A 57,671-nucleotide genomic window follows, 5' to 3' on the forward strand; every position below is an offset into this window, starting at 1 on the left:
TCAAATCGAAATAGTACAAAAGTTTTTGCTTCTCATCGGTAACATAATCCTCAAGAGCAGTTGTATCCATTACCAAATTATCATATTCGGAACTGGTTTCCATTTCAATCAGGGTAATCTCCTGTTGTTTCTCCCATTCATCATCACAAAGGAAAAACGAGGTGATCTGATCTTTTTCATAGTTGACGGAGTCTAAAATTGCATTGTGCAGGTCAAAAAATGTAGCACTTGCATCAATGGTAATTTCACGCATAAAATCATCAACTTCGTCCGATAGAATAAGGAATTTGTAGAGCATAAATACTAGGTTTGAATTCGGCTGTAAAGATAGTACATTTTTAAATGACCTCAATAAAATAAGCTTACTTTTACTTTCCAAACACGCTTTGTTGTTCCAAATTTTTGGTCTATATTTGCCTCCGTCTTCAGGCATTATCCATGCTGCAAATACACAGCATGATAAATACTGAAGATGGTTTTAATTCGTTGTACAAATGGAGAATTTTATCGTTTCGGCCAGAAAATATCGTCCTGCCACTTTTATGTCGGTAGTGGGTCAGTCTGCGTTAACCGCAACGCTCAAAAATGCCATCAGGAACAATCATTTGGCTCATGCGTACCTCTTCTGCGGACCCCGCGGAGTAGGCAAAACAACCTGTGCCCGTATTTTTGCAAAAACAATCAACTGCGCACATCTGACCCCGGAATTTGAAGCCTGCAACGAATGCGAATCATGCCGTGCCTTTAACGAGCAACGCTCCTATAATATCCACGAACTCGATGCTGCCTCCAACAACTCGGTCGACGATATTCGGACACTGATCGATCAGGTGCGCATACCGCCACAAATCGGACACTACAGCGTTTATATTATCGATGAGGTTCACATGCTATCGGCTTCGGCTTTCAACGCATTCCTAAAAACGCTGGAAGAGCCACCGGCACACGCCATTTTCATTTTGGCCACCACCGAAAAGCATAAAATTTTACCTACCATTCTTTCTCGCTGTCAGATATACGACTTCAACCGCATCAGCGTAAACGATACGGTGGAACATCTCCAGCACGTTGCCAACAAAGAAGGCATCAACGCCGAACCGCAAGCGCTGAACGTAATTGCTCAGAAAGCAGACGGTGGTATGCGCGATGCGCTTTCCATTTTCGACCAGGTGGTTAGTTTTTGCGGAAATAGCATCACCTATCAGTCCGTAATTCAAAACCTGAATGTTCTCGATTACGACTATTATTTCAAGCTGACCGATGTATTTCTCGAAAACAAGGTAAAAGAGGCATTACTTATCTTCAACGAAATCCTGAATAAAGGCTTCGATGCCCACAATTTTGTAGGAGGGCTCAGTTCTCACCTGCGGGATGTGCTCATGTGCAAAGACCCCGAAACAGTGCAACTACTCGAAGTTGCCGATTCGGTGAAAGAGTCCTACGCCGCGCAGGCGCAGAAGTGCCCCAATGACTTCCTCTATTCGGCACTGGCAGTCATAAACGACTGCGACATGAATTTCAGGCTCAGCCGAAACAAACGATTACTTACTGAACTCACGCTTATCCGTCTCTGCCAATTGACGGACAAAAAAAAAAATGAGTTAAGCGAAGAATTCGCATTACCTCCAATTGAACTTATTCCGGAGATGCATCTTGGGCAACCTGATGCACAACAAGCTAACACCGCTCCGATACAGAGAGCCGTTGCATCCAACGCGCAACCGGCACCTTCTTCGCAACCGGCAGCACAGCCGACAAAGAGAAACGTTGTCACGGCACCACCGCCCATCAGCATCTCTATTACAAAACCACCTGTAAAAAAAGAAGAAACAGACACAAGAACCACCGTCAGGAGTCAACAAACCGAGAAACAAGACAACAACTTTACTGTTGATTCACTCGAAAAAGCATGGAAACATTTTGCAACAGAGATCATTCCTGAAAAGACTCATGCCAAAAACATTATGCTGAACAATCTGCCTACGATTGAAAGTAAGCATAAGCTAAAACTCATTTTGGACCAGAAACTTCAGGAAAGCTCCATGAATGAAGTTCTATACGATCTGACATCCTTCCTTAGACGTAATTTGATGAATGATTTCGTTGAAATGGAAATCATTGTCGACACCACAAAGGAAAACACCAAAGTAATGTCACCTCAGGACAAATTCGCCAAAATGGCAGAATCCAATCCTGCTTTGCTGCGTTTAAAGAAAGAATTCGGGCTGGAAATTGACTGATTGTTAGGACTGATCGGCCTTTTTAGCTTTTTTATCGTAGCACTTGAAATAAATTATGTACATTTGCACACTCGTTGTCACATTTCATTTTTCCTGTCAAAACGTTGTGCAGTTCGAGCAGCAAAACTGGGTGTAAACTTGTAAACAAGAGCAACAACACAATTCTATTAATTTAAAAAATTCAGATGAAGCGTATTTTATTGCTTTTCTTTGCTTTGGGTTTCATTGCTTGTTTGGCTCAGGCACAAACAAAACCCCAAATCTACTCCCGTTGGAGTGGTCGTGTTATTATATGCAGCGACCCGCAAAGCATTTATAAATCTTACCAGTGGTATGCCGATTCACTTTCTTCGGTAGGAATCGATTTAACGAAAACGAAACCGACTCAATTTGGTCCCATAAAAGGAGCGACTTCTCAATATTACTCTAAAAACGGGCAAGGATTGTATGGCTATTATTATGTAGTTGCTAAATTGGCAGACGGCACCAGCGTCACCTCAGACACTATCGCACTTCACGTAAGCCAATCAGCATCAAAAGTATCTATTGCCCCCAACCCGGTTTCAAAAAGCAGTGCTCTTAATGTTGAAACAATCTCACCTGATATTCAGTTAGCTAAAGTTCAAATTTACACTATGAGTGGAATAATGGTGCGTCAGTACACAACCTCCGACGCAAGTGCAGCCATTGAAGCTCCATCAGCCACAGGTTGTTATATGGTCCGAATTCAACTTGCCGATGGTAGCACATCAACACAAAAGCTGTTTGTAAAATAAACCATTTATCCATTTTCTTATCAGACAAATGAAAAAAACAGTCGTCTCTTTATTAGCAATACTATTATCCATTTCCATGTTTGCTCAGAAAGCCAATTTCAAAGGCTTTGAATTATATGGAACTGCAGCTACCGGCATGTTTGGAACCAATTACTGGCCAACCAGCGGCTCTCAATTCAATGGTCCCGGCTTGCGAGTAGGTATCGGCGGAGGATTTTTCATAACTCCGCATTGGGGAATAACTACAGGGATAAACCTCTCCACCTATAGCGCGTTTTCGAGCATCAAAGCCGGAACTTCATATTCTTACACAACCTACGACAGCGACGGGCTGCCATATACTGAAAACATCAAGGTAGACAGCAAGATAAAAGAGCAAGACATAATGTACCGGATAGAGTTTCCGTTTTTGTTGAACTATCGTTACTATCTTCCATCAGGCAATGCTCTTTATGCTGCCGGAGGTATAACAATCTCTCTACCAATGGCGGGATATTACCATGCCAGCCAAGGAACCTTCACAACTACAGGAAAATATGAGGACCTAAATGCGACATTATCAAATATGCCTTGGTTAGGTTTTACGTCCACAGACATTAGCGGTGCACATGGCATGATTCCTTCCAACAAATCGTACAACGCATCTTTTGAACTCGGATACCTACATCGCTTAAAGAAAACCACTTATTTAACCCTTGGTGTTTTTGGCGACTATGGATTAAAGGATTTGCGCCGCACAGTGGGAGCTTCTTACCTGATTTATCCCTCCTCTCAATATATCGGCATTCCGAATTCCGGTACTATCAGCTTTAACCGTCTAATGTCATTTGGAGTAAAAGCTGCATGGCACCTGAACATCTCAGGAGAACCTATGCCCAAAGGAAAGAAGAAAACATACGAACAACCCCAAAAATCGGTTGATCCACCGTCCTTTAACCACACAAAAGGCGGACACCAACGTACAGGCAAATAACAACTAAAATATTATCAATTCGTTCAGATTGATGAAGAATCAATCCTCAAGTCATTTTAAGATATGGGAAGAGCATTTGAATACAGAAAAGCACGTAAAATGAAAAGATGGGGCAACATGGCCCGCGTGTTTACAAAATTAGGTAAAGAAATTTCTATTGCAGTAAAAGCCGGTGGACCTGAAGCGTCAAGCAACCCTCGCCTTCGCGCATTAATTCAAAATGCGAAAGCTGCGAATATGCCCAAAGAAAACGTAGAGCGTGCCATCAAAAAAGCTATTTCTAAAGATGAAGCCGACTACAAAGAAATGGTGTATGAAGGATATGCTCCTCATGGTATTGCTGTAGTAGTTGAAACCGCAACAGACAATCCAACAAGAACTGTAGCCAATGTTCGGAGTTACTTCAATAAATTAGGCGGTTCTTTGGGAACAACCGGTAGCTTGTCATTTTTATTCGACCGGAAAAGTGTTTTCAAAATCGTACCGAAAGCCGAAATGGATCTGGAAGAGCTGGAGCTCGAACTAATCGATTACGGTGTTGATGAAATTTTTGCAGAAGAAAGCGAAGTCATTCTTTATGGAGAATTTGAATCGTTCAATAAAATTCAGAAATACCTTGAAGAAAACGGATTCGAAATCATCAGTTCCGAGTTTGAACGAATCCCGAATGACACAAAAGAATTGGGAGAAGAAGAACAAGCTCAGGTAATGAAACTCATTGAAAGAATTGAAGAAGATGAAGACGTTCAAAACGTTTTCCACAACATGAAATAATTTTCTTTTCAATTAAAATAACAAAGCCCTTCGTGTTGACACCGAAGGGCTTTTATTCTTATGATATGCGACGTCTATTTCTTGCCATTATCCTTGGATGTACTCTATGTTCATTATTCAGTGCAACAAAAATATCCAGAGATGAAATCTTGCTGAAAGGGCTATTCGGACGACTATACAAAGCTTCATCGGACTCTGTCCGCAGCATCCTGAACGACTCAATATGTCATCAATTCAGCGTCACACTGCGTAACGATTCTTCGTTTCAATATGCCTTTGATTCACTGGCATATCTTGGCAAGATATACTCCACTGATCATAAGCTCAGAATTTATTCCTGGAATTACATTTCCGACAACGGTGACTATCGTTTCTTCTCTTATTTTCAGTTCGCCACAAAACAACTCATTCAACTCGTTCAGAATCGTCCGTGTTATCTGCCTGACGAGAACAAGATGATAACAGCCAATAATTGGTACGGAGCACTTTACTACAATGCAATTCCCATCAATCGCGACAATCAGATTCAATATATTTTATTAGGATGGTCACACCTGTCCGAATCCGAGAATTTCAAGATAATAGATGTCCTTTCTCTCAAAGACAGCACAATCACGTTTGGAGCTCCCATATTTAATACAGAAAACAGGTTACGCATTGCCATGCCCTACTCTTCCGCCCATTCATTAGCATTGCAATACGATGCAAAACGCAGCCTCTTTATTTTCAACCACCTGCATGAAGAGGGTAATAAAGATAAAAAGATACCCGATGAATCGTTTTCCGGTTATCAGCTGGTAAACGACAAACTAGTTTACAAAGAAGAGGTTACATTCGACCACAAAGAAGAAAACCAACCCCGGACAAAAGTTGAATATGGTCTGGAACCCAACAAATAATTCAAAGTAATTTACACGCTGTCTCTTTGGAAATTACAAGAAAATAACTTATCTTTGCAGCTCATTTGGTCGCAATCGCTGGCAGAAGAGAGAGAACTGTTATGTTGCGTACTAAGTCTAAATTAATTAATTGAAAAACAATGGATTTAGTTAAAGTTGCAGAACAAGCTTTCGCCCTTGAGCGTAGCCTTCCTGCTTTCAAAAGTGGTGATACAATCACTGTTGCTTATCGTATTATTGAAGGAAACAAAGAACGTATCCAGCAGTACAGAGGTGTGGTAATCAAAATCACAGGATCTGGCGACAAAAAACGTTTTACTGTTCGTAAAATGTCTGACAATGTTGGTGTTGAACGTATCTTCCCTATGGATTCTCCATTTATCGACAGCATCACAGTAAACAAAGTTGGTAAAGTTCGCAGAGCAAAATTGTACTACTTGCGTGCACTTACCGGCAAAAAAGCCCGTATCAAAGAAAAACGTGTTTGATTTGTTTTTCAAGCAATCATCTATAAAAAGGAAGCTCGAAACGAGTTTCCTTTTTTTGATTAAGTACTATGCAAAAATCCATGAACCTAATTATCGATCACGGCAATAGCGCTGTAAAGATTGCCATATTTGAGCAAGACAGACTACTCGTTGTTGAAAGATATCCTCTTTTAACAGCAACAATTGTGGCTGATTTTATGAGTCGGTTTCCAGTCAAAGCTATCATCCTGTGCTCTGTCATTTCTATTGATCTACATACAAAACAATATTTACAAAACCTTCCCGTCTATTTTACGGAACTCACACACCACACGCCTCTCCCGATCAAAAATGAATATGAAACCCCCGATACGTTAGGGAAAGACCGAATTGCAGCCGCTGTTGGAGCCAATTGGTTACTGCCAAACGCCAATCTGCTTATCATTGATGCAGGAACTGCAATTACTTACGATCTTGTTTCTTCAGAAAACACATTTCTGGGCGGAACTATTTCGCCGGGGGCTCAAATCCGGTTTAGAGCATTGCACGAATTTACCGGGAAATTGCCATTGGCGGAAGAAAAAAGCACTGATTTATTAATCGGTAAAAATACAATTGATGCAATTACGGTCGGAGTAATGCAAGGCATTGAGTTTGAAATAGAAGGATACATAACTTTGTTTATGCAAAAGTATCCAAACCTTTCAGTTTTTTTAACTGGTAGAGGCTCAATTCCTTTTGTGGCAAAGCTAAAAAACCCCATCTTTGTAGAGTTAAACTTAGTATTGATAGGACTTAACCGCATATTAACTTATAATGTACAGCTATAGAATTGTTTGCGCACTTGTTGCCTTAACCATTGGTGTTGCCGTAATGGCACAGAACAACACGAATTCACCTTATACCCGTTATGGACTTGGAGAATTGCGAGAACCCGGCTTCGGTCGTAGTCAGGCAATGGGTGGAATTGGTTTCGGAGTAAGAGATCACGCTTCAATCAACCCGGCAAACCCTGCTTCATACAGTGCTATCGACTCTATGACTTTTCTGTTCGATCTTGGCATTTCCGGTCTAGCCTCACATTTCAATGACGCAAGCGGAAGTCGCAGTACCCACAATGGGAACCTGGACTATCTGGCAATGCAAATGCCGTTAAGCAAATTTATGGGAGCAAGCATCGGAGTAATTCCATATTCTTTTACAGGTTACGATTATTCATTGTCTGGAATAACCCCAGTTAACGGCCTTTCCGACACTATCAATTATATTCAGCAATACAATGGTTCAGGTGGTATTTCTCAGATTTACGGTGGATTATCGTTTCGTTTATTCAAACATATATCCCTCGGAGCAAATGCCATTTATCTTTTTGGAAGCAACTCTTATAACAGAGCATTAAGCATCGTTGATATATCCAACACATCACTGACAACTCATTCAACTTCTGAAAAGATTAGCATAGATGTCAACTCTTTCAATGTTCGACTTGGAGCTCAGGTGTTTGGAAAGATCTCAAAAAAAGGATATTTAACCGTGGGTGCAATGTTTGAACCCAAAATGAACTTACACGGCACTTATGACAAGGTCATTCTGGGTCTCGACAGCACGAAAGACGCACTTACTTCGCATTCGTTTGAAACTCCCATGCAATTTGGGGTTGGAACAAGCTATACCTACGATAACCGCTTAACCCTTGGAGCCGATTTCTTGTATCAAAAATGGGGCGACGCAAAATATTTTGGTCAGACCGGAGCTTTGAAAAACCGCACTAAGATATCTATTGGTGGTGAATATATCGATAACCCATATGGTAAGACATATTTCCAGCGTATGAGTTTCAGATTCGGGGCGTATTATTCTGACTCTTATATCAATGTAAACGGATATACACCTAGTCAGATGGCAGTAACCTGTGGTTTTGGATTTCCTCTGCGTTCTTCAAAAAGTATGATCAACACATCCTTTGAATATGGGATTAAAGGAAAATCGACTGACACCTCAATTAAAGAGAATTATTTCAGATTTACACTGGGTCTTTCACTTAATGAAATCTGGTTCTTTAAACGCAAACTATAATTGGAAGAAGCTGGCCGCATAAATGTATAACCAACATATAAAATACAACATCAAATGCTTAACAATCGCCCTTGGGGCGGTTGTTTTGTGCTTTTGTACAGGATGCAAAAAAACGGAATCTGAGATCCCCGTAAAACCTATTGACAGGACCAAACTGCCGAGAATGTATGCCGAAAATGTAACCACGTTAATTTCCGACTCGGGGATTACAAGATACAGGATTACTACGCCGGTTTGGTATATTTACGACAAATCGTCCGAACCGTACTGGGCTTTTCCAAAAGGCGTTCATTTGCAACGATTTGACCAGTCATTCCATGTTGACGCCGAAATCAACTGTAAGAAAGCCTACTACTATCAGGTGCGTCAGCTTTGGCGACTTGACGGTAAAGTCCGGATGATTAATTTACAGGGAGATATGTTTGAAAGCGAACAAGTCTACTGGAACCAGCGGGATCAAAAAATCTATTCTGATTCTCTGATCAAAATCACACAACGCACAAAGATTATTACCGGATTAGGTTTTGAGTCCAACCAGACTCTAACGCAATATGTCATCAAAAAGCCGCAGGGTATTATTCCGGTCAGCTCTGCAATGTAGGTCATAAATGGAAATTTACCTTATAATAATTATTTCATTGCTATTTTCAGCCTTCTTTTCGGGAATGGAAATAGCTTATATATCTTCCAACAAACTAAGGTTTGAACTGGAAAAAAGTCAGAGTCATGTGACCAACTTTTTCCTTTCCATTTTTTATCGATACCCCGAGCAATTCATTACAACCACCTTAGTTGGCAATAATATTGCATTAGTCATTTTCAGTATAATGACTGCTCAGCTAATGCACCCGCTCTTGCTGACCGTCACAGGCAGCGACCTTTTTATCACATTAATCGAAACTGCATTAGCTACTGCTTTCATCCTATTGGCTGGAGAATATATTCCGAAGATTATCTTTCGTTCAAATCCCAATCTTTGGTTGAGAATATTTTCTCCGTTGTTTTTCCTGTTTTACATTGTTCTCTATCCTATTTCCAAAATCAGTGTCTGGGTCTCCATCTTCCTGCTCCGCACAGTTGGTGTCAAAGTGAATTCGAAGCATCATCATGTGTTCTCCCGTATAGATTTAGACCATTTGATTCAGGAAAGCATAGATCATCAGGACGAGGAACAGGATTTGGATACCGAAGTGAAAATTTTCCAGAATGCGCTGGACTTCTCTTCCGTTAAACTGCGGGATTGCATGGTGCCCCGCACCGAAATCATTGCCATTGATGAAGCTGAAGCATCGCTACAACAACTAAAACAGCTTTTTATTGAGACAGGACATTCAAAAATTCTCATCTACCAAAACAACATAGATTCCATCATAGGCTCTATCCATTCATCAGAAATGCTTCGCCATCCGGATACCTGGACAGAACATATTAATGACGTGCCTATTGTTCCGGAAACGATGCAGGCGAATAAATTGATGAAGTTATTCAACCAGCAAAAAAAGAGTATTGCCGTAGTGGTTGATGAATATGGAGGAACAGCCGGAATTGTAACCCTCGAAGATATTCTTGAAGAAATTTTTGGAGAAATAGAAGATGAACATGATCGCAGTGGATTGATCTCCAAGAAGCTTGAAAACGGGGAATATATCCTTTCCGGAAGAATGGAAATAGATCAGGTTAACGAGCTTTTTGACCTTGAGATTCCCGAATCTGACGAATACAGCACTATAGCAGGTTTTATATTAAGCCACTATCAGAACCTGCCAAAAGCCAACGAAACCATAAAAGTTCTGCATTTTACATTCCGTATACTCAAAGTAGAAAACAACAGGATAGACCTTGTTAAGCTTAGGCTTAATTGACTTTCCTGGTAAACAGCGAAAAATTCACATTGCCATACTGACGATGTTCCAGAAAATTCGGCTCCTGACTAAAGTCCTGCTTGGCTGAATGTTCAAGAATAAATATTCCGTCATCACTCAGCAAATTGCCCTGCAGCACTAACGCCGGTAATTGAGGTAATTCTTTCATTTCATAGGGAGGATCAGCAAATATCACATCGAATTGTTCCTTCCCCTGTTGAATATAGCGAAACACATTCATTTTAATCGGATAAACGACCTTCATCAAGCCCAGCTCCTGTCTGATTTTATGTATAAAATCCAGATGCTTATCGCTCATCTCAACACTCACAACCCGTTTTACTCCTCTGGAGGCGAATTCGTAACTAATGCTGCCCGTACCTGCAAAAAGATCGAGGACTACACAATCCTCAAAACTAATGTAGTTATTCAGGACATTAAATAAAGCTTCTTTGGCAAAGTCCGTTGTTGGACGTGCCGTGATGTGGGTTGGCGGGCTAAACCGACGACCTTTGAATTTTCCGCTTACAATTCGCATATAGGAAGGTAAAACAAGTCTGTAAAAATTTCTTTGGCTTCTGCCTTTATCTCCGGAGTCAACTGAAACAGATCAGGCAATGGAAGTAAATTCAACTTTGCAAAATGCTGCTTCAAAACGACAATCCGTTCGTCCAGCAAATTATCGACTCCCTGAAAATAGATACGCACTTTTGACGTCTGGAAGCCAAACTGTTCGCAAAGGCGCAAGAGCCAATAAACTATATCATCGCAAGTCTTAATCGCAAAATAGTTAGACAACATCAATTTCCCATTATCAAATACACAGACATACAAATAATTATCCGTGATCCGAATTCCCATGGTGGGACTTGAATCGACAGATCGTGATAAATTGGCAGCTGCAATCAGCATTGCCGAAGAAGTATGAATAAGATTTGCCTTGGGAAAATAGGGAGCAATAAATGATTTGAAAGAAGGAGCAACAGCAAAAAGGTTCACCATTGACAAGGAAGGAATAAACTGCTCAATCACTTCATGTTCTTCGTTAAATTCGGATGTGAATGCCAATAAATTCCGTTTATTTTCTTGCCTGAATAAAGCCCGGGGAATCATCAGGCTGGGCTGTGCATCAAGGGCTATAGATACACGAGAGAAAGGAATTGCTGATAGTTCGTCAAACAATTCAATTGTTTTTGTCAATGAGATATGGCTAACCCTCTTTATGCCAACAAATAGCTTTGAAGTATCGTCCAAAATAACAAACGAGCAATCATTATCGCTAAGGTATAACCATAAACTATAGCGATTAGCTTGTTGAAGTTTGAATTCGTCTGAAATAATCTCAATATCCATTGTACTTTTTTCTTAGGTCTGTTGATCCCTTTCTTTCACAAAAGTACAAAAATATCTTCATTTCGAATAACATATCTTTGGCGACATGTCAGGCAAAAACTGCTTCAATTTCGGCAGGAATCGTTTGATAATGCAACACACTCCAATTCCCTTGTTCGTCTTCCACCAATGCCGAAAGGCTTTCCACCCAATCGCCGGAATTCAAATAGTGAACATCACCATAGTAACAATTTGCCGGAGAGTGAATATGTCCGCATATCACGCCGCCGCAATGCTTATGCTTGGTAAGTCTGACCAGTTCTTTTTCAAAGTCTGAGATATAAGATACAGCACTCTTCACTTTCTGCTTCATATGCTGAGCAAGTGAAGAATATGGCTTTCCTCTCTTTATTCTGAAATAATTGTAGATGCGATTCAGATTCAAAAGAAAATTATAGCCGACATCCCCAATCATAGCCAACCACCGCATGTTTACCGTGATGTTATCAAATACATCACCATGCAGTACAAAATACCGTTTACCATTCGACTCCAGCATATAGTCTTTCACCACCTGAATATTGGGAAACGCAAAAGGAACTATTTTATCCAGAAAATCATCATGGTTTCCCCTTACATATATCACATCAGTTTGTTCTTTGACAATCTTTGATATGATTTTCTTAATAAACTGCGTATTCTTTTCACTCCAATATTTTTGTGATTTTCTTAACTGCCAACCATCAATAATATCTCCATTGAGAATTAGCTTTTCGCAGGAAAATGAAGAGAGAAAGCCAAGCACTTCATGCACTTTGCTATGCTTAGAACCCAAGTGAATATCAGAAAGAACGATAGTGCGATATCTGGTTTGCGAAACAGTTTCTCCGCATCCATTAATCATTTGAAAGTCTTTGTCTAGTTCCAAAACGTAAATAATTTAGCAATTAACCACATGCAAAATATTGATTATCAAGACAAATCAATATTTGTAATTACAAATTAAAAATAGACTTTCGTCATTGCTATTTTATTACGGCGATGTTACCTTTATATTATTATGAGAGTGGATTATAGGAAAACAATATCTATTTGTAGAATCACACGGACACCTATTAAACCCGAAATGCAAGATCAATTTTAAATGGAATTAATGTCGATAGAAGAATAATCTGAACAACATTTTTTCTTTTAGTTTTCGAAGAAACTATTTGCGAAAAAGAAAAAAGATATTACCTTTGCACCACAATTGAGCGGGGTGTAGCTCAGCCCGGTTTAGAGTACGCGTCTGGGGGGCGTGTGGTCGCAAGTTCGAATCTTGTCACCCCGACTTAAATCCCTCAAATACCGCCTTTTATGGGCGGTATTTTTGTCTTGAGATATTAGCTCAGCTGGTTTAGAGCGCTTGCTTGACAGGCAAGAGGTCACTGGTTCGAATCCAGTATGTCTCACACAAAAAAGCCACTTACAAAGAATTTTGCAAGTGGCTTTTTTGTGTCCTTTTCTATTTTATTCCTTTTCTGACCCAACAACTTTAGTCAGCCTTATATCAAAAAAGAACTGATAAGTAACTGTTCCTTGTGACGGAGTTTTGAAAGTATGAGACATTTTCCATCCGACATACTGCCCCCTGAAAGATTTTGCATAAATATCAGCTTGTGTTTTGAGCAATGCAGCAGAATCTTCGTATTGCTTTACTTTTTCCTGTACAGCCTCCTGTTCTTTTGATGTAGGAGCCAGAATAGCATTGCCTGTTTCTGTCACAAATAAGTTATGGTAATATTCGGCTTTTCGTGCCAGATCAACATATCCTGAATCAGTCTTATAAGAAGAGAATAAAGAATCAAGGCTTCCAAAACTAATCGGGTGATAACTTTTATAATCACTTAAAGTGTGCGATAACTCTTCATCAATCAACTTCTGCGCTGTTTCTTTATTATTACCGCACGATGACAAAACAGCAACAACCACTACAAATAAAAAGAGTCGTTTCATCATAAATTCAGATTTTACGCGCTTGAAAACTGCGATTCAAACACTCATTGTAAATCGCAAAGATACAATGATTCTATCGATTAGTCTGCTTGAAAAGCAGAAAATATTGTTGTTCAAGCAAAAATAAATCTAATGACTCGCTTTCAACGAGGAAACCCGCCACAAACAATCCCGCACAAATAACTACTAATCAGTTTTCAAGACAATCTGTGCAGAGAATGCATTATTTATTGCCAAAATAAAATCTTTCATTTCGTTATTCATGTTGGCAGGATAAGTACCTCGTTTAATGTTTATCTTCTGAATTATCATCAACTTCCCATCGTGTTGCTGAATAGCAGAATAAAAACTGCCAAATGGTTTTTTCAAAGACACGTTTGACGGACAAGACTCAATCCGCACTCCTTCCGGTAGTGCAATTTGAATTGTATCATATTCCAAACCTCCATTTTCAAAAACAAACGGATATTTTCTGCTTCGTTTTGAAAATAGCTTCATGCTATTCTTCAAAGGATTGACTGGACAAAACATGCGTGTACCGGATTTGGCTGCATACGTTTCTGAATTCAACTTATATTTTACAGTCATCCGAGGAAGCGCATCTCTTTTTTCCACACATGAAATGTCGGATATTGTCATATTCGGCAAGTGAAAATCAGATTTGATATCTTTAACACGTTCGTCATTATTCATATTTTTCTCAAAATCGAGCATTTCTCTAAACTCATGCATCTCATATCCGCACTGTACATTCGCCTTCATCATGCCATTCTTGTCTACACTCACTTGCAAACATTTATGTGTATAAGACAATGTATCTGCATATTGAGGTAGTTTATATAGCTTGCCTCCCTCCGGTGTTACCAAAAGAGCATTATGCCCTGCAATATTATCATGAACGTACCCAAAAGGAGTATACTGGCTTGTGCACTCCAAGGGAATTGTATCCGTTTTAAAAGGTACTGTAAGAATGGCATGATTAAACTGTGCGGGCGTTGCGAATTCTTTCATAAACTGTTTCTTATCTCCGCTATAGATTATCGTGAAATAAGATTCGATACCTACAGCTTTCAACATTGCCCTCAAATAATTACTTAATCCTTTGCAATCACCAAATCCTGTTTGATAAACACTAGATGCGGCGATAGGCTGCCATCCGCCGACACCCAATTGGATACTTACATAACGAGTGGATTTCTGCAAAAATTCAAAGATTTTTTTTACCTTTTCTTTATCAGAAGCCAGCCCAGAAACCATACCTTTAAGTTTTTCAACAAATTGATCCGGCAAAACATCTCTGTCTTTGAGAAGGCTCCATTCAAATTTACCGACATCACTCCAGGAATTCAATGAACCTATGAACTTATCATAAGCGAACTCACACGGTTTTATCATCATCAAAGGCACAAAACTATCTATCCCTGCCATTACAGGCTCTTCATCAATAGCTTTAAATCCCACGGACTCCCACCGGCACACATCGGACCCGTCTTTGCTTGTCTTCACGGCTTCTTTTGCAAAATTGCGCGTAAAGACATTATATTCAACCCCTTTGGGAATTTGCAAAAAATACTCCGCATTCTGCAAAGACTGATTATAATTATGTACAGGAGCAAAGACAGGAAACATTACAATCCCGTTCTTAAATTTAATTTCATACTCATATTTGATGGTATATGGGTAATTAGGCTGACTGTAACTGTAAATGTTTTTAATTTCATCAGATGCCACTTCCTGAGAAAATGAAGATGTAATCAAATCCGAATTCCGTATTTTTTTTACCAACTTCCCATTGGCATCGTACACTTCTCCTGAAAACTTTTTAAGTTCCCAAAATTGACCCGTGCCCTCAAAAAAATCCGCTTCATCTTTCCCTTTTTCATCCAGTATAGTCACAACACGAATCACTTTCTGCAATCCATTATGTTGATCATAATACTCGAAGTGTGTCGATTCATACCGCACTACTGAATATGCATCCGTTTTTAATGAATCCGGAATCTGACTGACCGGGTAATTCAGGGTTTCTGCCCCTGAGACAGAAACAAAAACACCAAACAAAAATGCTATTAGAACAAAGTGTGACTTCCACATACAACCGATTTTTACAGATTCATTTTTTTCAGAACAACCTGCTCATTATTTTTTGCCACAATATGAGACCAAAAATCTTTAAGGTTCACATACTCAGTTGTAGGATAAATAGTCTGATTAAATGTAAGAGAAGATACGAGCTGTATTGATTCTCCTGCACTCTGAACCAGATAACTATACAACGCGTCTTTGTCATTAATTGCTACCTTTTCCGATTTGGGCATTTCTTCAACTGCAAAACCATTCGGCACAAGAATGGATATGGCATTTTTTACTATCCGTGGATATGAGAGCTCTACCGGTAATTCTCTTTTATCTGCCGTAAATGGATTTGATTTCTCCTGAAATAGCGTTAACAGATTAACATAAAGCTTTGAGTCTGCCAAAGAAGCTGCCTTATTAAAAGTAAATTTCTCAACAATAGGTTTATTTATACTATCAAGCCCGTTAATCTCATAACTATCAATATTCACACCATATTTATTCTGCAAAGACTCAATCCATTCATCCCTGTTTTTATACTTTTTATATTGCTCACGAAAATCATAGGCCAGTTGATTTGTTTTCATTGACGAAACTTCTACCATCATTTTATCATTTTCAAATTTAATCAATGAAACATTTCTCTCTAAGCTCGAATTAATATGCGACAAATCAACCCAATCTGACAAATTACTTTCCACACCTCTGAATGAACGGGCCATATCTACCAAATACTCATCATCCAGCACATTTATCGGAGCATTTTTTCGGGATACATCCATAAAATATTTATTGTCATCCACATCTAACCCAACAACAAAATAGTTAATGCTATTGATCGAAGGATTAGCTCTCGGAAGCCTTCCTTCACTCTTACTACTCATAACAATCGGATATGCGTCAAAGCCCGCATCCTTAAGAATATTAATCAAAATAAAATTCATATCAGCACTATTCCCTACTCCATCTTTCAATGCCTTCTTCAGAGAAGCATTGTATATCGATGTTTTTTCATTCCACTTTACTTTCGATTTGACCAAATCGTATAATGCCTGTATTTTTTCGACATTCGTCATTTTTGAATCCTTTATCGCTTTCACTTCTTCTTTCAGCAAACCCGATTTTTTAAGATTTCCCCCGAAATCACTATCATCCATCAATTGCTTTTCAACATCTTTCCATGTATAAGCAAATGATTTATAGACTGCTCCTGGAATCTGCACCCCAGATATTTCAAAAGACACCGAGGTTATATAATCATTCATATAAGCGACAAATTTATCTTTCTTAAGAGCTGGAAGGTTCTTGGCTTTCAAGAAAATATGCTGACTGGTACATAATAAAGGACCTCCGTTTAGCAGCAAGGTTTGATTTTCTGGTTCACGAATATTTTCCATAGGACAATATCCCCTGGTATTGACATTAAACGAAAAATATTCAGGAATCAGAACATCATAGATACTCTGGCATACAGGAATCTCTCTCTGGAATCTCCATGAGCGAATACTTCCCTCAAAATCAGACACAATAGTATACTTATATTCTATTAATGTACCTGCTTTTACGTTCGGCAACGTAATTTTTTTCTGAAAAACCTTTTCTTTAATATTCTCTGTGAAAATATATTCTTTTGATAATCTTGTCTTCTCAACCTTTCCACCTACATAATTGTAAGAATAGCCATCAATACTTTGCACAGTTTCTCTGCTATTAGGTCCATAATCCTCGTATCTAATTTTTATGTTTGCACAATCAGCTCCTGCGGGTTTGAGAATTTTAATTTTGGCATAAACATCAAAACACACCTGAAGATTATCATTATTTACCTGATAATAGCTGCTCCCCTTTTCGTAAAGAACAACAGCTACAGCACTCGTATCTTCCGCAAAAGAACTCATCTTCACTTCTTCTTCTGATACTTTACCAAATTTATTGGTATCTTTTTCTGCCGCTAGCATAAACGCATAAGATAAACAGCAGACCAGGCACACGAAAATTTTCTTCATTTTAGCATGTTTTTAATTAGTATGTAAATCCAAGGTTATTATTGCAAATAAAATTAAACATCTATTTTGCAGCATTTTAAATATAAAAAGCAAAAACATTACATGTTAAATTTTATCGGGATAAATATACTATATTTTTCATAATTAAAACTATATAAACAATTTTTCCTAATTAACATTGTAATGTATTGTCAAAGCGACAGCAATAGCCACAAAAAAAAAGGAGTCATTTATTATTATAACAAATGACTCCTTTAATAACAAAAAGCAGATATCGATCAACTCAACAGTATTTGCATAAACTGCTGGCTTTGTAGAATTCCGTATGAACCTTTTTGCGCCTCATATTCATCGTAAATAAGTACTGCATCGGGCTCTTGGTGCGGACGATAAATAACAAACGGCACCGGGGCTGCGGTGTGAGTTCTTATACTGCACGGCGTCGGATGATCCGGCAAAACAGCAATAGTAACCGGCTCATTCCATTTTGAAACTTCTTCGAATATCGGCTTCACCACTCTGCTATCCAAATATTCGATGGTCTTTACTTTAAGAGCCACATCTCCTTCATGGCCTGCTTCATCACTCGCTTCGATATGAAGATAGACAAAATCGTCGGTGCGCAAAGCATCAATTGCAGCCTGCGCCTTACCTTCGTAATTAGTATTGTAAAGTCCGGTTGCACCATCCACAACAATAGGCCGTAATCCGGCATACACACCGATTCCCTTAATGAGGTCCACGGCTGAAATAACAGCCCCACTCTTCACCCCAAATAACTGATTTATAGTTTTCATCTGAGGGCGATAACCGGGAGACCACAACCAGATACTATTTGCAGGATCCTTTCCCGCCGCCTTTCTTTTAAGATTCACCGGATGATTTTCCAGTAATTGTTGCGATTTCAAGGTAAGCTCATTCAATTTTTTAGCGGTTTGTTCCGCTTCTGTCGCCTGTGCCTTTATCATCACATTCTCAAAAGGAGTACCCGGCACATCGTGCGGAGGAGTACAATCAAGATGCTTATCTCCACCCTTCATCTTCAACAAATGACGATAGGAAACCCCCGGGAAAAACTTTATAACATCATCGCTAAGTTCTTTATTTAAAAATTCAATCAGTTCGGAAGCCTCTTCGTTTGAAATATGGCCTGCCGAATGGTTTTTTATTTTTCCATCCTCAATGCAAATCAAATTACAACGCATAGCCATTTCTCCATCTTCAATATCAATACCCATACTGGCAGCCTCCAAAGAACCTCTTCCTTCAAAGACCTTCGGAACGTCATATCCTAATACAGCCAGATTTGCAATCTCACTACCAGGAGCGAAACCTTCCGGAATAGTTTTCAGCATACCGGAACAACCCAGTGCTGCGAGCCTGTCAATATTAGGCTTGTGAGCGGCTTGCAACGGAGTTTTGCCCCCGAGTTCTGCAATAGGCTCATCAGCCATACCATCGCCTAGAATTACAATATATTTCATTTGCTAATAATTTTCTTGTTTAAGGAGATCAGGAAACTGTATCACTAAAAACCACTTTCACACCTATTGGGATTGCGAAACTGCATATCGGTTTCATTCTGTGATATTTTCACTGAAATATATTACACAAAGTAATTTTTATCCTATTAATTTTTACAAACAACTCTTTTTTACACCACAAAGATACAAAAAAGAGCCATGACAGACCGCCCCAAATTTCAGTCTTGCTACTTTTAGCGATCAATACATCAGGTACGCCTTCAAATATCCAACATGATATGATCGGGTCCTGCGATTATAATCTCCAGACACAGAGATAATAATCATTCTATAATTAGGCCCGTTCAAAGTCATTTCTTCTTTAGTGCATCTATTTCTCTTTTCAGTTCCCGCATTCACAAACTGCTGTAGCCTGGATCCCAGCGAAACCGTTATATATCTGGATGGCTGCGTTTTGATTTGAACCAAAACAACAGCTCCATCAATTTTCAAAACAACATTTTCATCCTCGTATGGATTATCCGGAGAGAACGACTTGTTAATCGCCACAATGTTTGAATAAGGAGCCACTTTGGACGACCAGGTATTTTCTGGTTGCCAGGCATCAAATTGCTGAATGACTTTAGAGTTTGTTTCCTGTATTCCAAAACGATTCACTATTTCCCGTGAACTCATTTTACTAACGGGATATGCAAACAAATACTGCAAGCTTTCCACACCGTATGTATCAAAGAGATAATTAGTGATCTCTGTAATTCTGTCTTTTGAAGTTGAATCTACATACATTGCCGGAATCTTCATTTTTACTGTCCCTCCATTTTCCAGAAAATGCAAACCCGATAGGCGACTCTTCAATTCATGACGCAAACTATATTTGGAGATATTCCCAATGCTCCATGGACCTACCGATGATAGAAATGCAACCAATGCAAACGACACAACAATCCACTTAATATATTTTGATTTCACAATAAACAACCAGATACTGACACCAAACAACCACAAATTCAGCAACAAGACATAGAGACGATTAATCGTCATGCCGTAATCATCCAGCCTTCTTGCAATAGCAACAAACATCAACACTAACAAAGGAAGAAGAACCAACGGAAAATATTTTGCCAACCACACCACCGTTCGGTTTTCCCCCCGAATACGAAGCGGATAAAGAATTATTATTGTAAGCAGCCCTCCGATTCCAAGCGCAGACACCAACATGGAAACCCACCCATTGGGTAATTCCCACTTCGCAATTATCTGAAACATGTACACATACAAAATTGACAGATAAATACAAAGGATTGGCAACAGAATATACAGTCCGAGTATTTTGAGCACTTTATTAAATTGGACTCGACTATCAAATTTCTCATCCGAATGAGGGATTGACGCCAGCCAATAAACCGGGGCAAAAATCACAAAACAAAAAACATTGAGGTATCCATATATTTTTTCGTTTATAACAACATGGAATAATTTATCGAGCGACAGAAGCGCCAGACCCAATCCACCCATCAGTACTGATGCGAAAAGATACGTCACCAGCAACAGTACAATAATATTATACACAAAGTTCCAAAATGGAATTTCGCAGGCCTTTTTCAGAAAAGCAATAAAAAATATGGATAATGCAAATGAGACCGAGACAACAACCACCTGATAAATATGTACAGGCTGCATGTGTTTAGGCAAGGTTAAACAATAAACAAGCCAGACTATTACCACCAGAATCTCCACTGATATAGCAGCGAGTTTATTTCTCATCTCCTCACATAACAGGGTGGTAGCGATTGACAAGAAGACTCCCCCCAAAAACAAAGGCCACATAAATTCGCTGATTTCAACCTTATAGTCATGAATTTTCAGCACAAACAGCACGCTTGTTCCTAAAACAAACAACAATGATAAAGGGAAACGAACTAACACCAGCTTTAGCTTTTCGTTCCAGTTCTTAAAAAAATAGAGTTTCATAGTCTGGCTGATTTAATGTAGTTACAAAAATAAAATTTGCTTAACAAAGAGAAACAATCAATTGACTTCAAAGATACTACCTACACTAACAAATCTGCGCATAAGAAGTTCATTTTACCAACAGACCAATACATATTTTTCAAATTAAACAAAATCTGCTAACTTTGAGTCACTACACAAAGAGAAAAATCTAAACATAAATTACTTACGGATGAAGGAAGCACTACTCCAGTATGCATGGCAGCATAAACTTTTCTACGCTGGCAATCTGGCTACAATCAAAGGGAAAAGAGTCGAAGTCATAGATCCCGGACAAATAAACAGAGATGCGGGACCTGATTTTTTTAACGCAAAAATCAAAATCGGAGAAACTGTGTGGGCCGGCAATGTTGAAGTGCACATAAATTCGTCTGACTGGAAAGACCATCACCATACCAATGACAGTGCCTACAACAATATCATTCTACACGTTATAGCCAAACATGACGCTGACATTTTCAGAATTTCCGGTGAAGAAATCGAACAATTACTACTCCCCTGCTACGAAGATCTTGAATCACGACACGAAGCATTGATGGGACAAAAATCGTTTGTTTCGTGTGCTGAACATTTAGATAAAGTTCCACGTATTCTTCTTTCCGACTGGAAAAATGCATTGCTAACAGAACGACTTGAGCTTAAAGTAAACGATATTGAAACACTTCTTCAAAACACGCAGAACAATTGGGAAGAAGCTTTTTATATAACATTGGCGCGTAATTTCGGAACAGGCATCAATTCTATTCCATTTGAACTTTTAGCCAAGAGTTTACCGCAGATATACCTAGCAAAACACAAAGACAATCTGACGCAAATTGAAGCGATGCTATTCGGTCAATCCGGACTACTAAATCAATCGCCGGCAAGCGATTATACAGACAAATTAAAACAGGAATACTCCTTTCTGAAAGCCAAATATCAACTCCAACCGATTGACGCCCATCTTTGGAAACTACTCCGCTTGCGCCCGCAAAATTTTCCTCACGTCCGGATTGCCCAGTTTGCTACTTTAACGAACAAATCCTCCAAACTCTTCTCAAAAGTTGTCAATGCAAAATCCATCGAAGAAATGGAGTCTTTGTTTGAATGTAGCACATCCGAATACTGGCAATCGCATTATACCTTCAACAAAGCCGCAGATTCAAAGAACAAAGCGATAGGTAAATCAACCATCAAAATTTTATTAATCAACACGGCTGCTCCGTTCCTATTTGCTTACGGACGATACAAAAACGACGAAAGAATGCAGGAAAAAGCACTTACATTGTTGGAACAAGTTACTCCCGAGCAAAACAGTATTATCAAAAACTGGAAGCAATACAATATCGCTGCAACCTCCGCTTTTGACAGTCAGGCCCTCATTCATCTCAAAAAACATTATTGCGATTGTAAAAAGTGCCTTCAATGCCGCATAGGACATTATGTGCTGAAACACGACTCTTAAACCGAAAAAATTACACAAAAATACCAAACCGAACATTAAACTTTTTAGCGTTTCTTGTATCTAACTAATAATTATTATTTGAAACACACCTTTCCCAATAATTTAACCGCTAAATTTTAGACTAAATGAAAAATTTGTTTCTCGCTCTGTTTCTAATTCTTTCGGCGACTGTTTCGGCTCAAAACATCACGGCAACCGGATCTATTTTTGATTCGAAGCACCAGCCACTGGTTGGGGCCACCGCAACTCTCGTTAGCAAAAGCAACCCAAACCATAAGTTGGGTGATGTCGCAAATGCCAACGGTAATTTTACTGTCAAAGGGCTATCGATTGGTACATACACCATGCAAATTTCGTTTGTAGGATTTACGACTCTGACCAAGAGTATTGAAATAAAACAAAACAATCAACGCTTAGGAAGTTTTACACTAAAAGAAGAGTCGATAGACCTCAAAGAAATAACTGCTGTAGGTCGGGCAACAAGAGCGCAACAAACAGAAGATACCATTAAATACAATGCTGATGCCTTTAAAACCATTCAGGGTGCTGATGCAAGCACGCTGATTTCTAAAATGCCGGGTATCGTAGTGGACGGATCGGGCAAAATACAGGCTCAGGGTGAAACAGTACAGAAAGTAATGGTAGATGGCAAACCGTTTTTTGACGGTGACCCGAACTTAGCTTTGAAGAATTTGCCGGCAGAAGTTGTACAAAACATCGAAGTATTTGACAAGAAAAGCGAACAAGCCGAATTTACCGGATTTGAAGATGGAAACTCGGTCAAAACGATCAATGTTATCACCCGAAGAGGCATGCAAACCGGAGTGTTCGGAAAACTGAATGCCGGTATCGGAATAAACGAAGACAACAAGACCGATTACCAGGGATCACTCTCTATGAATATCTTCAAAGGCAATCGCCGCATTACCCTGCTGGGAATGTCTAACAACATTAATCAACAAAACTTTTCGCAGGACGATTTAGCTGGCATAATGGGCGGTGGAATGGGAATGGGACGAGGTGGTCGTGGCGGAGGCTTCGGCGGTGGTTCCACATTGGTTTCGGGCGGTGGCGGTATAACCAAAACCAATGCCGGTGGGTTAAACTATACCGATAAATGGGGAAAGAAAATCGATATTACCGGTGGTTATTTCTTCAACATAACAAACAACACTTTGATCCAATCAAAGAATGATACCTATTTCAAGCAGGATGCATTGGGTCGATTCCAAACTTCGGACGAAAACGATTTTTCTCAAACAAAGAATATCAACCACCGTTTCAATCTCAAACTGGACTATCAGATCGACGCGAACAACTCGTTGACATTTATGCCGAACTTAAGTTTCCAGTCCAACAACGGAAATAGTTCGATGCTCTATAACACCTATCTGAACGGAGCCTCATCAACTAAAACCAACACGGCCACGAGCCGAGATGTAACTGCCAACAATCTATCGGGTATGTTGTTATATCGTCACCGGTTTAGCAAGTCTGGACGAACCATTTCACTTACCTTGAATGGAAGTTCCAACCAAAACAACAATGACGGATATACCGAAAAACATTTCCTAAACAATGTAATAACAGAAGATGACTATCAAACGATTCTGAACAATTCAAACGGCTATAGTCTGGGGGCCAATGCCATATACACCGAGCCATTGAGTAAAACATCGCAATTGCAAGCCACCTACCGCGTCAATTACAACCACCGCGACATCGACAAGCAAACAAGAGATCGTTTGACGATGGTTTTGGACACCGCATTGTCCAACTTATACAACAGCGACTATCTTACACAATCGGGTGGTTTGGGATATCGTCTCAGCAGTAAAGGATTAATGTTGATGGCTAATGTCGATGTTCAACATGCAGCCCTTCAGGGAGATCAGACCTATCCATTAATGGTCAATACCGATAAGTCGTATAACAGTATATTACCCAATATGATGTTGAATTACCGTTTCAACCCATACAATACGATAAGAGTATTTTTACGTGCGTCAACATCTGCTCCGTCAATTCAACAGTTACAAAATGTCATCGACAACTCAAATCCGGCTGCTATCACCGGAGGGAACCCGAATCTGAACCAGCAAATATCAAACAACGCCATGTTCCGATACACTTTCACCCCAAAATCGGGTCAAACCCTGATCGTCATGTTCAGTGCTGGTAACACCCTGCATTACATCGGGAATTCAACTATTTTGGCTACCAAAGATAGTGTATTGCAAAAAGGCATTATTCTCCGAAATGGTGCTCAATACAGCTCTCCGGTCAACTTAACCGGTAGCTGGAACATGAATTCGATGTTTACATTTGGATTTCCGGTCGACTTTCTCAAGAGCAACCTGAATATTTCGACCAATTTCGGATTCAATCAGATTCCCTCTCTTTACAACGGGGTAAAACAGATGACTAAAAACTACACTATCGCGCCTAAGGCAATCCTCGGAAGTAACATCAGCGACAAGCTCGACTTTACCCTCTCTTATGGTGCAGCCTATAACATTGCCCGTAACAATGTATCCTCAATATCGAACAATACCTATTTGAATCAAACAGCTAGTTTCAAGCTCGACTGGATATTCTGGAAAGGATTGACCTTCCAAAACAACATGTCTTACCAAAACTACCGCAGTTTTGCGAATAGTCTTTCAAGCGGTTTTTCTCAAAACTACTTTATGTGGACTGCCAGTGTGGGTAAAAAAATCATGAAAAATGACAGAGGGGAGATCAAGCTACAGGCTTATGACATCCTACGCCAGAACAAATCGTTGACACGCAATGTTTACGACAATTATTACGAAGATGCAATATCGAATGTAATGAAGCCATTTGTAATGTTGAGTTTCACATACGATTTACGTAATTTCAGCGGACAAAAATATCAACAGCAACAACAAAAACAGAATCGCCAAAGACAACAAATGTGGGAAAAAGGCGGAATGCCTCCTGCCGGTAGTATGCCTCCCGGAGGCGGTATGCCAGGTGGAATGCCTCCTGGCGGTATGCCAATGATGTAATTCTAAAACTCAACGGAAAGGCAGTAAGTAAAGAAGATTACTTACTGCCTTTTTCTTTTACTCCCATTTTAGGATGCGACGGCTTTTCTTAACTTTGTACGGAAAAATCAGCCCGCATAAGATGAAAATTTGTATCGTCCAGACATCCGCCTTCAAAGGTGATATTGAAAAAAATATTTCCAAACATCTGCAATTTCTTGATCTTGCCATTGCAAACCAATGCGATTTGGTGGTGTTTCCTGAACTCTCTCTTACCGGCTATGAGCCAACGCTTGCCAAAGAACTTGCAACAACCAGTAATGATGATCGACTCAGTTGTTTTCAAAAAATAAGTGATCAGCAAAATATCATTATCTGTATCGGATTACCGACTCAAATGGATGCAACGCTTTTTATCAGCATGATCATCTTCCAACCTGACAAAGAGCCCATCACTTATTCAAAGCAACACCGCTACCCTAGTGAGGTCGATTATTTCTCTCCGGGAGCTACGCCTGTTTATCTCCATATTGACGAAACAGTTGTTGCGCCGGCCATCTGTTATGAACTATCGGTTTCTCAACATGCAGAGAATGCATACCGCAATCAGGCATCCGTTTACCTTGCCAGCGTGCTTAATTCAGTAAGCGGCGTAGATGCGGACTTACAAAAACTATCCGACATCGCACGAAAATATCACATGACAACTGTTATGGCAAACTATGTGGGCGAATCGGGAGGATATGAGTGTGCCGGCAAAAGCTCGGTTTGGCATGCAGACGGCAATTTGGCAGGTCAACTCGATGGCACAAGCGAAGGAATCCTTATCTACGACACAACGACCAAATCTGTATTTCAAAAATTGATATAACCCGATCCTATGAGATTCAAAATTCTTTTTCTGCTTTTACTCTGCATATCTTTACATTCACAGGCTCAAACCGATTATCCCTCCGTTGATCAGATAGCGCTCCGGCTTCCCGAATCAGAGAGCAAGACAATAAACGGGATTGCGGCTTATATCAACAGCCATTTCAATACCCCGGACGATAAAGCCCGTGCTATCTTCTGCTGGATCACCCACAACATTGCCTATGATGTGGAGAACATGTACAAAGTCAACCTCTACCAAAACACAAATGATATTGTAGAGCGGACACTGAACACGCGGAAAGGCATTTGCATGTCTTACACCGAACTGTTCAATGCCATTGCAGCAAAAACTGGGTTAAAATCATTTGCAGTACAAGGGTACACAAAACAGAACAACAAAGTGGATATACTGCCACACGCGTGGAATGCAGTTCTGATTGGGTTGGAATGGAGTCTAATAGATGCCACCTGGGGTGCCGGATATATACAAAACGGGAAATTTGTCCGCCACATCGAAAACCGCAATTTCAAACCAAATCCACGCCAGTTCATCAATACGCATATACCATTCGATCCATTGTGGCAAATGCTCGATTATACCGTTACCAATCAGGATTTCTACGAAGGAAAAACGGGATCGGCCAATAAGAAGATATTCAACTATAAAGATTCTTTATCCGAATATCAAACGTTACCGGAAAGTAAACAACTCAGCGATGCCTCCCGGCGAGTGGAAGCCAACGGGGTGAAAAATGCCATGATTTACGAACATTTGCAACACCTTCACCAACAGTTGGAGTATCTGCATAATTACAAAATGACTGATCTTTTCAATCAGGCCGTCGCTCATTACAATAACGGCATTGCCCTGATGAATCAGTTTATCAATTACAGGAATAACCAATTTAATCCGAAGAAAGAAGACAAAGAAATCCGGCAAATGGTGGACACTGTTAGCATAGAACTTTCGGCATCACAAAGTAGATTGTCTGAAATTCAAAAGCCGGATGCACAAACAGCGGCATCCATTACTCAGTTAAACAAATCGTTGGAGCAGGCTACCGCCGGAATGAACGAACAAAAAGCATTTGTAGATAAATATTTCAAAACCGGGAAATTATTTCGTAAAACATTGTTCTACAAATACACCTTGATGGGCATACCCGTTCGTTGACATTCAGTCTACTGTTTTCCGAAATAATCGCGGGTTACCATCAAATCAGAGACATTCCAGGCTGATTTTATATGTTCACGGACGTTAGAAGCTGCTATTTGTGCCACACCAAACTCATGCATACGTGCATTGACGGCAAACGGAGTTTTTTCGGGAGCAAAAATACTGGTTCCCAAACCATGCCATTGATATTTCTGCAGGCCGAGAATAGAAATTAAAGACGGATAAATATCAATCTGTCCCATAACCGGAGCATAAGTTTGTTGCCGGTTTCCATTTACAACAATAAAGGGAGTAAGAGCAGTCTCGGCATTCCATCGCTTTGCATACACCCGCCACTGAGCCGGTTGACGTTTGGTACAATCGTGATCGCCAGTAATAATCAATACCGATTTAGAAAGCAAGCCGTTACTACGCAGTCCATCAACAAACCTTCCGATACATTGATCCACATAATGAATGGCATTCAGGTAAGCAGCCATGTCGGCAGGACAATTGGACGGCACTTTCAGGTAAATGCGGTCATTGGGCAATTTATAGGGATCGTGCGAACTTAACGTAATCATCTGCGCCATAAAAGGCTGTTTAAACGCTTTCAGCTTTTCCACCGACTGAGCCAAAAAGGTACTGTCGGTGAGTCCCATCTCGTAATACTCATCACAATTATATTGATCGACAGCTATCAGATCGTCATAACCCAATTGCCTGGTCAAAACTCCCTGATTCCAGAACGAAGCATTACCACCCAGCATGGTATGGGTGTTGTAACCTTTCTCTTTCAACGCCTTTGCCAATGTAAAATAGCTATTGCGCGCATAACGAAAACAAGCCGCTCCGGTACGGGGAGGAAGCATTCCGGCATTAAATATCAGCTGAGCGTCACTCGAATGTCCGCCATTTACCTGAGGTACCACATGAGGAGCATACAGGCACGATTCTTCTTTCAGCAATCGATTAAGATTGGGTGTAATTTCAGTTCCGTTCAGCGAATTGCCAATGGGGAAAGATTCAAGTGACTCCACTATCAGGATGATGACATTCTTGCTTCCGGCTTCGTGAACCGTCACCGGACTCATATCCTTCTTATTATCCTTCAACCATTTTTCCACAATTCGTTTCTCCGCCGCTGTCATTTGTGCTTGTTCGTGCAGGAGACTTTTGGCCTGATAAACCCAGCAATGAAAGAAGCCATAAGTTGAAGCGCCTTCCACCAAATCGTATCGAAACTCATTCTCTTCCGACAGCAGGTTACTCACCTGATTTCTATCCTTAAAAAGGTTATAGCCGATAGTAATCACAATGGCAGCCAAAACAACCGCACCACTAATTGCCCTCAAGCGAATAGATTCCGGAATGATTGATTTGCGAAAGAAGAACAGATAGCTCAACAATAATAAGACAGATGGAATCGGGAAAAACCAGTCGACTTTCCGGAAGGAACCGAGAATACTGTCGCCCAAGCCATTCAGGTTATTCACCATTGTGAATGAGTCGAAGGGAAGAAGAGTAAAATAGGTACGGTAATACAACAAGTTACTGATGCAGTAAAAGTTGAGCAAAAACAACACAACCAATAAAATCTCCTTATGCCTGCGCATTAAAAAATAAGGCAGGACTAAAATCAGCGACGTGGCAATATGAAGAAATACAGACGAAGGAATATCCGTACTAATCGGCTGTTCTACAATGTCCAGAAACAACCAGAAATTGTAATAAAAAGCAGCTGTGAACAAGAGGAAAAACAGAATATTGTAGCGATATGGCAACGAATTCTGTAAGAAAAATTTACACCGGAGGAAGAAGGTTCTCATCTAATAATTTGGGCCCTGATTTTGGCGCGACAAAGGTATATACTTTTTGGTCAATGCCGCACGACAATTGGTTAAAAATACTAAGAAGCAACACTTTACAGCAATGGCCACCCTCGGAGTCCCGCTTACTGAATGAAAACATGTCCTAAATTGCATCTATTGTGATCTTGTCCCTCGCAGGGAACGGCTATATTTGCATTCACCAAATCCGGTCTGACATGAAAACACCTTTCTTCCTTTTTGTTCTCTTTGCATGTTTTATGAGCAAAGCAATAGCCATCAATCCCTACTCTCCCGATTTTTCAAAACCGAAGCCACCTGCCAGAATGAAACTGGTTTTCAGCGAAGAGTTCAACTACACCGGCACGCCTGATTCAGCTGTTTGGTCGTACGAAACGGGATTCAAACGCAACCAGGAATTACAATGGTATCAGAGTGATAACGCTTACTGCAAAAACGGATGTCTTGTCATCGAAGGTCGCAAAGAAAACCGACCCAACCCGAACTATCGGGTGGAAAGTTCTGACTGGCGCGCCAGTCGCAAAGATATCCAATACACCTCGGCCAGCATTCAGACTGCTGGAAAGAAAAGCTGGCTTTTCGGACGGTTTGAAATACGTGCCCGGATTGATACCGCCACCGGATCATGGCCGGCCATCTGGACGCTGGGATCCGGTCGTGAATGGCCATCGTGCGGAGAAATTGATCTTATGGAATTTTATCGACCAGAAGGAATTCCGACTATTCTGTCCAATGTTGCATGGGGTACTAACGTTCGCTACAGAGCAAAATGGAACTCGGCCAGAAAAGCTATTGCTCCGTTCATCGCTAAAGACAAAAACTGGCCCCGCAAGTTTCATGTATGGCGCATGGATTGGACTAAAGAGTACATAAAGCTTTATATCGACGACATTCTCCTAAACACCACATCATTGAGCGAAACCATCAATCCGGACGGCAGCAATCCCTTCTTAAAACCTCAATATCTATTGCTCAATCTGGCTCTTGGCAGCAATGGCGGAGACCCGTCTAACAGCACCTCCCCCATTAAATATGAAGTGGATTATGTAAGGATTTACCAACAGATACAATAAATTTTCTTTCCATAATTTGAACATTTTTTACATTCAGATTGTAACTTCGTTGCATCGGAACATCAACCATAAATGATTAATCACCATGCAAGTAGAACAAGTCCTCAACGATCTGAAGCAACGGTTCCCAAACGAACCCGAGTATCATCAAGCTGTAGAAGAAGTACTACTTTCAATCGAAGATGTGTATAATGCCCATCCCGAGTTTGAAGCTCACAACATCATCGAACGCATATGCATACCGGATCGCATCTTTACTTTCCGCGTAAGCTGGGTCGACGACAAAGGCAAGGTACGTACCAACATGGCTTATCGTGTGCAGCACAACAATGCCATCGGGCCCTATAAAGGAGGGATGCGCTTTCATGCCTCCGTTACTCTCTCTATTCTAAAGTTCCTTGCTTTTGAACAAACCTTCAAAAATGCTCTCACCACTTTACCTATGGGCGGCGCCAAAGGAGGATCGGATTTCAGTACCGAGGGCAAGTCGGATGGCGAAATCATGCGTTTCTGTCAGGCATTCATGACGGAACTATGGCGGCATATTGGGCCCGAAACAGATGTTCCGGCTGGAGACATCGGAGTCGGTGCGCGTGAAGTGGCTTATATGTATGGTATGTACAAAAAACTAGCCCGCGAAAATACAGGAACCTTTACCGGCAAAGGACTCGAATTCGGAGGCTCACTGATTCGACCTGAAGCTACCGGTTATGGCAACATCTATTTTCTGATGAACATGTTGAAACGCAAAGGCATTACCGACCTGAGCGGCCAGACCATCGCCATTTCGGGGTCAGGCAATGTGGCAACCTATACGGCACAAAAAGCGTTAGAGTTGGGGGGAAAAGTTGTAACGATGTCGGACAGTAACGGTTATATCTACGATCCGGATGGTATCAACAAACAAAAATTAGACTACATTTTTGAATTGAAAAACATCCGGCGCGGACGCATTAAAGAGTATGCCGAAACGTATGGATGTAAATATGTTGCCGACGATACACCATGGAAAGAACCCTGCACTATTGCTCTACCATCTGCCACACAAAACGAAATTAATGAGGAAGATGCCGAAGCTTTGGTACAAAACGGTTGCATTGCCGTATCCGAAGGTGCTAATATGCCAAGCACCCCCGAAGCGATCGAAGTCTTTCTGAAAAACAAAATCATGTATGCTCCCGGCAAAGCTGCCAATGCGGGTGGCGTTTCCGTTTCGGGACTGGAGATGAGTCAGAATTCCATGAAGCTAAGCTGGCCAAAAGAAGAAGTGGATCAACGCCTCCAGCATATCATGGCCAGCATTCACGATGCCTGCGTAAAATATGGTACCGAACCCGATGGTTATGTTAACTACCAGAAAGGTGCCAATATTGCCGGATTCATGAAAGTAGCCAGAGCCATGATGGCACAGGGAATCCTGTAATAATGATTAATTGTTAATGAAACGCCCGGAAAAATTCGGGCGTTTTTCGTAGGGACGAATCAGCAATGACCAGGGTCAATAAATTGCATCAATATTTCTATTGATACATTGAATATTTTTCATATTGCAAAAAGATTATAACAAATGTATATTTGCAAGCGAAAACGAACAACCGATATTCTTAAAAATATGGAAATTATGTTGATGCGAATATACTCTATGCTTACTTTACTGCTATTGCTGATCATTTCTCCGATTCAGGCTCAGCAACAAACACATGCCATCCGGGGCAATGTATTAGACAAAACCACTCGCGAAATGCTACCTTTTATCAATGTAGTGATTTGGGAAACTACGAAAGGCGCCACTACCGACAGTGTCGGAAACTACACTATTGGCGGTGTGAAAAGCGGCACTTACCGTTTGCAAGCCTCCGCCGTTGGTTACAAAACTTTTATATCGCCCGAATTTTCTGTGGTAAATAAAGATATGGAATTCAACATTGAACTGGAGGAGAATACAGAAACGCTAAAGGAAGTAAAAGTGACAGCTGGTCCGTACCGTAAACCCGCCGAAAGTCCTGTGTCGATGCGGGTGATCGGTTTTGCAGAAATTGAAAAGAGTGCCGGAGCCAACCGCGACATTTCAAGAGTTATCCAATCGTTTCCGGGAGTGGCCTCGGCTCCATCCGGCTATCGCAACGACCTGATTGTGCGTGGTGGTGGCCCCTCCGAAAACCGATACTATATCGACGGAGTAGAAATCCCCAACATCAACCACTTCTCCACGCAAGGTGCATCGGGCGGTCCGGTGGGCATTATCAATGCCGAGTTGATTCGTGAAACCGACTTCTACTCGGGAGCTTTTCCGGCAGGAAAAGGCAATGCTATGAGTTCAATTCTCGATTTCCGGCTCAAAGACGGCAACAGCACGACCCGCACTTACAATATTGCGCTTGGTTCGTCCGAAGCTGCCTTCACCACCGACGGATACATCAACAAAAAGACGACCTACCTCTTTTCAGCACGCCAATCGTACCTACAACTGCTCTTCAAGGCATTGAAACTTCCGTTTCTGCCGGCTTACACCGATACGCAGTTCAAGGTAAAAGTCAAGTTCGACAAAAAGAACGAACTGACCTTGCTTGGCCTCGGTGCTATCGACAACATGTCGCTAAACACCGATACGGCCGGACAAACCGATGGCAACAAATACATTCTGACCACCATTCCAGTGATCCGCCAAACCACCTATACACTGGGTGGCGTGTGGAAACATTTTGCAGGGAATACGGTTCAGAGTTATGTACTGAGCATAAATAACCTCGACAACAAACAACATAAATACCGCAACAACGACGACAGTTCGGAAGCCAACAAGATACTCGATTATTCCTCGTTCGAACGCGAAATCAAGTTCCGCTTTGAAAACAGCAGCCAACTTGACCACTTCCGTCTCAATATTGGTGCAAACACTGAACTGGCACGCTATTTCAACAACACACGCCAAACTGTTTATGCGAATGGCATCTCTACCAACTTGGCCTACAACACCGACATTTCGTTCTTCAAATGGGGACTTTATTCCTCATTAAACTATGACAGCAACGATGGTAAACTCACTGTCTCGGCTGGTCTGCGCACTGATGCCAATACCTTTACCAGCTCCATGTCGAACCCTCTTCGCCAACTCTCGCCTCGTATCTCGCTGGCCTATTGCATTGCCGACGGGTGGTATATCAACGGAAATTTAGGGCGCTATTACCAACTGCCCTCCTACACCGTGCTAGGCTATAAGAATGACTACGGAATGCTGGTCAATAAGGCCAACAACATACGCTACCAGAGATCGGACCAAGTGGTTATCGGACTGGAGCAACGCCCCACCAACTACATACGCCTGACGCTCGAAGGCTTTTACAAACGATATACAGACGGATTGCTATCTGTCTCCGACGGCATTCCTCTCTCCTCCAAAGGAAATGACTATACGCTGTTCGGGACGGAAGCGGTCACCTCCTCAGCAAAAGGGCGAGCCTACGGAGCTGAAGCACTGGCACGTTGGTTCGGATACAAAAACCTGAACCTGATCGTGGCTTATACCTTTGTGCGAAGTGAATTTTTGGAGCCGGCAACCGGCAAATATATCCCGTCGTCATGGGACAACCGCCACCTATTAACCATGACCGGCAGCTACAAACTACCACGCAACTGGGACATCGGCACCAAACTACGGGTAATCGGCGGAGCACCATACACGCCTTACGATGCTTACAAATCGTCGATCAAAGCCGCCTGGGATGCGCAAAATCGTCCGTATTACGACTATTCTCGATTCAATGCCGAACGTGGTGCTGTATTCTCACAACTCGATATCCGCATTGATAAAACCTACTATTTCAAAGGATGGATGCTCGGCTTCTATTTCGATGTACAGAACGCGACCAACAGTAAATACCGTCAGGCTCCTGTGCTAAATAGCACCGGAGTAACCGACCCGACTGATGCCAACCGCTACCTCATGAAAACTATTGATGTAGAAAACGGCTCTGTGGTTCCATCCATCGGTATCATGATGCAGTTCTAAAAACAAAATGCTCTGTAAATATAAAACCCACAGAGCATTTTGTTTATCCTTCTATATTGACTTCGCTGGTGCTCCCACAAATTCTGTATCGGCAGGCAAAGTTTCGCTCTTCATCAAAACGGACAAAGGATGAAGTACGGAATTTGTTTCCATCTTTGAATCGTAAAGTACTACCGACATGCCTCCCACGCTGCATTTATCGGCAATATCCACATACGACATCTTCATCACGCGGTCTTCAAAAAGATGAGTTTGCAGCGTACAGTTGTCGTTTACCGTCACATCGTCGCCCATACGAACAAGATCGAATTCTGTAATCTGTGTAGTAAACATGCAAACCCGTTTGCCGATCTTACAACCCAGCAACCGCAACGGATATTTGATAAACGGCGTTCCCGTTAGCAAATTGAGGAAGAAAAGCACGAGAAAATTCTCATAAATTCCCGTTATCAGTTCGCTTCGCCACACATAGTTACTCCAAAGCGGTTTGCGGGCAGGTTTGTACTTTCCGATAACAATCCACTTCAAAAGAGCTGTAACCAGTGTTCCAAGAATAGCAGCGCCGAGATAGAGAAACGGAAAAACCAGGAACAGCTCCCACAAAGATTTCTCCACCTGAAGATAAGACACAACGTTGGTGATCAGAGCCGCACAGGTAATAAACAGAGTTGAAGGCAAAACTACACGAAAAAACTCGATAACATAGCGTTGTACAAAAAGCTTACGTGTCGGTTTATAGGTACGTTCGGCAGAAAATTCATGATTGATATCACGCTTAGGTAGAAAAACGGCCGGCGATCCAAACCACGAGGTTCCATCGGCAGCCGGGAGATTTTCCGGATTCATCTTTGAAAGCACACCTACCAATACATCATCTCCGAGTCGTGTACCCGGGCTCACCACGGCACTGTTACCCACAAACGTGCGATTACCGATACGTGCCTTGGCAATGGTGATATAGCCATTTCGCACATGTGAGGCTCCCACAGAAACCGAATCGGCCAAAAAGCATTCGTTCCCGGTTTCGAGCAGATCAGGAGAAATGAATTCGACAGTCGATATTTCCACCCGTTTTCCCATCTTAACGCCCAGCATTTTGAACCAGATTTGCAAATAAAGCGTAGTGTAAAGTGTTCCGATAACTTGCAGACTCAGCTTCATCAGCTGATCGAAAAACCATTTTTTATAATAGAAGAAACTGTTGACCGGATATTTCCCTTCTTTGATATTTCCCAGCATTGACCATTTCAGAAAAACTATGATTAACGTCAGCAAAACCACAAATGAAAAACCCACACCAATGGTTGTCCACAGAAAATGGTAATGTTCTGAAATATAGTCCAAATGCGTAATCAGCATCAAACCAGGGAAATAGGCCAGCATAGTAATCAACGGGATGATAAAAATGCTAACAAAAAAGAGAAATGAATTGCGGAAAGACCATAATTTACGGGAAGACTGCACTTTGTTTTCATATATTTTCTCAGCAGGCGAGCCGCCCCAATGTTCGTTGACCGGAATAACAGTGCCTTCCGAAACTAAAGTCAAGTCCTCGATGGAAGAATTGGCTTCCATTCTGGTGTCGGGAGCCAAACAGCAACGCGTTCCCACAAAACAATCTTTCTCAACCGTTATTTTGCCGATATAGAGGTAGCCGTCGGCAATAGTATATCCCCGCAAATGGGTGTCGGTGCAAATGCTCGCATTATCGCCCACTTCCAGCAAATCAAAAACCGATATTGCCGAAGTATTGATATAGACATTCTTACCAATTTTCGCACCCAACATCCGTAAAAAAGCATTCATGATAGATGTTCCGGTAAAATAGGTAACCGGACAAATATTGATTACCTTATCGACTATCCAGAACCGAAAGTAATAGCTACTCCACATTTTATATTTACCCGGCTTTATTTTCCCAATAACTGCCCATTTGAAACCAATGGCAAAACAAGACAAGATCGGCAATAGGGCAAAATACATCCAGAGCATAGTAGCAAGCGAATCAAAAACCCCATTATCAGCCTGATAATAATAAGAATACACAAAGAAAGGCCCTAACCATTCTATCCCAAACAATAGCAGCAGGAAAAACATCGACACTCCCTGGGCAAATACACAAGTGAAATACTTCCATTTGGGTGGAGTATAAATATCGCGTTTCTTTTTCATATGCTGCGTTGCTGCTCGCGGCTTTTTTTTCTCCAATTCACCTGCAAGATCGGACAGTACCGGATGTTTATAAATATCCACTACCGACATATTTTCAAACATCGTATTCTGTCTCATCTCCGAAACAATAACGGCAGCCAACAACGAATGCCCACCCAGATCGTTGAAAAAATGATCAGACATTGAAATATCGTCCCGACCGAAATTCCTGCTCATTACCTCCACCATGGCTTTTTCCAAATCAGTCACCGGCTCCTTGATTTCACTTTCTGACGAAAATGTAAGTGGCGTTTGGGGTAACGGCAATCGTTTCCGGTCTATTTTCTGACTGGATGTCATCGGTAGTTCCGGCACTACATCAAGCGTAGCCGGTATCATGTAATAAGGCAATTTGATGCGCAGCAATTTGGCAATCGTTTCCCGGTCGGGTTCTTCATTATTTTGCATCACCGTATAGGCCGCTAATTGTTGTGTTTCGATGTTGAGCGCCACAGCAGCAGCCTGTACCCCGTTGAACTTCATCAACAATCCTTCAATCTCCGTAAGCTCCACCCTGAATCCGCGCACTTTCACTTGTGCATCAGACCGACCTAAAAATACAATATTGCCATCATCTGCATATTTGGCAAGATCTCCCGTATGGTAGTATCGTTGATTTTTATAATCAAAGCGATCCGTTTCAATAAATTTCGCCTTTGTCAGGTCATCACGATGAAGATAGCCTCGGGCAACGCTCTCTCCTCCGATGATGATCTCTCCCTCAACTCCAGCTCCAACCGGCTGCAGGTTTTCATCCACGATATATACCGAATAACCTGGAAGTTGTTTCCCGATAGTAACAGGCACATCCGGCTGAAGAACAGAATAAGTAGCTATAACAGCAGCCTCGGTAGGACCGTAAGTATTGAAAACTGTACGACTTTTTCTGCACCAACGATGAGCAATATCCGGTGAACACACCTCTCCTCCGAAGATCAACGTCTTCAGCGATGGAATATCTTCTTTCACCATCGACAACAAGGTAGGTGCACACGACAGGAAGGTGATTCCAAGGTTATTCAAAACAGAGGCAAACCGATCGCCCGAACGCATAATATCAAAAGTACCCACCACCAAAGTCGCTCCCGAAGCAAAGGCCATCCAAATTTCTTCCACCGATGCGTCGAAAGCAACGGAAAAACCCTGCAGAATCCGTTGATTTTCGTCAACATCATAGATTTGTTTGGCTGCTTTGATGTAATTAACAACGTTCCTGTGTTCCAACAAAACACCTTTAGGTTCGCCACTGCTGCCCGAAGTGTAAATAATGTAACACAAATCTTTACCGTTTCTATTCCCAACGATCGGCTTTTGTGTTGAGAATGATGTCAGCTTATCAACGTCGCTATCAAACAGGAACATCGTTGTTGCTTCGGGTTGAGCCTCTATCTGACGAAGAAAGCGTTCAGATGAAATAAGCACTTTAGCGTCAGAATCTTTCAGTATGAAGTTAACCCGGGCAACCGGAAGCTCAGGATCAAGAGGAATGTAAGCACCACCTGCTTTTAATACAGCTAACATTGCAATGTACACTTCCGGGGAACGTGGCAGCCAAATCACCACCTTTGCTTCCGGTTGTACACCTTGTCGTTGCAGCCAACCTGCCAGTTGATTTGCCATCTCATCAACCTCTTTGTAGGTAAATGCCTGTTGAGAAGACTCTATTGCAATATTTTGCGGATATTTTGCGACAGATGTTTCAAAAATCCAATCCAACAAAACAGTTCCTTCTTCCATCATCGTATCTTTTATGTGACTTTACATTTCTTGAATCAAAACAGTCTTAATTTTCTATCTTTGACATTGTAAAAACAGAGCCCTTAAATTACTAAAAGTTTCAACCCCAACGACTCATTTGCATAAAATTTTAAAGACAAGACGAATTTATATTTATTCCTGAAGCGATGAATGATTTGCGCATCAAAATACACAAGCCGGAAACTAAATCCGGCGGAATGATTATCTATCGCATGAGCCGCGATCAACGGGTCTGGGATAACTGGGCGTTGCTTTTTGCACGCCAGCTGGCGGAGTCAACAGGAAGGAGCTTGGCGGTGGTATTTACGTTGATGCCCTCCTACCCGGGAGCCAACCTTCGCCACTTCGACTTTATGTTGCGCGGGCTAGAAACAGTAGAACAAAAGCTGCGCGCACTCAACATCCCGTTTTGCATTCTTCTCAACAACGACGTTTCGGTTGCTCTGAAAGAGTTTATCGAACACAATAATGTCACAGCAGTTATTTCCGACTTCGATCCTCTGCGGCACAAACAAAAATGGATCAGCGACATCAATGCCGTCGAAGGAGTGGCGCACTACGAGGTAGATACCCACAATATCGTTCCTTGTTGGAAAGCATCGCCCAAAGCCGAATTCGGCGCCTATACCCTGAGGCCAAAAATCAAACGTCTTTTACCAGAATTTCTGACCGGGTTTCCAGAATTGAAGCCACAACATAATATTCCTGCAATAGCAGGAAACTATCCGTCCGTTCGGGAAGCGTATACGTTAGCTACCTTCGATTCATCGGTGACAATTATTAAAAATATTGTTCCGGGGGAAGATGCGGCATTGAATACACTGCATCATTTCATCTCGCACAAACTGGAGGGCTATGCCGTAAACCGCAACAACCCCTGCATCGACGGACAATCGGGACTGTCACCCTACCTGCATTTCGGCCAATTATCGGCTCAACGGATCGCATGGGAAGTCTATCTCCTACCCGACTCACCCGACAAGGATGCCCTGCTCGAAGAGCTGATTGTTCGACGAGAGCTGGCTGATAACTTTTGTTTCTACAATCCACATTACGATTCGTCTGAAGGTTTTCCCGAATGGGCACGAACAGACATTGTCCTGCACAGGAAAGACGAACGGGAATATATTTACACACGGGATGAGTTGGAAACGGCAACAACGCACGATCCGCTTTGGAATGCTGCGCAAACGGAGATGGTGCGTACCGGAAAGATGCACGGCTACATGCGGATGTACTGGGCAAAAAAGATTCTGGAATGGACACCATCGGTTGAAACGGCCATGGAGTATGCCATCTGGCTCAACGACAAGTACTCACTCGACGGTCGCGATGCCAACGGCTATGCCGGTATTGCCTGGAGCATCGGCGGAGTACACGACCGTGCATGGTTCCCGCGTCCGGTATTTGGCAAAATCCGTTATATGAGCTATTCGGGTTGCAAAAGTAAGTTCGACATTCAAAAATACATTCTGAAATGCATGTCACTTCCCCTTTAACTTTATTCGTATCTATTTGTTTTACACGGGCGTTTTTAAAGAGTTAAAATCAACCACAAAAGAACATTTTTCACCAATCACCTGTACATTTGAATAGGCAAAAGAAACTGCAGGAGAGCAGAGAATGCTTACGATCTCACCTGATTCGGGTCGCATAAAGAGATAAATTCGGATTCCACTGAAGCATAACCCTGTAAAAATGAATCTTATGAAAGTACAACTTCACCACAGGTCTATTGCTCAGGGCTTTTACAGCCTATGCAAGATTATTGTATTGACTGTTATGGTCAATATTTTGCTTATAGCATGTCAGTTGAACGTAATACCAGGCAATCCGGTTACCTCCGATAAACAAATCTCTTCCTTTGGTTTATCCATCATATCGGGCTTGGTTACCATAGAAAAGACGGATATTTTTACGCAAGCGCAAGATCCGCCTGTTGATCCGCAGGAAAAAACGCAAACTGAAATCAACTCTTACCGCAAAGTGGTTGTAATAGTTTTTTTCAGCTTTGTACTATTATTCCTCTTTCGAGACTTTTTCATCTTCATTATCTGGGCGATTAGTAGTCACAACAGTAAATTACAAAAAAGTAACATGCTTGCCTTAGAAAATTTAGTAAGAAGCCATAAAAAAAGAGTCTTATTCAGGGCTCATCGGCGTAGGATTCACTCAAAATGGAATACTTTTAAGCTAACGTATTGGGGAAGAAATATTATTTGTATTTTATTCTCCATAATTGCCTGGATTGTGATGTTTGTAATCTTTGTGCACCAAGCACATCCTTACTCCGATCTCACCCCTTTATGGAAAGCTATAGCTTATGCTCCGATAGTTATTGTATTGGGTTACATCATCCAAAAAGTGATTAAGGGAGCAAATGATATTATGCACCACGCCAACAAAAGCAATTATGAGAAACATGCTTTAGGCCTGGACAACTAACTAAATAAAAGAGCGATAACTTTCATTACTGAAAATTACCGCTCTTTTTAGTACCCAGAGCCGGGATCGAACCGGCATGGAAGTGAATCCACTGGTGTTTGAGACCAGCGCGTCTACCAATTCCGCCATCTGGGCTTTTGCGGTTGCAAAGGTAGTTATATTTTTCAAATTAACAAACGATACCAGCGTATTTTCTGCATTAAATTTTACCCGTCATCATAACCTTCTGCTTACAAATACAATAAAAAAGCCACAAAGGACGATTCAGTATCCTTTGTAGCTTTCTATATAAGCTGAAATCGTTATTTCACTGCAATTGTTTCAATTTCGACAAGAGAACCAAGGGGAAGTCCTTTTACCGCAAAAGCAGCCCTGGCAGGGCATTCCGTCTGATAATACTCCTTGTAGACTGCATTCACATCGGCAAAGTAGCTCATATCGGACAGATATACGGTCGATTTAACTACATCTACAAAAGAGTAGCCTGCCTCATCCAAAATAGCTTTAATATTACAGAAAACCTGTTTCGCCTGGGCAGAAACATCTCCTTCCACCAGCTTACCTGTTGCAGGATCGATAGGAATCTGACCCGAAACATACAATGTTCCATTAGCCTCTACCGCCTGACTGTAAGGGCCAATAGCCGCCGGCGCGTTTGAAGTTGAAATAATGCGTTTCATGACTGATTATTTATTAACCTGAAATTTCTTATCTCCGGTCTTCAGAAAAGAGACAATCTGATTAGCCGCGGCCAAACCTGCATTGATATTGGCTTCAGCTGTTTCTGCACCCATTTTCTTAGGTGTAGAGAAGTAGCGGGCTCCGAATTTTTCTGCGAGTACAGCATGTGAATCCGGCATGATATCGGTCACATATTTCAGATCGGTACGTTCTTCCAACAATTTTGCCAAACCTTCTTCATCAATCACCTCTTTACGGGCAGTATTTACCAGGCAACCGCCTTTCGGCATTTTAGACAACAAGTCGTAATTGATCGACTTTTTAGTTTCGGGAGTTGCCGGAATATGCAACGAAATATAGTTACAGGTGCTATACAACTCTTCTACCGAAGCAACAGCTTTCACTCCTTCATTTGCCATTACATCAGCAGGGACAAAAGGATCGAAGGCGTAGATTTCCATACCAAAACCTTTGGCAATATGGGCAACCAGTTTACCCACATTACCGTAAGCATGAATACCCAGCTTTTTACCTTTCAATTCGCTACCGGTACCCGGTTGGAAATTATTACGAGCCATAAAAACCATCATGCCCAAAGCAAGTTCAGCAACGGCATTTGAATTTTGACCCGGAGTGTTCATCGCTACAATGCCACGAGCAGTACAAGCAGCAAGATCAAGGTTATCGTACCCTGCACCAGCGCGAACAACTATTTTAAGTTGTTTTGCAGCATCAACAACTGCCTGTGTAACTTTATCGGAACGAACAATCATAGCGTCAGCATCGGCCACCGCTGCATAAAGATCATTCACATCGGTATACTTTTCCAGCAAAGCAAGTTCATAACCTGCTTCTTCAGTAATTTTTCTGATTCCGTCTGTTGCTGCTTTGGCAAACGGTTTGTCGGTTGCTACAAGAATCTTCATAGTAGTATAAAAATTTAGTGGTAAGAATGACAAAACCCTCAGCTAATATCATATTAATGACTTAGGAGGGTTTCGTATTCACTCGAATATTGTATTAATGTAACTTTTCGAATTCTTTCATTGCGTCGATCAGGGCAACAACGCTTTCTTTAGGAAGAGCATTGTAAGTAGAAGCTCTGAAGCCGCCTACCGAACGGTGACCTTTGATACCTACCATACCTTGGGCAGCCGCAAATTTACCGAATTCGTCTTCAAGTTCTTTGTATTCTTCTTTCATTACGAAGCAGATGTTCATCAATGAACGGTCTTCTGTTGCGGCTGTACCGACGAACAATTTATTGCGGTCGATTTCATCATACAACAAAGACGCCTTTTCGATGTTCATTTTTTCCATTGCGCTAACACCACCCAACTCCTTCAGCCATTTCAACGTTTGCAAAGAAGCGTAAATAGGAACTACCGGAGGAGTATTAAACATAGAACCTTCTTTGATATGAGTGCGATAATCGAGCATCGTAGGAATAGGACGGCTTACTTTACCCAGCAATTCGTCTTTTACAATTACGATGGTAACACCGGCAGGTCCGAGATTCTTTTGTGCACCGGCATAAATCAAACCATATTTTGAAACATCAATAGGACGAGACAAAATATCAGATGACATGTCAGCGATCAATGGAACCGGAGAATCAAGATCTTTGCGAAGCTCTGTACCGAAGATGGTATTGTTTGTTGTAATGTGGAAATAATCTGCGTCTGCAGGAATAGTAAAATCTTTAGGAATATAATTAAAGTTAGCGCCTTTAGAAGATGCAACTTCAACAACTTCGCCAAACAATTTAGCTTCTTTTTCTGCTTTGCTAGCCCATGTACCTGTATTAAGATATGCAGCTTTCTTTTCTAACAGGTTGAAAGGAACCATACAGAATTGAAGACTCGCGCCACCTCCTAAGAAAAGTACCGAATAACCTTCCGGAATCGACATCAATTCTTTAACTAAAGCTACAGCTTCATCAACTACCGGTTGAAAATCTTTCGAACGGTGGCTGATTTCCATGATTGAAAGTCCGATACCATTAAAATCGAGAACAGCTTTCGCTGTGTTTTCAATCGTAAACTGAGGCAAAACAGAAGGCCCCGCGTTAAAATTGTGTTTTTTCATACGAAAATAATTTGTTTTTTAAGAGTCGTATGTAGCGCATCCCGACAAAACGGAACTCTGTTTCATACGAGAAACAATATTGAATGAATTATGGATGCAAGAAGTAATATTTCCAACTTCTAAAAAAAGAAGTCATTGAAAATAAGCAAACTACACAAAACCGATCACTTTCCTGAACGGTTGCTCAAAGGTACAATAATATTTTGAGAAAAAGGGAACAAAATTTGCATTGACATCAATCGTCCTACATCATAGTCAGTTGAATATCAAAACCTTAAAAATACTAATATTTTTTGAGTTATTTTTAGATTAAATATACACCCGCTACTCTCAAAACAAGCAGTATCAAAACGACTGCTGCTTTACAAATTTTTCTTCAGGAAATCTGTCATTCTTTTATAAAGATGGAAGCGGGTATTGCCCCCATAAATACTATGATTACGGTTGGTGTAGGTCTGCATTTCAAATTGCTTATTAGCCTGTACCAGCTTTTCTACAAATTCAAAAGTATTTTGAGGATGCACGTTGTCGTCTGCCAAGCCACAAACAATCAACAAGCTTCCCTGTAAGTTCGCTGCATTATTTAAAGGAGAGTTTTTAGTATACCCATCTTCATTTTCTTGTGGAGTCTTCATAAAACGCTCTGTGTATGCGGCATCATAGAAGTGCCAGTCTGTTACAGGAGCAACAGAAACCCCGGCTTTGAATACATCACTCGTTGTCATACACATCAGAGTCATAAATCCGCCATAACTCCAGCCCCAGATCCCAATTCTCGATTTATCGGCAAAAGGCAAGGTACCCACATATTTTGCCACAGCTATCTGATCCTGCGACTCAATATTACCCAATTGCTCATACGTGCATTTCCTAAAACGTTCACCACGCGCTGCCGTGCCACGTCCATCGACGCATACCACGGCGTAACCGTTCGATGCAAGATAATATTCCCAGTCAACTTTCCATTTATCGGTTGCTTCCTGCGAATCAGGTCCGCTATACTGCACCAACAGCACCGGCAATTTTGCTCCATTTCCGGCATTAACCGGTTTTACAATCCAACCGTTCAACGGTGTTCCGTCGGCAGCAGTGCAGGTAAACGGTTCCTTTTTAGGAAGACCAAGTGCCGCAAAATCTTTTTTAAGCGCCGAATTGGCTTCCAGAGTTCTAACCGGCTGTCCCAAATGATTGTACAACACGAACTCATCAGGAGAATTCCATGATGAAGACTGATCGATAAAATACGAGAAATCGTTACTGAAGGTTGCAGAATGCGAGCCTTTTCCATTGGAAAGTCGCTTCATAATTCCTTTGGCGTCAACTGTATAAATATCCCTTCCTGTTGATGAAACCTCTGCAGCCTGAAAATAACTAGCCCTCTTCACCTCATCATATCCGTAAAAGTTTGTCACATCGAATTTTCCCTTAGTCAGCTGTTGAGCCAAAACGCCGTTGGTATTATACAGATAGGCATGACGGTAGCCATCCTTTTCGCTCACAAATGTAAAATGGTGTCCATCGGGTAAAAAGCGGAAGTAATTCAGATTCTCATAATCAACGTACGAACTACTTTTATCGGTCAGGATTAATTTTGAAACCGTAGAACGCGGATTGGCAAAAAACAGCTCCAGTCTGGTCTGATCTCTGCCAAATTTTGGGATAGCCAGTTCTTCCATCTTGTTGCCCCACACGAGCTTCGGATAATATGCATCCAAATCACTGCCAAGATTCATTTTCTTAATGGTCTTGTAGTATGTATCGTACACCTGAACACTTGCCTGAGGAATGGGAGTCCCGGCTTTGGAATATTTAAACGTTACCACTTCCGGATATTCTGCCGCATTCGCAAACTCAGGATTAGAACCTTTGTAACGAATGTAGCTATAGCTCTGCACATTATTCAAATCAAGCCGTACAAAGGCCACCAGTTTACTATCAGGCGACCAGACAAACAATTTGGTACAATCAAACTCTTCTTCGTACAACCAATCGGGCATCCCGTTGATTATCTTATTTTCTTCACCATCTTTGGTCATGGCAATTTCAGTCCCATAATCCAGTTTATTGAGGTAAAGATTATTATTTCTGGCAAATACCACCATCCGCCCGTTTGGAGAGAAAGTTGCAGCTTGTTGCGGCCCTCCTTCCGAAACCGGCTTCATATTACGACGCTTGATGTCGTACACGTAATAATCAGCGGCAAAAGCGCGACGGTAGGTTTTCTTTGAATTGAGATACACCAGCATCTTTACTTCTGCAGAGTCCAGTTCATATCCTTCAATATATTTGATCGGACAATTGATAACGCGTCTGATATTAAACAAAGTATCGACTACCCGACCTGTTTTGAAACTATATTTCAACACCAGTTTGCCGGAATCCGACATCTGAGTGTAAAATTCGCCATTACGCATCGAGCGCAGTTCCTGAATTTGTTTCGGTCTAAAATGTCCGGAAACAATTTGACGCAGAAAGCTATCATCGGAAGTGTTTTGTGCGAAAGAAGAGAAACAGCACGAAAGAAGTAACACTAACAGAGAAGTAATACGAAACATATGCAATTATAATTTTGTTTAGGCCACGCAAAGGTAAGGAATAATTATCTTCAATATTCCCATAAAAACAGCTTTAATTATCAATATAACGCGATTAAAATTCAAGAGAAGTCTGGTTTTCGAGCAAACGAAAACTTTTCCGGTGATGAGGTGTAATGCCGAATTCACGAATGGCATCACGATGCTTAGCGGTAGGATAACCTTTATTTGACAGCCAGTTATAAGCAGGGAAATCCTGATGAATAGCATTCATATAATCATCACGATACGTCTTTGCCAGAACTGACGCAGCCGCTATTGAAAGGTATTTGCCATCACCCTTCACAATGCACTGATGAGGAATATCTCTGTATTTTTTGAAACGATTACCATCAATAATGAGATGTCCGGGTCGTAATATCAGTTGATCGACAGCCCTATGCATTGCTAGAATCGAAGCATTCAGAATATTGATCTGATCAATTTCCTCTGCAGAAACAATACCGACAGCCCATGCAACAGCGCTCTGTTCAATTTCGGGACGGAGTTGATAGCGCACTTTCTCGGACAACTGTTTTGAGTCATTCAAAACATCGTTGTCATAATCGGGAGGTAAAATTACAGCTGCCGCAAAAACAGGACCGGCCAGGCATCCACGCCCGGCCTCGTCACATCCTGCTTCGTTACAATCAGCTAACAGAAAAGGAGCTAGCTTTGTATGTCCTATGCTGTTTCTTGACATGTTTCTTGACATGTTTCTTTACCTTCACTTTCTGGCACTTCATCTTTCAACAAAAGACGCAGCGACTGGTCATATGTGATATAGCTCCACATCCAGTTAATAAATACCAACAAACGGTTTTTTACGCCAACAATGGTCATAATATGCACAAACAACCACAGCACCCAGGCCAAAAAGCCACGGAACCGGGCGTAAGGTAACTCAGCCACAGCCGAATTACGACCAATCGTTGCAAGAGATCCTTTATCTACATATTTGAAGGGCTTAAATGCAGTTCCGTCAGCCTCAAACTTATTCAGGTTATTTGCCACATTTATTCCCTGCTGTATAGCCGGTTGTGCCACCTGTGGATGACCATTTGGAGTATCCTGTGTAGTAACAAGAGCCGTATCACCGATAGCGAACACATTCTTAAATCCATTGACCTGATTAAATTCGTTTACTACAATACGATTACCCCGGCCATATAATTCTTTCTCGAAACCTTTAATACTGTTACCCCTAACACCGGCAACCCAAATAAGGTTCTTTGTTTTGATAGATTCTCCATTGCTTAGCTGCACTTGATCGTTTTCATACGAAGTTACCGTTGCTCCAAGAATAACGTCCACATGAAGCTTGGTGAGGTGCTCCAAAGCTTCTTTTGACGCTTTTTCCGAAAATGCGTTCAGCAAACGATTCAGACCATCCACCAAATAGATACGCATACGTTGCACCTTGAAGTCCGGGTAATCTTTGGGTAATACGAACTTCCGCATTTCAGCAAGAGCTCCTGCCAATTCCACACCTGTAGCACCACCACCAACAACAACGAAATTGAGCAATTTTTCACGTTCTTCCGTGTCAGCCGTACTTGCTGCACGTTCCAGTGAGAAAATAATTTCGTTCCGCATATTAATAGCCTCTGTCGTCGATTTCAAGACCAGGCTTGACTCTTTCAGTTTTTGATTTCCAAAGAAATTGGTATCACAGCCGGTTGCCACAACCAGATAATCATAGCGAACACGACCGATAGTCGTTTCAACACAGCTCAGTTCTGTATCCACACTCAAAGCTTCACATAAGCGAAAGTGTAAATCTGGTCTCTTTTGTAGCACTTTACGAAAAGGAAACGATATTGTACTTGGTTCAAGACCCGAAGTAGCAACCTGATAAAACAAAGGCTGAAACTGATGATAGTTCCGCTTATCAAGCAAAACAATCTGAAAATACTTTGGATCCAATGTTGTAGCCACTTTCAGGCCACCAAAGCCACCGCCAATAATAACAACACGTTTCTTGTCTTTCGCTGGAGGAATGTTACAAATGGTAGTCATAATAAGGAAATAGTTAAAAGTTAAAACTTACACACAATCTAATATACACACAATCTCAACGTGATTTACACGGATAGGAGAAAACAAAAAGAGGAGGGTTAACAAAAAAGCAGAAAGGCGCCTATTGAAGGGATTCAACAGGCGCCTTTAGTAGCGACTCGGGGACTTGAACCCCGGACCTCATGATTATGAATCATGCGCTCTAACCGGCTGAGCTAAATCGCCGTTTCGCAGTGCAAAAGTACAACAATTTCGTTAATTTCAAAATAGATTGACGACTTTTTTTGCTGTATTTTCAACATAAATCATAAATACAAGATAATCAACATATCATCCATTTTTAGCATATTCCGGATTGCAAACCCGGGTTTACAAAACCACGCTTTTTATTCACTTTAGATAGCGGGGAACAAATAATCATGTCGTACTTATCCCGATTTTTCAATTCAAAATTGATCGGCTCGTCACATCATTTTCGAATAAAAAACAAATTTTACTCAGAAACGGAGATTAAAATGAGTCTGGACGAATGGGAAAGCAAGCCCGGATTGATACCCGGTTTTCCCTGAGGAATGGAGAAATTCAGATTTTTATAATATTCTACCCACGAAGGGAAAAGCTTTCCTGTATCAGGATCTTTAAAAGTCATTGGTTTCAGTACAAAGAAAGGCTTTCCGTCATTAGCCATTTTGAATGCCTCATAGATTAACTCGCTGCAATAAAGCCGCCCATTATCCATTTCAAAATAGTCATCATAAGGCACTCCCTGCAAAGCAAGTGCTGCTTTTTCCGCTTTAACTATCAAAGAACTAAATTTCGGCTTCAATCTACCGACAAGCAAATCAGTCTCCGAACACCTTCCTTCAAATTCCTTAATGGTTGTAAGGTGAACATTTTTACCGATCGCCTCAACCACTATCAACGAATCCCCCACCCTGACAACCAATCCGCAATGATTATAATCCCGCCCTCTGTATCCACGCGTCACTTTATCAATGGCACGCCCCAGCTCACCACCATTCAGATGCTGAAAAACAATATCACCTTCCTTCACCAGAGTTGCAAAGTTCTTTTGCTGAGCAAAACAACTTCCAGTTATAAATAAGAACAAAAGGAAAGGTTGAAAAACAACAAATCTTTTCACCCACATACAGAATTATAATTCAACAATTTACAACAAATAAATTTTCTTATTTCAAAGTCTTATTCAAAAAATTGACCACATACGGCATTGCCTCATCAAACCAGGGACGGAACAACCAAAACGTATGGGGTGTATTTTCAATTGTATGCACTTCGTGATAAATGCCGAGTGCATTCAGCTTTTTAATCATATCGTCACGGCCGGCATGAAAGCGTGGCAAAGCACTATTCACAAACAAGAATGGCGCAGTTTGCTTGCCAACATGTGTGAGAGCAGACGCCTCATTGAAGGGAGCCGGATTTTCTTTCGGAGAAACGCCAAACCACAAAGTCGCAGCCGATAATTTCCCCGGTTGATCCTGTCCTTCGGAAGATTCAGGATGCAGAAAAGCAAGTACGCCGTCCATATCGACAACCGCCTGCACTTTATCCGAAAATTGCTTGTAATAGTTTGTTTTATACAAAGGCACAGTACCATTCTCACTTCCGATCAAAGCCGCCAGTTGACCTCCGGCCGAAGTTCCAAAAATTGCAATTTTATTCCCAGCCAAATGATTTTTAGCTGCATTAGCGCGCACCCATCGAATAGCAGTTTTTACGTCCTGAACACCAGCCGGATATTTTGCTTCCATCGACAAGCGATATTCCACACATACCGTTGCAAACCCATTTCTGGACAATTCGTACGCAATATGACGATCCATATTCTTTTCGCCCGAACGCCAGCCTCCGGCATGAATAATAACCACCACAGGGACTTTCTTCTCCCCTTTGGGGCGTACCAAATCCAAATGCATTTCGCGTTGCCCGTACTTTGCATACACCAAATCATTGTTGATAGACAGCTTACTCTGATCACCCAACCCCACCAAAGATATCTCAGGATATTTTTTGCGGTTTTTGATCAACTCATTCTGAGCATTATAAGAACTATCGGTCGGAATAGTTGGATGCATTCGGTAATGTTGTGCAGAAACATTACCCGACATGCCAAGCAGTACCATCACAATCAAACAAACATAGAAACGCATAAGGATAAAATTTAGGGTGCAATTGTAGCAAAATTTAACGACAGCAACAAAAAAATCCCGCAGAGCGATTAACCCTGCGGGAGCGAGATATTTCAATGATATTAGATAATTATCTATTGAATTACAGGCTATCACCGAAATCGGCACGGAATTTAGCCACCAATTTTTGCGGCCAGTCGGATGTCGGCTCCAGCTTACCCATAAAGAAGCGCAGCACCGAAGGTTCGTAATAAAATTTCAAACCACCGATCATTTCCCGGTTATCATACAACCATTTCAAACGGTCAATAACATATTTCACCTGTGAAAGGGTGAACACACGGCGCGGGACAGCCAAGCGAAGCAATTCCATATCAGCATATGTTTCGTTGCCATTTTCATCACGCTGATTTGAGACAGAACCGCGTTCCATACCACGAACCCCCGAAATAAGGAAGAACGCAGCAGCCAGAGCTCCAGCCGGATATTGTGTTTGAGGGATATGACTACAGAATGACATAGCATCCACGTGGGCCCCCAAAACACCCGGAGGTGTAATCATCGGGATTCCCAGTTTCTTAGCTTCTTCCACCAGATATTTAATAAACGATGGACTTTGCGAAATCATTGTTTCATCCAGTGTTTCGTACAAACCTACGGCCATCGCTTCCACTTCGCGGATAGAAATACCGCCATAGGTCAGGAAGCCTTCAAAGAGAGGAACTAAAGCTTCAAGTTCCTTGTATACTTTTATGTCGTTGGTACAAATACCACCACCACGGGATGAGCTTAATTTCCGTGCTGAAAAATAGATAATATCGGCCATTCCTGTGAATGTCAACAGGATTTCTGCCATCGACTTATCTTGAAATTCGGCTTCGCGTTGTTTTACCAGATACGCATTTTCGCCCAACAAACTTGCATCAAGCACCAAGCGAATACCATATTTATCGGCAATTGCACGTACATCGCGCATATTCTGCACCGAGAAAGGCTGCCCGCCAATCAGATTGGTAGAGGCTTCCATACGAATGTAAGGAATATTATCTTTCCCGTGTTTTTGAATACATTCTTCCAAAGCCTCAATATTCATATTGCCCTTAAAGGGGTGATCCGAGTCAATTTTATAAGCTTCAGGATACAGCAATTCCGAGATCTGTCCACCACATTCGGTAATGTGAGCCAATGCGGTAGTAAAGTGATAGTTCATCGGAACCATGCTCCCTTTTTTCACATAAGCCACACCCAGAATGTGCTCAGCAGCACGACCCTGGTGTACCGGGAGCAAGTATTTTTTGCCTAAAACATCGTCGACCGCTTTTTGCAAACGGATAAAACTTTGCGAACCGGCATAAGCATCATCGGCAATCATCATAGCAGACAACTGTTTGTCGCTCATTGCGTTTGTACCGCTATCCGTCAACATATCAAGAAAAACGTCTGTTGTATTCAGTTGGAATGTATTAAAGCCACCTTCGTACAAGGCTTCCAAACGTCTTTCGATAGGTACTAAATGAAGTTTTTGTACGATGCGCACTTTGTGCAGTTCGAGAGGAATATTTTCTCCGCTATAAAACTTTACTGCACTCGAATTCTGTGATAATGAGTCCATTGGTGTAATTTGTATTAGATTTATCAGTTAATTTGTACTGTTCGCAAGGTAGATAAAATATCTTGAATTTTTCAACTATCACCTCCTTAAAAGTTTCAATTATCAATAAATTTATATTAAATGATTCGTTTTTTCAAGACAAAGATTCAAAAACGGCATCTCAACGACTTATTTCACATCAACACTAAAACATAAAACGAAAAAATTCCGGAATAATATGAATTAACAACTCTTCTGTCACTTCGTAAAATTTATTGTCAGACATTGAATTTCATCATTTATGCGCTATCTTTGCACCGTTTTTATCAGATTGTGCAAAACAGACAAATAATTGATTGATATGAGTATTCAAAACAACAAAATGGTTTCAGTTACCTACGATTTATATGTCGGTGGTGAAAACGAGGAACCCGAATTAATGGAGCAGGCAACTGCACAAAATCCGCTTACCTTTTGCTTTGGTATCGGTATGATGCTTGCTGAATTTGAAAAGAATTTACATGGGCTTAAAGTTTCAGATACATTCGATTTCAAGATTGACAGCAAAGACGCTTACGGAGAATATGACGACGAGAATCTGGTTGATCTGCCCCGTGAAATCTTTGAAGTAGACGGTAAACTGGATGAAAATATGGTTTTTGTGGGCAACGTTGTTCCTTTGATGGACTCTGACGGCACCCGCATCAACGCTCAGGTTGTTGAAATCAGCGACAAAACTATCAAAGTTGACTTCAACCATCCTCTTGCAGGCGAAACTTTGCACTTCAAAGGCTCTGTACTGGAAGTTCGTGATGCTACAGAACAAGAACTGGCTTCATTTATGGGCGGCGGTTGCAGCGGTGGCTGTTCAGGCTGCGGCGGTGGTTGCGGCGACGACCATGATGCTGAAGGTTCAAGCTGTGGCTGTGGCGGCGATTGCGACTGCAAATAAGCTTTCCACAGAATAATCTTACACGAGGTGAGAGGTGAACAATCCTGTTGCAGGATGCCGTTTCACTTCTCACCTTGTTTTTTAGGATTAAGCACAACAAAGTCCGCTTTTGCAACAATCTGATTACCGAATTCTTGTTACTCATTATTCACTTCTCATTACTACATTATGTCCAACACTTTCGGAAATATATACAAATTAACCTCTTATGGCGAATCGCATGGCGCTGCTGTAGGCGGAGTGATTGACGGATGCCCTGCCGGTATCGAAATCGACATGGAGTTTATTCAGAACGAACTGAACCGGCGCCGTCCGGGACAGTCTAACATTGTTACTCCACGCAAAGAACCCGACGAAGTGGAATTTCTTTCCGGAATTTTTGAAGGTAAAACAACGGGTGTTCCTATCGGATTCATCATTCGTAACACCAACCAGCATTCATCCGATTACGATAATCTTCGCGAAACATACCGCCCTTCACACGCCGATTTTACATATCAGACCAAATATGGAGTGCGCGATCACCGTGGAGGAGGCCGCAGCTCAGCGCGCGAAACCATTGCTCGAGTGGTTGCCGGTGCTATTGCCAAACTTGCACTCCGTTCAACCGGGGTTCAGATCAACGCGTTCACCTCTCAGGTAGGTTCAATTGCGCTTCCGGGCCGCTATACCGATTACGATCTGGGCAAAACGGAAGAGAGCATTGTACGCTGTCCGGATCCTGCCACTTCCGACAAAATGGAAGAGCTGATCCGCGAAATACGCAAAAACGGAGATACCATCGGCGGCATTATTACCTGCGTGGCCAAAAACGTTCCTGTGGGTTGGGGAGAACCGGTATTCGGAAAGCTTCATGCTGCACTGGGAGGCGCCATGCTCTCGATCAACGCAGTAAAAGGCTTTGATTATGGAAGCGGCTTTGACGGAATCCCTTACAAAGGATCGGAATCCAACGACGTTTTTATCAACCAGGATGGCAAAATAACCACCACAACCAACCGTTCGGGTGGTATTCAGGGTGGCATTTCCAATGGTCAGGACATCTATTTCCGGGTGGTATTCAAACCGGTTGCCACGATCCTGATGGAACAAGAAACCGTAGATATCCATGGCAATGAAACTGTACTGAAGGCTCGTGGTCGTCATGATGCCTGCGTTCTGCCCCGTGCTGTACCTATCGTGGAAGCAATGACTGCAATGACCTTGCTTGACTACTGTTTACTTGCAAAAACAAACCACTGATCAATTGACAATTGAAAGATTTACAATTTGCCATTGAACAACCCATTTGTTGAATGACAATCAAATACTTCCGCCATGAAAAATTTCATTATCAAATCCGGCATTATCGTTGCCTTATTGCTTAGTTGCCATTTTACTCACGCACAGGATTGGCCCAATTTAAGCAGATTCGCCAACGAGAATGCAGCCCTGAAAGCACCTGCAAAAAATGAAGTGAGAATTGTCTTTATGGGAAACTCCATCACTGAAGGATGGATTAAGAAACATCCCGACTTTTTCGCCGGCAAACCTTATCTCGACAGAGGAATAAGCGGACAGACCACACCGCAAATGCTGATTCGTTTTCGTGCCGATGTAATCCACCTGCAACCCAAAGTTGTGGTGATACTTGCAGGTACGAATGACATTGCAGGCAACACCGGCCCGTCAACATTGGAAATGATTGAAGACAATATTGCCTCTATGACTGAAATAGCTCAGGCCAACGGAATCAAAGTGGTTCTTTCGTCTGTACTTCCCGTATATGACTATCCATGGAAGAAAGGATTGCAACCTGCCGAAAAAATCATCGCTTTAAATGCATGGATCAAAGAATATTGCGCAAAGAAAAAGATCATTTATGTGGATTATTTCAGCGCAATGGTTGATGAACGCAAAGGATTAAAAGCCGAACTGACTTACGATGGTGTTCACCCTAACCTTGCCGGCTACATGGTGATGGAACCTTTAGTAGAAAAAGCTATTCAAAAAGCATTGTCAAAATAAAAACCGTTGTCTATGCAATCTTCAAACAGTCGCATAGAAGTGCTAAAGGGCGACATCACAAAGGTTCGTGTTGATGTCGTTGTAAATGCAGCCAATTCGTCGCTTATGGGAGGCGGAGGAGTGGATGGAGCAATACATCGTGCGGGAGGACCGGCAATTCTCGAAGAGTGCAAGCGTATTGTTGCCCGGCAGGGAGACTGCCCTACCGGCGAAGCCGTAATCACAACAGGAGGTAATCTGCCCGCTAAATATGTCATACATACCGTCGGACCGGTTTGGTACGGAGGTAGCCATCAGGAAGAAGAAAAGCTTGCCGAATGTTATCGGAATTCCTTGGCACTTGCCGTTGCCAATCATTGTAAGACCATCGCCTTTCCCAATATCAGCACCGGCATCTATCACTTTCCTAAGGAAAAAGCTGCTCATATTGCAGTCCGCACCGTGCTGGACTTCCTTCAAAAAGAGACGTCAATCGAAAAGGTGATTTTTGTCTGCTTCGATGCTGAAAACGAAAGTCTTATCCGCAAAGAGATGGATCAGACACGTTAAAGAACAGACCTGTAGCCATCCGGGTTTATCCAATAAATATCTCCGTTGGCAGTAACATACATATACCGCCCCCGACTGTCTTTATCAATATAAACACAGTTAGAGAAACTATACAACGGAATATTCGCAATCAAGGTTCCGTCCGGGTTCAACTCCCTGATCAGATAAGTGGAATAAGTGGATGCTGCCATCAACAGATTATGATTTGTCAAAACACTACAAGCTTGAGGATTACCTCCTCCAGCAGTTCCTCCCTGCAAATCCCACAATATGGTTCCATCTGAAGAAAGCTTCATAGACCTTGTATAAGAAGACCCGGAATAAATCGTTCCCACAGCATAAAAATTACCATCGCCAGTTGCCAACAAACTAAATGGATAAGTAGATGTGCTGAAGACTTTTTCGGATAGCACAACTGCACTTTCATCAATTTCCATTAAATTCATCCGGGGATCTGAAGATTCAATATTTCCGCTTACCCAATAATGGCCACCACCTTTAGAAACGATACGATACGCTATATTTCGGGAAGAAACCCCACTATATTTTTCCCATAGTTTAGTTCCGTTCGATGCATATTTCACAAACAGGAAAGGCATATTAGTTCCCCCAAAACTTTTGGAAATAGTACCTACACCCAAATAAGAGCCATCCGACAATTCTACAACATCATTCACTTCAGAAGAAGCCGGGGTATCGCGCCACAAAAGCACCCCCGAAGATGAAACCTTGGCTATCTTTTTGCGATTTGCAATAAGAAAACCTCCGTCTGAGCAATTGAGAATATTCACTGAAGCCCCATACCCAGTCCCAAGATCGAAACCTCCAAATGCTATTTCCGTGACCCAAAGCACCTTAAAACTACTATCGGTCTTGATCACAGCTTCAGAATTATTAGCGTTTTTAGTGCCGGTTGCAACCAGAACATATCCGCCATCTGCTGTTTTCCGACAAGAGGTGTAATAAGTTAACTGGAATGCATATTTATTTAGATATATCTTACTTTGATTTTCAAAAAAAACAGGCTTTGTCTTAAATGTAACCAATGTCGATTTTACGGACAAATCCGCACTGACTGCTCTGATCGTAATTTTCTGATCCGTATTGGGTTTAAGTCCATATACACTATAATAATTATCCGTAATTCCATGAATAGCCATCGTATCATTCACAAGTATATCATAATGGTTAGCATGAGAAGATGCCGTCCAGGTAAGATATACGCCCATATCCGACACCGAAAAGACTTTCACTGCAAAATCGCCAACAGTCGTCACATTCTGAGATGTCGGAACAACAGGCTCCACGGCAGGCAGATATTCATTACACGAAATAAATACGAATGTAAGAATGAGCACTATCAGGTATTTTATAGCATTTATCATTGTCATGCTAACGATTAATTTATGGGGTTACAACAATGTTGTAATACAGACTGTTATAATATTCATACGCGAATCCGACATATAATTTGTCATTATAAAAATAGGTTGGCAATTTTGAATATTCAAATGGGATGTTCGGATTAGCATTGTATCTGTTTCTCAACGTCCAGCTATCGGTTGTCAGATTATATGCCCAGGTGTCGGTTAAGTTAATTTGGGCTCCTTCAAGGTAAGTATATCCTCCGGACAAATAAATTGTTCCGTTTTGATACAAAAGTGTGCTTGAATTGCGAAAGATTGGGCCACCATTCAACGTACTAATTTTCTGCCATTGATCTGTAAAGACATTATATTGATACAGCTCCCTGTTACCTGTAAACACATACCCATAATTTGGAGAAGCACAACTTGCAATGGCATAGGTTGCCAGATAAGTGCTTAAATCTTTTTTCTGAAGCCATTTTCTTGTCACAAAATCATATTCCCAGAAATCCGGTGCTACATCCATACCATATCCGCTACTGCCTCCGCCCATATAAAGCTTGTCGCCCACAACAAAAGCAAACGTTTTGGAGCCGGCTTTCCCCGGGTAACGTGTTTCTACCGTCCAATTATCGATAACATCATCATACCTCCACAATTCCATTCTGGAATTCGAAGAATCGAACTTATTACTTACATTCGGGAGTATATAGCTTTTACCTCCATAAACAAAGGAGGCATCATTAATCCAGGATACAGATTCGGTAACATCTGCAGGATCCGGCAATTTATTTTTGCGCATCCAAACCTTGGATTCAAGATCATAAACAATGACAGAATAAGCGGGTTGACGATAAACATAGTAAACTTTACTTCCGAGCTTAAAACAAG

45 protein-coding genes and 4 tRNA genes (2 of these 49 cut by a window edge) are annotated in these 57,671 nt (G+C 41.5%); 25 read left to right on the forward strand and 24 right to left on the reverse strand.

Annotation, left to right across the window (positions count from 1 at the left end; genetic code table 11):
• Nucleotides 1-298, reverse strand: the 5' portion of a protein-coding gene (locus PJIAN_RS13245) for an IS1096 element passenger TnpR family protein (RefSeq protein WP_068706470.1). 245 nt of this gene lie to the left of the window's left edge; only the first 298 of its 543 coding nucleotides appear in the window; the start codon lies at nucleotides 296-298; its stop codon lies off the left edge, out of view.
• Nucleotides 299-494: 196 nt separating this feature from the next.
• Between PJIAN_RS13245 and PJIAN_RS13250 the strand changes: the two genes are divergently transcribed.
• The 10 genes from PJIAN_RS13250 (at nucleotide 495) to PJIAN_RS13295 (ending at nucleotide 10,067) form a co-directional block, all read left to right on the forward strand.
• A complete protein-coding gene (locus PJIAN_RS13250; RefSeq protein ID WP_068705846.1) occupies nucleotides 495-2,240 on the forward strand; it encodes a DNA polymerase III subunit gamma/tau in 1,746 nt (581 codons plus the stop codon).
• 185 nt (nucleotides 2,241-2,425) lie between these two features.
• A complete protein-coding gene (locus PJIAN_RS13255) occupies nucleotides 2,426-3,016 on the forward strand; it encodes a T9SS type A sorting domain-containing protein (RefSeq protein ID WP_068705848.1) in 591 nt (196 codons plus the stop codon).
• 28 nt (nucleotides 3,017-3,044) lie between these two features.
• The gene (locus PJIAN_RS13260; protein WP_153802573.1) at nucleotides 3,045-3,989 is read left to right on the forward strand and encodes a hypothetical protein; all 945 of its coding nucleotides are present in this window, start codon (nucleotides 3,045-3,047) and stop codon (nucleotides 3,987-3,989) included.
• 63 nt (nucleotides 3,990-4,052) lie between these two features.
• Complete coding sequence (locus PJIAN_RS13265) at nucleotides 4,053-4,763, forward strand: YebC/PmpR family DNA-binding transcriptional regulator (RefSeq protein ID WP_068705852.1); 711 nt, start codon at nucleotides 4,053-4,055, stop codon at nucleotides 4,761-4,763.
• A gap of 65 nt (nucleotides 4,764-4,828) precedes the next feature.
• Nucleotides 4,829-5,662, forward strand: coding sequence for a hypothetical protein (locus PJIAN_RS13270; RefSeq protein ID WP_153802574.1), 834 nt, complete (start codon nucleotides 4,829-4,831; stop codon nucleotides 5,660-5,662).
• A 140-nt stretch (nucleotides 5,663-5,802) separates the two neighbouring features.
• Nucleotides 5,803-6,150, forward strand: coding sequence for a 50S ribosomal protein L19 (gene rplS / locus PJIAN_RS13275; protein WP_068705856.1), 348 nt, complete (start codon nucleotides 5,803-5,805; stop codon nucleotides 6,148-6,150).
• 80 nt (nucleotides 6,151-6,230) lie between these two features.
• Entirely contained in the window at nucleotides 6,231-6,959 is a 729-nt protein-coding gene (locus tag PJIAN_RS13280; protein ID WP_068706472.1) for a type III pantothenate kinase, read from the forward strand.
• A complete protein-coding gene (gene bamG, locus PJIAN_RS13285) occupies nucleotides 6,946-8,205 on the forward strand; it encodes a BamG family beta-barrel-assembly machinery protein (RefSeq protein WP_068705858.1) in 1,260 nt (419 codons plus the stop codon). The genes PJIAN_RS13280 and bamG overlap by 14 nt, the downstream gene beginning before the upstream one ends.
• Nucleotides 8,206-8,227: 22 nt before the next feature.
• Nucleotides 8,228-8,806: an LPS export ABC transporter periplasmic protein LptC gene (lptC, locus tag PJIAN_RS13290; RefSeq protein WP_068705861.1), complete on the forward strand. Its 579-nt coding sequence runs from the start codon at nucleotides 8,228-8,230 to the stop codon at nucleotides 8,804-8,806.
• Between the two features lie 7 nt (nucleotides 8,807-8,813).
• Nucleotides 8,814-10,067 carry a hemolysin family protein gene (locus PJIAN_RS13295; protein WP_068705863.1) on the forward strand — a complete coding sequence of 418 codons (1,254 nt, stop codon included), beginning with the start codon at nucleotides 8,814-8,816 and terminating at the stop codon, nucleotides 10,065-10,067.
• Here the strand turns inward: PJIAN_RS13295 and PJIAN_RS13300 are convergent.
• The 3 genes from PJIAN_RS13300 to PJIAN_RS13310 form a co-directional block, all read right to left on the reverse strand.
• Nucleotides 10,060-10,605 (reverse strand): RsmD family RNA methyltransferase, encoded by a 546-nt coding sequence (locus tag PJIAN_RS13300; RefSeq protein ID WP_068705865.1) that lies wholly within the window; start codon nucleotides 10,603-10,605, stop codon nucleotides 10,060-10,062. The genes PJIAN_RS13295 and PJIAN_RS13300 overlap by 8 nt on opposite strands.
• On the reverse strand, nucleotides 10,593-11,420 hold the full coding sequence (locus tag PJIAN_RS13305) for a DUF3822 family protein (RefSeq protein ID WP_084252415.1): 828 nt from the start codon (nucleotides 11,418-11,420) through the stop codon (nucleotides 10,593-10,595). The genes PJIAN_RS13300 and PJIAN_RS13305 overlap by 13 nt, the downstream gene beginning before the upstream one ends.
• An 88-nt stretch (nucleotides 11,421-11,508) precedes the next feature.
• A complete protein-coding gene (locus tag PJIAN_RS13310; protein WP_068706474.1) occupies nucleotides 11,509-12,303 on the reverse strand; it encodes a UDP-2,3-diacylglucosamine diphosphatase in 795 nt (264 codons plus the stop codon).
• A 350-nt stretch (nucleotides 12,304-12,653) separates the two neighbouring features.
• Here PJIAN_RS13310 and PJIAN_RS13315 point away from each other — a divergent pair.
• Nucleotides 12,654-12,729: transfer RNA gene (locus tag PJIAN_RS13315), tRNA-Pro, on the forward strand.
• Nucleotides 12,730-12,775: 46 nt separating this feature from the next.
• Nucleotides 12,776-12,850: transfer RNA gene (locus PJIAN_RS13320), tRNA-Val, on the forward strand.
• Nucleotides 12,851-12,908: 58 nt separating this feature from the next.
• Here the strand turns inward: PJIAN_RS13320 and PJIAN_RS13325 are convergent.
• From PJIAN_RS13325 to PJIAN_RS13345, 5 genes are all read right to left on the reverse strand, one after another.
• Nucleotides 12,909-13,397 carry a hypothetical protein gene (locus PJIAN_RS13325; protein WP_153802575.1) on the reverse strand — a complete coding sequence of 163 codons (489 nt, stop codon included), beginning with the start codon at nucleotides 13,395-13,397 and terminating at the stop codon, nucleotides 12,909-12,911.
• Between the two features lie 183 nt (nucleotides 13,398-13,580).
• Entirely contained in the window at nucleotides 13,581-15,488 is a 1,908-nt protein-coding gene (locus PJIAN_RS13330; protein WP_084252416.1) for a DUF3858 domain-containing protein, read from the reverse strand.
• A gap of 11 nt (nucleotides 15,489-15,499) precedes the next feature.
• Nucleotides 15,500-17,476, reverse strand: coding sequence for a DUF3858 domain-containing protein (locus tag PJIAN_RS13335; protein ID WP_084252417.1), 1,977 nt, complete (start codon nucleotides 17,474-17,476; stop codon nucleotides 15,500-15,502).
• A 278-nt stretch (nucleotides 17,477-17,754) separates the two neighbouring features.
• Complete coding sequence (locus tag PJIAN_RS13340) at nucleotides 17,755-18,960, reverse strand: cofactor-independent phosphoglycerate mutase (protein ID WP_068705880.1); 1,206 nt, start codon at nucleotides 18,958-18,960, stop codon at nucleotides 17,755-17,757.
• Between the two features lie 240 nt (nucleotides 18,961-19,200).
• Entirely contained in the window at nucleotides 19,201-20,931 is a 1,731-nt protein-coding gene (locus PJIAN_RS13345) for a DUF4153 domain-containing protein (protein ID WP_068705886.1), read from the reverse strand.
• A 211-nt stretch (nucleotides 20,932-21,142) separates the two neighbouring features.
• Here PJIAN_RS13345 and PJIAN_RS13350 point away from each other — a divergent pair, with 211 nt between their 5' ends.
• The 4 genes from PJIAN_RS13350 to PJIAN_RS13365 all read left to right on the forward strand — a co-directional run bounded on the left by PJIAN_RS13350 (nucleotide 21,143) and on the right by PJIAN_RS13365 (nucleotide 27,472).
• A complete protein-coding gene (locus PJIAN_RS13350; protein ID WP_068705887.1) occupies nucleotides 21,143-22,414 on the forward strand; it encodes a DUF2851 family protein in 1,272 nt (423 codons plus the stop codon).
• Nucleotides 22,415-22,539: 125 nt separating this feature from the next.
• Entirely contained in the window at nucleotides 22,540-25,446 is a 2,907-nt protein-coding gene (locus tag PJIAN_RS13355; RefSeq protein ID WP_068705888.1) for a TonB-dependent receptor, read from the forward strand.
• Nucleotides 25,447-25,567: 121 nt separating this feature from the next.
• Entirely contained in the window at nucleotides 25,568-26,296 is a 729-nt protein-coding gene (locus tag PJIAN_RS13360) for a carbon-nitrogen hydrolase family protein (protein WP_068705889.1), read from the forward strand.
• Between the two features lie 9 nt (nucleotides 26,297-26,305).
• The gene (locus tag PJIAN_RS13365; protein ID WP_068705890.1) at nucleotides 26,306-27,472 is read left to right on the forward strand and encodes a transglutaminase domain-containing protein; all 1,167 of its coding nucleotides are present in this window, start codon (nucleotides 26,306-26,308) and stop codon (nucleotides 27,470-27,472) included.
• An 8-nt stretch (nucleotides 27,473-27,480) separates the two neighbouring features.
• Here PJIAN_RS13365 and PJIAN_RS13370 read toward each other — a convergent pair whose 3' ends face one another.
• The gene (locus tag PJIAN_RS13370; protein WP_068705891.1) at nucleotides 27,481-29,283 is read right to left on the reverse strand and encodes an LTA synthase family protein; all 1,803 of its coding nucleotides are present in this window, start codon (nucleotides 29,281-29,283) and stop codon (nucleotides 27,481-27,483) included.
• Between the two features lie 218 nt (nucleotides 29,284-29,501).
• On the opposite strand from PJIAN_RS13370, the gene PJIAN_RS13375 reads away from it, so the two are divergent.
• The 3 genes from PJIAN_RS13375 to PJIAN_RS13385 all read left to right on the forward strand — a co-directional run bounded on the left by PJIAN_RS13375 (nucleotide 29,502) and on the right by PJIAN_RS13385 (nucleotide 34,386).
• Nucleotides 29,502-30,377, forward strand: coding sequence for a glycoside hydrolase family 16 protein (locus PJIAN_RS13375; protein WP_068705894.1), 876 nt, complete (start codon nucleotides 29,502-29,504; stop codon nucleotides 30,375-30,377).
• Nucleotides 30,378-30,462: 85 nt separating this feature from the next.
• Nucleotides 30,463-31,800, forward strand: coding sequence for an NADP-specific glutamate dehydrogenase (locus tag PJIAN_RS13380; RefSeq protein WP_068705896.1), 1,338 nt, complete (start codon nucleotides 30,463-30,465; stop codon nucleotides 31,798-31,800).
• A 198-nt stretch (nucleotides 31,801-31,998) separates the two neighbouring features.
• Nucleotides 31,999-34,386, forward strand: coding sequence for a TonB-dependent receptor (locus PJIAN_RS13385; RefSeq protein ID WP_068706476.1), 2,388 nt, complete (start codon nucleotides 31,999-32,001; stop codon nucleotides 34,384-34,386).
• 51 nt (nucleotides 34,387-34,437) lie between these two features.
• Here PJIAN_RS13385 and PJIAN_RS13390 read toward each other — a convergent pair whose 3' ends face one another.
• Nucleotides 34,438-38,337 carry a Pls/PosA family non-ribosomal peptide synthetase gene (locus tag PJIAN_RS13390; protein WP_068705898.1) on the reverse strand — a complete coding sequence of 1,300 codons (3,900 nt, stop codon included), beginning with the start codon at nucleotides 38,335-38,337 and terminating at the stop codon, nucleotides 34,438-34,440.
• A gap of 164 nt (nucleotides 38,338-38,501) precedes the next feature.
• Here PJIAN_RS13390 and PJIAN_RS13395 point away from each other — a divergent pair, with 164 nt between their 5' ends.
• Complete coding sequence (locus tag PJIAN_RS13395; RefSeq protein ID WP_068705899.1) at nucleotides 38,502-39,854, forward strand: deoxyribodipyrimidine photo-lyase; 1,353 nt, start codon at nucleotides 38,502-38,504, stop codon at nucleotides 39,852-39,854.
• A 208-nt stretch (nucleotides 39,855-40,062) separates the two neighbouring features.
• The gene (locus tag PJIAN_RS13400; protein WP_153802576.1) at nucleotides 40,063-40,800 is read left to right on the forward strand and encodes a hypothetical protein; all 738 of its coding nucleotides are present in this window, start codon (nucleotides 40,063-40,065) and stop codon (nucleotides 40,798-40,800) included.
• A gap of 51 nt (nucleotides 40,801-40,851) precedes the next feature.
• On the opposite strand, the gene PJIAN_RS13405 is transcribed toward PJIAN_RS13400, so the two are convergent.
• The 11 genes from PJIAN_RS13405 to PJIAN_RS13455 form a co-directional block, all read right to left on the reverse strand.
• Nucleotides 40,852-40,935, reverse strand: a tRNA-Leu gene (locus PJIAN_RS13405).
• A gap of 167 nt (nucleotides 40,936-41,102) precedes the next feature.
• Nucleotides 41,103-41,480 carry a RidA family protein gene (locus PJIAN_RS13410; protein WP_068705901.1) on the reverse strand — a complete coding sequence of 126 codons (378 nt, stop codon included), beginning with the start codon at nucleotides 41,478-41,480 and terminating at the stop codon, nucleotides 41,103-41,105.
• Nucleotides 41,481-41,486: 6 nt separating this feature from the next.
• Nucleotides 41,487-42,407: a 3-phosphoglycerate dehydrogenase gene (locus PJIAN_RS13415; RefSeq protein ID WP_068705904.1), complete on the reverse strand. Its 921-nt coding sequence runs from the start codon at nucleotides 42,405-42,407 to the stop codon at nucleotides 41,487-41,489.
• 94 nt (nucleotides 42,408-42,501) lie between these two features.
• On the reverse strand, nucleotides 42,502-43,569 hold the full coding sequence (serC, locus tag PJIAN_RS13420) for a 3-phosphoserine/phosphohydroxythreonine transaminase (RefSeq protein WP_068705905.1): 1,068 nt from the start codon (nucleotides 43,567-43,569) through the stop codon (nucleotides 42,502-42,504).
• A gap of 362 nt (nucleotides 43,570-43,931) precedes the next feature.
• Nucleotides 43,932-46,124 (reverse strand): S9 family peptidase, encoded by a 2,193-nt coding sequence (locus PJIAN_RS13425; RefSeq protein ID WP_068705909.1) that lies wholly within the window; start codon nucleotides 46,122-46,124, stop codon nucleotides 43,932-43,934.
• Nucleotides 46,125-46,218: 94 nt separating this feature from the next.
• Nucleotides 46,219-46,845 (reverse strand): ribonuclease HII, encoded by a 627-nt coding sequence (gene rnhB / locus PJIAN_RS13430; RefSeq protein WP_068706478.1) that lies wholly within the window; start codon nucleotides 46,843-46,845, stop codon nucleotides 46,219-46,221.
• Nucleotides 46,827-48,161 carry an NAD(P)/FAD-dependent oxidoreductase gene (locus tag PJIAN_RS13435; RefSeq protein WP_068705911.1) on the reverse strand — a complete coding sequence of 445 codons (1,335 nt, stop codon included), beginning with the start codon at nucleotides 48,159-48,161 and terminating at the stop codon, nucleotides 46,827-46,829. The genes rnhB and PJIAN_RS13435 overlap by 19 nt, the downstream gene beginning before the upstream one ends.
• A gap of 151 nt (nucleotides 48,162-48,312) precedes the next feature.
• Nucleotides 48,313-48,386 (reverse strand) — tRNA-Met (locus tag PJIAN_RS13440).
• A 268-nt stretch (nucleotides 48,387-48,654) separates the two neighbouring features.
• On the reverse strand, nucleotides 48,655-49,305 hold the full coding sequence (locus tag PJIAN_RS13445; RefSeq protein ID WP_172795617.1) for a YiiX/YebB-like N1pC/P60 family cysteine hydrolase: 651 nt from the start codon (nucleotides 49,303-49,305) through the stop codon (nucleotides 48,655-48,657).
• Nucleotides 49,306-49,351: 46 nt separating this feature from the next.
• Nucleotides 49,352-50,335, reverse strand: a complete 984-nt coding sequence (locus PJIAN_RS13450) for an alpha/beta hydrolase (protein ID WP_084252419.1) — start codon at nucleotides 50,333-50,335, stop codon at nucleotides 49,352-49,354.
• Nucleotides 50,336-50,456: 121 nt separating this feature from the next.
• Nucleotides 50,457-51,926 carry a tryptophanase gene (locus tag PJIAN_RS13455; RefSeq protein ID WP_068705915.1) on the reverse strand — a complete coding sequence of 490 codons (1,470 nt, stop codon included), beginning with the start codon at nucleotides 51,924-51,926 and terminating at the stop codon, nucleotides 50,457-50,459.
• 340 nt (nucleotides 51,927-52,266) lie between these two features.
• On the opposite strand from PJIAN_RS13455, the gene PJIAN_RS13460 reads away from it, so the two are divergent.
• From PJIAN_RS13460 to PJIAN_RS13475, 4 genes are all read left to right on the forward strand, one after another.
• Nucleotides 52,267-52,857, forward strand: coding sequence for an FKBP-type peptidyl-prolyl cis-trans isomerase (locus PJIAN_RS13460; RefSeq protein ID WP_068705917.1), 591 nt, complete (start codon nucleotides 52,267-52,269; stop codon nucleotides 52,855-52,857).
• Nucleotides 52,858-53,025: 168 nt separating this feature from the next.
• The gene (aroC, locus tag PJIAN_RS13465; protein WP_068705919.1) at nucleotides 53,026-54,099 is read left to right on the forward strand and encodes a chorismate synthase; all 1,074 of its coding nucleotides are present in this window, start codon (nucleotides 53,026-53,028) and stop codon (nucleotides 54,097-54,099) included.
• Between the two features lie 75 nt (nucleotides 54,100-54,174).
• Complete coding sequence (locus PJIAN_RS13470) at nucleotides 54,175-54,864, forward strand: SGNH/GDSL hydrolase family protein (RefSeq protein WP_068705921.1); 690 nt, start codon at nucleotides 54,175-54,177, stop codon at nucleotides 54,862-54,864.
• 12 nt (nucleotides 54,865-54,876) lie between these two features.
• Nucleotides 54,877-55,413 carry an O-acetyl-ADP-ribose deacetylase gene (locus tag PJIAN_RS13475; protein ID WP_068705922.1) on the forward strand — a complete coding sequence of 179 codons (537 nt, stop codon included), beginning with the start codon at nucleotides 54,877-54,879 and terminating at the stop codon, nucleotides 55,411-55,413.
• On the opposite strand, the gene PJIAN_RS13480 is transcribed toward PJIAN_RS13475, so the two are convergent.
• Together PJIAN_RS13480 and PJIAN_RS13485 are read right to left on the reverse strand one after the other, a co-directional pair.
• Nucleotides 55,410-56,804 carry a fibronectin type III domain-containing protein gene (locus tag PJIAN_RS13480; RefSeq protein WP_068705924.1) on the reverse strand — a complete coding sequence of 465 codons (1,395 nt, stop codon included), beginning with the start codon at nucleotides 56,802-56,804 and terminating at the stop codon, nucleotides 55,410-55,412. The genes PJIAN_RS13475 and PJIAN_RS13480 overlap by 4 nt on opposite strands.
• A 13-nt stretch (nucleotides 56,805-56,817) precedes the next feature.
• A protein-coding gene (locus PJIAN_RS13485) for a Kelch repeat-containing protein (protein ID WP_172795618.1) crosses the window boundary here: on the reverse strand, nucleotides 56,818-57,671 show its 3' portion. The gene runs 802 nt beyond the window's last position; 854 of the gene's 1,656 nt are visible here — the last part of the coding sequence; its start codon lies beyond the right edge, outside the window — the gene reads right to left on this strand; the stop codon is at nucleotides 56,818-56,820.

The sequence above is a fragment of the Paludibacter jiangxiensis genome, assembly GCF_001618385.1.
GTDB lineage: Bacteria > Bacteroidota > Bacteroidia > Bacteroidales > Paludibacteraceae > Microbacter > Microbacter jiangxiensis.

Coding starts and splice junctions, on each gene's coding strand:
- PJIAN_RS13250 (WP_068705846.1), top strand. CDS start 495: ATGGAGAATTTTATCGTTTCGGCCAGAAAATATCGTCCTGCCACTTTT.
- PJIAN_RS13255 (WP_068705848.1), top strand. CDS start 2,426: ATGAAGCGTATTTTATTGCTTTTCTTTGCTTTGGGTTTCATTGCTTGT.
- PJIAN_RS13260 (WP_153802573.1), top strand. CDS start 3,045: ATGAAAAAAACAGTCGTCTCTTTATTAGCAATACTATTATCCATTTCC.
- PJIAN_RS13265 (WP_068705852.1), top strand. CDS start 4,053: ATGGGAAGAGCATTTGAATACAGAAAAGCACGTAAAATGAAAAGATGG.
- PJIAN_RS13270 (WP_153802574.1), top strand. CDS start 4,829: ATGCGACGTCTATTTCTTGCCATTATCCTTGGATGTACTCTATGTTCA.
- rplS (WP_068705856.1), top strand. CDS start 5,803: ATGGATTTAGTTAAAGTTGCAGAACAAGCTTTCGCCCTTGAGCGTAGC.
- PJIAN_RS13280 (WP_068706472.1), top strand. CDS start 6,231: ATGAACCTAATTATCGATCACGGCAATAGCGCTGTAAAGATTGCCATA.
- bamG (WP_068705858.1), top strand. CDS start 6,946: ATGTACAGCTATAGAATTGTTTGCGCACTTGTTGCCTTAACCATTGGT.
- lptC (WP_068705861.1), top strand. CDS start 8,228: ATGTATAACCAACATATAAAATACAACATCAAATGCTTAACAATCGCC.
- PJIAN_RS13295 (WP_068705863.1), top strand. CDS start 8,814: ATGGAAATTTACCTTATAATAATTATTTCATTGCTATTTTCAGCCTTC.
- PJIAN_RS13300 (WP_068705865.1), bottom strand. CDS start 10,605: ATGCGAATTGTAAGCGGAAAATTCAAAGGTCGTCGGTTTAGCCCGCCA.
- PJIAN_RS13305 (WP_084252415.1), bottom strand. CDS start 11,420: ATGGATATTGAGATTATTTCAGACGAATTCAAACTTCAACAAGCTAAT.
- PJIAN_RS13310 (WP_068706474.1), bottom strand. CDS start 12,303: ATGATTAATGGATGCGGAGAAACTGTTTCGCAAACCAGATATCGCACT.
- PJIAN_RS13325 (WP_153802575.1), bottom strand. CDS start 13,397: ATGATGAAACGACTCTTTTTATTTGTAGTGGTTGTTGCTGTTTTGTCA.
- PJIAN_RS13330 (WP_084252416.1), bottom strand. CDS start 15,488: ATGTGGAAGTCACACTTTGTTCTAATAGCATTTTTGTTTGGTGTTTTT.
- PJIAN_RS13335 (WP_084252417.1), bottom strand. CDS start 17,476: ATGAAGAAAATTTTCGTGTGCCTGGTCTGCTGTTTATCTTATGCGTTT.
- PJIAN_RS13340 (WP_068705880.1), bottom strand. CDS start 18,960: ATGAAATATATTGTAATTCTAGGCGATGGTATGGCTGATGAGCCTATT.
- PJIAN_RS13345 (WP_068705886.1), bottom strand. CDS start 20,931: ATGAAACTCTATTTTTTTAAGAACTGGAACGAAAAGCTAAAGCTGGTG.
- PJIAN_RS13350 (WP_068705887.1), top strand. CDS start 21,143: ATGAAGGAAGCACTACTCCAGTATGCATGGCAGCATAAACTTTTCTAC.
- PJIAN_RS13355 (WP_068705888.1), top strand. CDS start 22,540: ATGAAAAATTTGTTTCTCGCTCTGTTTCTAATTCTTTCGGCGACTGTT.
- PJIAN_RS13360 (WP_068705889.1), top strand. CDS start 25,568: ATGAAAATTTGTATCGTCCAGACATCCGCCTTCAAAGGTGATATTGAA.
- PJIAN_RS13365 (WP_068705890.1), top strand. CDS start 26,306: ATGAGATTCAAAATTCTTTTTCTGCTTTTACTCTGCATATCTTTACAT.
- PJIAN_RS13370 (WP_068705891.1), bottom strand. CDS start 29,283: ATGAGAACCTTCTTCCTCCGGTGTAAATTTTTCTTACAGAATTCGTTG.
- PJIAN_RS13375 (WP_068705894.1), top strand. CDS start 29,502: ATGAAAACACCTTTCTTCCTTTTTGTTCTCTTTGCATGTTTTATGAGC.
- PJIAN_RS13380 (WP_068705896.1), top strand. CDS start 30,463: ATGCAAGTAGAACAAGTCCTCAACGATCTGAAGCAACGGTTCCCAAAC.
- PJIAN_RS13385 (WP_068706476.1), top strand. CDS start 31,999: ATGTTGATGCGAATATACTCTATGCTTACTTTACTGCTATTGCTGATC.
- PJIAN_RS13390 (WP_068705898.1), bottom strand. CDS start 38,337: ATGATGGAAGAAGGAACTGTTTTGTTGGATTGGATTTTTGAAACATCT.
- PJIAN_RS13395 (WP_068705899.1), top strand. CDS start 38,502: ATGAATGATTTGCGCATCAAAATACACAAGCCGGAAACTAAATCCGGC.
- PJIAN_RS13400 (WP_153802576.1), top strand. CDS start 40,063: ATGAAAGTACAACTTCACCACAGGTCTATTGCTCAGGGCTTTTACAGC.
- PJIAN_RS13410 (WP_068705901.1), bottom strand. CDS start 41,480: ATGAAACGCATTATTTCAACTTCAAACGCGCCGGCGGCTATTGGCCCT.
- PJIAN_RS13415 (WP_068705904.1), bottom strand. CDS start 42,407: ATGAAGATTCTTGTAGCAACCGACAAACCGTTTGCCAAAGCAGCAACA.
- serC (WP_068705905.1), bottom strand. CDS start 43,569: ATGAAAAAACACAATTTTAACGCGGGGCCTTCTGTTTTGCCTCAGTTT.
- PJIAN_RS13425 (WP_068705909.1), bottom strand. CDS start 46,124: ATGTTTCGTATTACTTCTCTGTTAGTGTTACTTCTTTCGTGCTGTTTC.
- rnhB (WP_068706478.1), bottom strand. CDS start 46,845: ATGTCAAGAAACAGCATAGGACATACAAAGCTAGCTCCTTTTCTGTTA.
- PJIAN_RS13435 (WP_068705911.1), bottom strand. CDS start 48,161: ATGACTACCATTTGTAACATTCCTCCAGCGAAAGACAAGAAACGTGTT.
- PJIAN_RS13450 (WP_084252419.1), bottom strand. CDS start 50,335: ATGCGTTTCTATGTTTGTTTGATTGTGATGGTACTGCTTGGCATGTCG.
- PJIAN_RS13455 (WP_068705915.1), bottom strand. CDS start 51,926: ATGGACTCATTATCACAGAATTCGAGTGCAGTAAAGTTTTATAGCGGA.
- PJIAN_RS13460 (WP_068705917.1), top strand. CDS start 52,267: ATGAGTATTCAAAACAACAAAATGGTTTCAGTTACCTACGATTTATAT.
- aroC (WP_068705919.1), top strand. CDS start 53,026: ATGTCCAACACTTTCGGAAATATATACAAATTAACCTCTTATGGCGAA.
- PJIAN_RS13470 (WP_068705921.1), top strand. CDS start 54,175: ATGAAAAATTTCATTATCAAATCCGGCATTATCGTTGCCTTATTGCTT.
- PJIAN_RS13475 (WP_068705922.1), top strand. CDS start 54,877: ATGCAATCTTCAAACAGTCGCATAGAAGTGCTAAAGGGCGACATCACA.
- PJIAN_RS13480 (WP_068705924.1), bottom strand. CDS start 56,804: ATGACAATGATAAATGCTATAAAATACCTGATAGTGCTCATTCTTACA.